This is a genomic window from Desulfolithobacter dissulfuricans, assembly GCF_025998535.1.
In the GTDB taxonomy this organism is placed as follows: domain Bacteria; phylum Desulfobacterota; class Desulfobulbia; order Desulfobulbales; family Desulfobulbaceae; genus Desulfolithobacter; species Desulfolithobacter dissulfuricans.
Genome location: NZ_AP024233.1, coordinates 2218357 through 2276027 on the forward strand (window position 1 = coordinate 2218357; position 57671 = coordinate 2276027).

General features: G+C 57.1%; 50 protein-coding genes and 1 pseudogene (1 of these 51 running past the window's edge). 15 read left to right on the forward strand and 36 right to left on the reverse strand.

Going from position 1 to position 57671, the window contains the following annotated elements; translation table 11 throughout:
* Positions 1 to 51: 51 nt before the first annotated feature.
* The 6 genes from GF1_RS09850 to GF1_RS09875 all read right to left on the reverse strand — a co-directional run bounded on the left by GF1_RS09850 (position 52) and on the right by GF1_RS09875 (position 7228).
* On the reverse strand, positions 52 to 561 hold the full coding sequence (locus tag GF1_RS09850) for a hypothetical protein (RefSeq protein WP_267926369.1): 510 nt from the start codon (positions 559 to 561) through the stop codon (positions 52 to 54).
* A gap of 103 nt (positions 562 to 664) precedes the next feature.
* Positions 665 to 4990 carry a PilC/PilY family type IV pilus protein gene (locus tag GF1_RS09855; protein WP_267926370.1) on the reverse strand — a complete coding sequence of 1442 codons (4326 nt, stop codon included), beginning with the start codon at positions 4988 to 4990 and terminating at the stop codon, positions 665 to 667.
* Between the two features lie 13 nt (positions 4991 to 5003).
* Positions 5004 to 5486, reverse strand: coding sequence for a pilus assembly PilX N-terminal domain-containing protein (locus GF1_RS09860; protein ID WP_267926371.1), 483 nt, complete (start codon positions 5484 to 5486; stop codon positions 5004 to 5006).
* On the reverse strand, positions 5483 to 5938 hold the full coding sequence (locus GF1_RS09865; protein WP_267926372.1) for a type IV pilus modification PilV family protein: 456 nt from the start codon (positions 5936 to 5938) through the stop codon (positions 5483 to 5485). The genes GF1_RS09860 and GF1_RS09865 overlap by 4 nt, the downstream gene beginning before the upstream one ends.
* Position 5939: 1 nt before the next feature.
* Entirely contained in the window at positions 5940 to 6650 is a 711-nt protein-coding gene (locus GF1_RS09870; protein ID WP_267926373.1) for a PilW family protein, read from the reverse strand.
* A complete protein-coding gene (locus GF1_RS09875) occupies positions 6647 to 7228 on the reverse strand; it encodes a GspH/FimT family pseudopilin (protein ID WP_267926374.1) in 582 nt (193 codons plus the stop codon). The genes GF1_RS09870 and GF1_RS09875 overlap by 4 nt, the downstream gene beginning before the upstream one ends.
* Before the next feature lie 415 nt (positions 7229 to 7643).
* Here GF1_RS09875 and GF1_RS09880 point away from each other — a divergent pair, with 415 nt between their 5' ends.
* Entirely contained in the window at positions 7644 to 8792 is a 1149-nt protein-coding gene (locus GF1_RS09880; RefSeq protein ID WP_267926375.1) for an ATP-binding protein, read from the forward strand.
* On the opposite strand, the gene GF1_RS09885 is transcribed toward GF1_RS09880, so the two are convergent.
* From GF1_RS09885 to GF1_RS09920, 8 genes are all read right to left on the reverse strand, one after another.
* Positions 8789 to 10189, reverse strand: coding sequence for a sigma-54-dependent transcriptional regulator (locus GF1_RS09885; RefSeq protein ID WP_267926377.1), 1401 nt, complete (start codon positions 10187 to 10189; stop codon positions 8789 to 8791). The genes GF1_RS09880 and GF1_RS09885 overlap by 4 nt on opposite strands.
* Positions 10186 to 11712 (reverse strand): sensor histidine kinase, encoded by a 1527-nt coding sequence (locus GF1_RS09890; RefSeq protein WP_267926378.1) that lies wholly within the window; start codon positions 11710 to 11712, stop codon positions 10186 to 10188. The genes GF1_RS09885 and GF1_RS09890 overlap by 4 nt, the downstream gene beginning before the upstream one ends.
* On the reverse strand, positions 11694 to 13226 hold the full coding sequence (locus GF1_RS09895) for an O-antigen ligase family protein (RefSeq protein WP_267926379.1): 1533 nt from the start codon (positions 13224 to 13226) through the stop codon (positions 11694 to 11696). Before GF1_RS09895 ends, GF1_RS09890 begins: the two co-directional genes overlap by 19 nt.
* 110 nt (positions 13227 to 13336) lie before the next feature.
* The gene (locus GF1_RS09900) at positions 13337 to 14203 is read right to left on the reverse strand and encodes a tetratricopeptide repeat protein (protein ID WP_267926380.1); all 867 of its coding nucleotides are present in this window, start codon (positions 14201 to 14203) and stop codon (positions 13337 to 13339) included.
* Positions 14200 to 15015 carry an ABC transporter permease gene (locus GF1_RS09905; protein ID WP_267926381.1) on the reverse strand — a complete coding sequence of 272 codons (816 nt, stop codon included), beginning with the start codon at positions 15013 to 15015 and terminating at the stop codon, positions 14200 to 14202. The genes GF1_RS09900 and GF1_RS09905 overlap by 4 nt, the downstream gene beginning before the upstream one ends.
* Positions 15012 to 15788, reverse strand: a complete 777-nt coding sequence (locus GF1_RS09910) for an ABC transporter ATP-binding protein (RefSeq protein WP_267926382.1) — start codon at positions 15786 to 15788, stop codon at positions 15012 to 15014. Before GF1_RS09910 ends, GF1_RS09905 begins: the two co-directional genes overlap by 4 nt.
* A gap of 446 nt (positions 15789 to 16234) precedes the next feature.
* Positions 16235 to 16636 carry a hypothetical protein gene (locus GF1_RS09915; RefSeq protein WP_267926384.1) on the reverse strand — a complete coding sequence of 134 codons (402 nt, stop codon included), beginning with the start codon at positions 16634 to 16636 and terminating at the stop codon, positions 16235 to 16237.
* Between the two features lie 61 nt (positions 16637 to 16697).
* Positions 16698 to 16925: a type IV pilin protein gene (locus GF1_RS09920; RefSeq protein WP_326491544.1), complete on the reverse strand. Its 228-nt coding sequence runs from the start codon at positions 16923 to 16925 to the stop codon at positions 16698 to 16700.
* 555 nt (positions 16926 to 17480) lie between these two features.
* Here GF1_RS09920 and ilvB point away from each other — a divergent pair.
* The 8 genes from ilvB (at position 17481) to GF1_RS09960 (ending at position 24056) form a co-directional block, all read left to right on the forward strand.
* Positions 17481 to 19181: a biosynthetic-type acetolactate synthase large subunit gene (ilvB, locus tag GF1_RS09925; RefSeq protein WP_267926386.1), complete on the forward strand. Its 1701-nt coding sequence runs from the start codon at positions 17481 to 17483 to the stop codon at positions 19179 to 19181.
* Between the two features lie 63 nt (positions 19182 to 19244).
* Positions 19245 to 19727 carry an acetolactate synthase small subunit gene (gene ilvN / locus GF1_RS09930; protein WP_267926387.1) on the forward strand — a complete coding sequence of 161 codons (483 nt, stop codon included), beginning with the start codon at positions 19245 to 19247 and terminating at the stop codon, positions 19725 to 19727.
* 250 nt (positions 19728 to 19977) lie between these two features.
* Complete coding sequence (locus tag GF1_RS09935) at positions 19978 to 20619, forward strand: phosphatidylserine decarboxylase family protein (RefSeq protein WP_267926388.1); 642 nt, start codon at positions 19978 to 19980, stop codon at positions 20617 to 20619.
* A gap of 60 nt (positions 20620 to 20679) precedes the next feature.
* Positions 20680 to 21429: a CDP-diacylglycerol--serine O-phosphatidyltransferase gene (pssA, locus tag GF1_RS09940; RefSeq protein ID WP_267926389.1), complete on the forward strand. Its 750-nt coding sequence runs from the start codon at positions 20680 to 20682 to the stop codon at positions 21427 to 21429.
* A gap of 39 nt (positions 21430 to 21468) precedes the next feature.
* Entirely contained in the window at positions 21469 to 22059 is a 591-nt protein-coding gene (rsmD, locus tag GF1_RS09945) for a 16S rRNA (guanine(966)-N(2))-methyltransferase RsmD (RefSeq protein WP_267926390.1), read from the forward strand.
* Positions 22060 to 22168: 109 nt separating this feature from the next.
* Entirely contained in the window at positions 22169 to 22702 is a 534-nt protein-coding gene (coaD, locus tag GF1_RS09950; protein WP_267926391.1) for a pantetheine-phosphate adenylyltransferase, read from the forward strand.
* A 2-nt stretch (positions 22703 to 22704) separates the two neighbouring features.
* Positions 22705 to 23145 (forward strand): Rieske (2Fe-2S) protein, encoded by a 441-nt coding sequence (locus GF1_RS09955; RefSeq protein ID WP_267926392.1) that lies wholly within the window; start codon positions 22705 to 22707, stop codon positions 23143 to 23145.
* Complete coding sequence (locus tag GF1_RS09960; protein ID WP_267926393.1) at positions 23142 to 24056, forward strand: cytochrome b N-terminal domain-containing protein; 915 nt, start codon at positions 23142 to 23144, stop codon at positions 24054 to 24056. The genes GF1_RS09955 and GF1_RS09960 overlap by 4 nt, the downstream gene beginning before the upstream one ends.
* A gap of 198 nt (positions 24057 to 24254) precedes the next feature.
* On the opposite strand, the gene GF1_RS09965 is transcribed toward GF1_RS09960, so the two are convergent.
* From GF1_RS09965 to pabB, 15 genes and pseudogenes are all read right to left on the reverse strand, one after another.
* Positions 24255 to 25103, reverse strand: a complete 849-nt coding sequence (locus GF1_RS09965) for an HAD family hydrolase (protein WP_267926394.1) — start codon at positions 25101 to 25103, stop codon at positions 24255 to 24257.
* A gap of 36 nt (positions 25104 to 25139) precedes the next feature.
* Positions 25140 to 26672, reverse strand: a complete 1533-nt coding sequence (locus GF1_RS09970) for a glycosyltransferase family protein (protein WP_267926395.1) — start codon at positions 26670 to 26672, stop codon at positions 25140 to 25142.
* 54 nt (positions 26673 to 26726) lie between these two features.
* Positions 26727 to 27704, reverse strand: a complete 978-nt coding sequence (locus GF1_RS09975; RefSeq protein WP_267926396.1) for a glucosyl-3-phosphoglycerate synthase — start codon at positions 27702 to 27704, stop codon at positions 26727 to 26729.
* Positions 27697 to 28872, reverse strand: coding sequence for a peptidase dimerization domain-containing protein (locus GF1_RS09980; protein ID WP_267926398.1), 1176 nt, complete (start codon positions 28870 to 28872; stop codon positions 27697 to 27699). The genes GF1_RS09975 and GF1_RS09980 overlap by 8 nt, the downstream gene beginning before the upstream one ends.
* 7 nt (positions 28873 to 28879) lie before the next feature.
* A complete protein-coding gene (locus GF1_RS09985; protein ID WP_267926399.1) occupies positions 28880 to 29275 on the reverse strand; it encodes a phosphomannose isomerase type II C-terminal cupin domain in 396 nt (131 codons plus the stop codon).
* Between the two features lie 54 nt (positions 29276 to 29329).
* Positions 29330 to 31054: a sugar phosphorylase gene (locus tag GF1_RS09990; RefSeq protein ID WP_267926400.1), complete on the reverse strand. Its 1725-nt coding sequence runs from the start codon at positions 31052 to 31054 to the stop codon at positions 29330 to 29332.
* A 35-nt stretch (positions 31055 to 31089) separates the two neighbouring features.
* Complete coding sequence (locus GF1_RS09995) at positions 31090 to 32349, reverse strand: glycosyltransferase family 4 protein (RefSeq protein ID WP_267926401.1); 1260 nt, start codon at positions 32347 to 32349, stop codon at positions 31090 to 31092.
* 369 nt (positions 32350 to 32718) lie between these two features.
* Entirely contained in the window at positions 32719 to 33513 is a 795-nt protein-coding gene (locus tag GF1_RS10000) for an XdhC family protein (RefSeq protein WP_267926402.1), read from the reverse strand.
* A gap of 15 nt (positions 33514 to 33528) precedes the next feature.
* A complete protein-coding gene (locus GF1_RS10005) occupies positions 33529 to 35226 on the reverse strand; it encodes an ABC1 kinase family protein (protein ID WP_267926403.1) in 1698 nt (565 codons plus the stop codon).
* Between the two features lie 369 nt (positions 35227 to 35595).
* Positions 35596 to 35904, reverse strand: coding sequence for a phasin family protein (locus GF1_RS10010; protein ID WP_267926404.1), 309 nt, complete (start codon positions 35902 to 35904; stop codon positions 35596 to 35598).
* A gap of 257 nt (positions 35905 to 36161) precedes the next feature.
* A complete protein-coding gene (locus GF1_RS10015) occupies positions 36162 to 36560 on the reverse strand; it encodes a RapZ C-terminal domain-containing protein (RefSeq protein ID WP_267926405.1) in 399 nt (132 codons plus the stop codon).
* Between the two features lie 164 nt (positions 36561 to 36724).
* Entirely contained in the window at positions 36725 to 37330 is a 606-nt protein-coding gene (locus tag GF1_RS16495) for a CBS domain-containing protein (RefSeq protein ID WP_353740459.1), read from the reverse strand.
* Positions 37325 to 38505: pseudogene (locus GF1_RS16500) on the reverse strand (chloride channel protein); the annotation flags it as partial. The pseudogene GF1_RS16500 and the gene GF1_RS16495, both read right to left, overlap by 6 nt.
* Positions 38490 to 39698 carry a deoxyguanosinetriphosphate triphosphohydrolase family protein gene (locus GF1_RS10030; protein ID WP_267926407.1) on the reverse strand — a complete coding sequence of 403 codons (1209 nt, stop codon included), beginning with the start codon at positions 39696 to 39698 and terminating at the stop codon, positions 38490 to 38492. The gene GF1_RS10030 and the pseudogene GF1_RS16500, both read right to left, overlap by 16 nt.
* Positions 39699 to 39825: 127 nt before the next feature.
* The gene (gene pabB, locus GF1_RS10035) at positions 39826 to 41427 is read right to left on the reverse strand and encodes an aminodeoxychorismate synthase component I (protein WP_435051695.1); all 1602 of its coding nucleotides are present in this window, start codon (positions 41425 to 41427) and stop codon (positions 39826 to 39828) included.
* A gap of 26 nt (positions 41428 to 41453) precedes the next feature.
* Between pabB and GF1_RS10040 the strand changes: the two genes are divergently transcribed.
* The 3 genes from GF1_RS10040 to nifJ all read left to right on the forward strand — a co-directional run bounded on the left by GF1_RS10040 (position 41454) and on the right by nifJ (position 46800).
* On the forward strand, positions 41454 to 41822 hold the full coding sequence (locus tag GF1_RS10040; RefSeq protein WP_267926408.1) for a hypothetical protein: 369 nt from the start codon (positions 41454 to 41456) through the stop codon (positions 41820 to 41822).
* A gap of 516 nt (positions 41823 to 42338) precedes the next feature.
* Positions 42339 to 43025, forward strand: a complete 687-nt coding sequence (locus GF1_RS10045) for a CBS and ACT domain-containing protein (RefSeq protein WP_267926409.1) — start codon at positions 42339 to 42341, stop codon at positions 43023 to 43025.
* Positions 43026 to 43260: 235 nt separating this feature from the next.
* Entirely contained in the window at positions 43261 to 46800 is a 3540-nt protein-coding gene (gene nifJ, locus GF1_RS10050; protein ID WP_267926410.1) for a pyruvate:ferredoxin (flavodoxin) oxidoreductase, read from the forward strand.
* Between the two features lie 122 nt (positions 46801 to 46922).
* Here nifJ and ltrA read toward each other — a convergent pair whose 3' ends face one another.
* Both ltrA and GF1_RS10060 read right to left on the reverse strand, forming a co-directional pair.
* Positions 46923 to 48191 carry a group II intron reverse transcriptase/maturase gene (gene ltrA, locus GF1_RS10055; protein ID WP_267926412.1) on the reverse strand — a complete coding sequence of 423 codons (1269 nt, stop codon included), beginning with the start codon at positions 48189 to 48191 and terminating at the stop codon, positions 46923 to 46925.
* An 882-nt stretch (positions 48192 to 49073) separates the two neighbouring features.
* Complete coding sequence (locus GF1_RS10060) at positions 49074 to 50057, reverse strand: YkgJ family cysteine cluster protein (RefSeq protein WP_267926413.1); 984 nt, start codon at positions 50055 to 50057, stop codon at positions 49074 to 49076.
* A gap of 394 nt (positions 50058 to 50451) precedes the next feature.
* Here GF1_RS10060 and GF1_RS10065 point away from each other — a divergent pair, with 394 nt between their 5' ends.
* From GF1_RS10065 to GF1_RS10075, 3 genes are all read left to right on the forward strand, one after another.
* The gene (locus GF1_RS10065; RefSeq protein WP_267926414.1) at positions 50452 to 50649 is read left to right on the forward strand and encodes a hypothetical protein; all 198 of its coding nucleotides are present in this window, start codon (positions 50452 to 50454) and stop codon (positions 50647 to 50649) included.
* Between the two features lie 146 nt (positions 50650 to 50795).
* A complete protein-coding gene (locus tag GF1_RS10070; RefSeq protein ID WP_267926415.1) occupies positions 50796 to 51575 on the forward strand; it encodes a histidinol-phosphatase in 780 nt (259 codons plus the stop codon).
* A 250-nt stretch (positions 51576 to 51825) separates the two neighbouring features.
* Positions 51826 to 52206: a hypothetical protein gene (locus GF1_RS10075; RefSeq protein ID WP_267926416.1), complete on the forward strand. Its 381-nt coding sequence runs from the start codon at positions 51826 to 51828 to the stop codon at positions 52204 to 52206.
* A gap of 76 nt (positions 52207 to 52282) precedes the next feature.
* Here the strand turns inward: GF1_RS10075 and GF1_RS10080 are convergent, their stop codons facing one another.
* The 5 genes from GF1_RS10080 to GF1_RS10100 all read right to left on the reverse strand — a co-directional run.
* Positions 52283 to 53914 carry a HEAT repeat domain-containing protein gene (locus GF1_RS10080; protein ID WP_267926417.1) on the reverse strand — a complete coding sequence of 544 codons (1632 nt, stop codon included), beginning with the start codon at positions 53912 to 53914 and terminating at the stop codon, positions 52283 to 52285.
* Between the two features lie 74 nt (positions 53915 to 53988).
* Entirely contained in the window at positions 53989 to 55725 is a 1737-nt protein-coding gene (locus GF1_RS10085; protein ID WP_267926418.1) for an FAD-dependent oxidoreductase, read from the reverse strand.
* Between the two features lie 100 nt (positions 55726 to 55825).
* Positions 55826 to 56176 carry a DUF190 domain-containing protein gene (locus GF1_RS10090; RefSeq protein ID WP_267926420.1) on the reverse strand — a complete coding sequence of 117 codons (351 nt, stop codon included), beginning with the start codon at positions 56174 to 56176 and terminating at the stop codon, positions 55826 to 55828.
* Positions 56177 to 56179: 3 nt separating this feature from the next.
* Positions 56180 to 56572 carry a fluoride efflux transporter CrcB gene (gene crcB / locus GF1_RS10095; RefSeq protein WP_267926422.1) on the reverse strand — a complete coding sequence of 131 codons (393 nt, stop codon included), beginning with the start codon at positions 56570 to 56572 and terminating at the stop codon, positions 56180 to 56182.
* Positions 56573 to 56664: 92 nt separating this feature from the next.
* Positions 56665 to 57671, reverse strand: the 3' portion of a protein-coding gene (locus tag GF1_RS10100) for a hypothetical protein (RefSeq protein WP_267926424.1). Its footprint extends 544 nt past the window's final position; only the last 1007 of its 1551 coding nucleotides appear in the window; the start codon falls outside the window, past its right edge — the gene reads right to left on this strand; its stop codon occupies positions 56665 to 56667.

Genomic DNA, 57671 nt, shown 5'->3' on the forward strand with positions numbered 1-57671 from the left:
CTGCAGGCCGGCCTGCCACCAATGGATGGATCAGGCCGGATATAGTTACTGTCAGTTGTGCCAGACCCCGTTTTCAAAAATAATCTTGTCGCGCCCCTTCCGCACGCGGTCGGCACGATCGGGAGAGGATCCGGAAGAAGGAGTATTCCGCAGCCGGGTGGCATCAATTCCCGGCACAGCGAGAGGCAGGACCACCTTGAGCTGCCCTGCGATTTCTGTTTGCGCGGCACCCCTGTAGACGACCATTTTCCTCGCGACCCACATTGATCTCTCACGATCCGTATCTGTTTCGTCTATGGCGACCAGATCGCCAGGATGCAGATCCTTCATGGAACCCGGTTTCTCCACTCCGTCTTCGCTGTCAACCACAACTACCTGCTCGACCCGGTAGCTGCGATCACCAACCTGGACCAGGGAGTGAGTCGGTGAGACCTCAAGCACATAACCAATTACTCCGTGGGCAATGAGATCCTCGTTATCTTCGCCGGCGACTGCGGCCAGGCAAAGTGTCGGCAGCAGCAGCGGCAAGATCAGGGGAACAATGCATAACAACCTGGTCATCGTTCGTCCTCCCACAGGCACCCATGGTACCTGTATTGTGTTATCGTCGTGTTAGAAATCCGTTCGACATCGGTTATCGTCACCACCCCTCCTTCACCGCCGCCTACTGAGCGGACAGATCCTGCCAGTAACGCATCTGCGCTTTCATGTCCGGCAGATTAACTGGCAGGCCGCTTCCAGGGGTGTCTGTCGTATTGACAAAAATTATATCATCTTCAAGAATAGGCGAAGTGGGGATCCCCCTGCCAATGGGCACCGCGGCGACCTGATACAAATCAGCTCCCACAAGTACCTGGTCATCGTCGTTGAATTCCCCGTCGCCGTTGATATCAAAGACCGGATCGTCCGGAGGCAGGCCTGTCTCGTAATCCAGGGCATACAGCCATGCCTCACCATTGCCGGCACAAACATCGTCATCTGGCCGGAAGGTGGTGAAGAACACTACCCCGCCGACCACCATCGGCCTGGCAATGACCCGCTCGCTGGGATTGGTGTCCGCGATCAGTTGCACATACCATGGCTCGTTGCCAGGGTTGCTGCCAACGATCACCCTGTAGGTGGCCGGTTCTCCGCTGATGGACGAAGTCACCTCGGTGGAGACCAGGGACACCAGGCTGTCGAGACCGACGGTTTCCGTCGGCGAGGCAAGGTTGTCCTTGAGGCCGAAAAAGTACTGCTGTTCTGTGGTGTACTTATCGACCTGCTCCTCGTACTGGCCGGTCCCGAAATACAGCCAGACTTCATTGTCTGTTTCACTGTAGGCATAGGCTCCACCGGCACGAATTGGGGTGTCGTGGCTGGCGGTGCCGATATCGAAGAGCAGAGACACCTGCGGTTCCTGATCCTTGCCGATATCGGTCAGCCGGAACATCCTTCCATACAGGTCGCCGAAATAAAGCGTATCACCATAGTCATCGTAGTCTATATCGACCACCAGCGAGTCGGACAGGGCATTGTCCAGGGACGTACTGCTCAAGGTCCCGTTCACCAGAGCGACCCCGCCACCGGAGCCGGTTATGGTCTCATTGTCCTGGAATGTGCCTGAGATAGAGTTCGACACTAAAATGAGAGAGCCGGTATCACCCTCGTCAAGCACGGTACCGATGGTCGCTGTGGCTCCGGAAGTGGAACCGGTGACCACCGATCCGGCGACAAATTCCGCTGTCTGGCCATCATAGGCCAGGGTGTTGGCTACCTCGAGCTTGACCCGATTGATATCCACACCGCCCGACTGCCACAGTGGATCTCCGGTGTACGCCTCAATACCGTAGGCATAAGCCTCCTTGGTCAACTGGTTCGAGCCGATATCGAAACCGGAGCCAAAGAAAGCCGCCCAGCCACCAAAATCGGTGATCGCAGTCGAATCATAGGAAACCCGCTCAATCCCCGGGGTGCTTGTCGAAAAGCCGAGTTCGGTATCTTCGAACTGCCAGAGATAGGTTATGGGATCAACATCGTCAAAATTGGTCGCAGTGGTAATATCCAGGGCAAAGTAGGCGCTCCCTCCGTTGCCCAGGCCATTGACCAGGACAGTCCGCCAGCCCGGATCAGTGATATTGCCGTCCGCGTCCGTGACCACATACGCACTGCCCAGGTAGACATCGGCCACCACCGGTGAACCATCGACAGTGTACCTGTGGCAATAGTTGAACAGGTCACAGGAATCATAAGTTGGATCTGAAGCGGCCATATTCAGGGTATCATGGACAGCTTCCGGATAGAAGCGCCACTGTTCCACCCCGGTGGCCAGATCCAGGGCATGCAGGGCTCCGTCGTTGGATCCGACGTAGACCATGGAAGAACGGCTGGCCGCATCTCCGTATTTGAAATAACGATAATTATCAAAGGAGTAGTACTTCCTGGGCGCCTCGACGATAACCGGCGTCGACCGGATGATATCACCGAGGTCCTTGCAGATGTAGTTATCCCCACTGAGAGTAGCGTCCAGGTACTCCACGGCCGGACCGGCACCGCCACCTCCTGGTGTGACAGTCCAGGCACTTTTCACGGTCGGCATCATCTCGCTCGCGGTCCAGCAGATGCAGTCGCCCACGATCAGGTCAGGATCGCAGGTTTCGTTGCCATCGCTGTCGTAGCATTTTTTTAACGCTCCGGTATCAGGGTCATAGGGTGTGGCGATGAGATCGCCGGACCAGTCGGCGGCATTGAACTGGGCATTGATGACAAAGGTCCCATGGTCCACCGAGGTCGACGGAGCCGGTGAAGACCCGTAGAACAGCTGTTTCTTGACGCCGGTGGTCACCAGGTTCAGGGCCTCCTCGAGCGCCTGGCCACTCATGGCGAGGAACGGCAGACCGACGCCGTTCTCGTCTTCCTCGTGCAGGGCGTAGAGATCATCCTCCGCATGCCCGCGTTCATTTGAAATTTTCGCTATTTCCTGGATCTGGGTCGCATCATCGATACCAAAGCCGATGGCCACTGTGGTGACTTTATCATCGGCCAGGGCATTGGTCTTGGCGATTACCCCGTCAAGGGTCGTTTCGATATTGCCAAGACCATCGGTTATCTCAATGAGAAACTTCGGCTGGCAGTCCTTGGTGTAATCGAAATATGTACCGTCCAGAGCGCCCTTGGTACCGTTGAAATACTTCTGTGCCGCCAGTAGCGACGGTTCCAGAGGTGTCATGCCGCCCGCGCTCACGGAATCAATTGTCGTCTTCAAGGTCTCTGTTTCGGTCACGGTCCGCTGTTTTACTCCTTCGTGAATCCTGGTATAGTCGTCCGCCGGACTGTAATTGCCGGTCCAGCTACCAAACCCCCAGGATATGGCCCGGTCCTCGACCAGGTTTTTCAAAACATCCTGGGCGATCTTGAGCCGGGTTTCCCTGGTCGCCACCGTCCAGGCCGGGATGCTGCTCCAGGATACGGAGCTCGAGGTGGTGGTACGACTGGAGATATCGTTACTGGCCGTGGTGAAGGACGCCGCGTCGGGTACCAACTCACCGTATATCACCGCATCGGTTGTACTGCTCAGGCTCGACTGGGAGGTGAACTGAAGGTAGGCGCTCAAAATGGTCGCCCCCTGGGGGATGGTGACGTCCTGGAATCGGATACCGCTGAGATAGGCCCCGATGTCAAGATCTATCGAAGTCAGGGACATGTTGCCGTAATCATACTCCTCGGCATCGTCCTGGGAAGCGATCACCCTGGTCTCGAAGATCTCAACCGTACCGCCGTTATCATACTCCACGTGGAGCAGGGGAGAGGCATACCAGGCCTGATCGTAGGATATGGCCTCCCGCTGACCGCCAAGGTCGTCGATCATAAAAACCATGGCGTTGCCGCTGACCCATGATGCCTGGTTGACGATCTCCTGGACAATGGGCTGCAGGTCCGGGGTCTTAGGGTCATTGGCCGAATCGAGCACATACATGGTACTGTCCATCGAACCGGAAACATCAAGCTCGATGAGCATGGCGGGGTTGACCAGGTTCTGGGCATACAAAGGCACATCGCCACAGATGGGCCCGGTCACCAGTTCCTTGACCAGGAGAGTGGCGGTGAGCTCGTAATCGGCAAGTATACCATCGTCGTCATGGATGGTGATGATTCCCTGATAACTGCCGACACTTTCCAACTCCGAGCCCGCATACTGAACAGGAATGACGACGGAATCCCCGGCAGCCAGAGTACCGGAGGTGACACTGCAGCTCAGCCAGGTCACGTTGTCGCTGATGGAGAAATTCAACGGCGCGCTACCGGTATTAGTCAAGACGAAGCTGGTATCCGAGGCCTGGATTCCCTCATAGGTGCTGACGCCAACCTGATCTGCGGGATCCGTGGTTATCCTCGGGACCGCCGTCAGTTCATACTCTATCACAAGCCGCGGGATGCTTGAGCCGTCGCCGTACCCCTTCACCCGGGCACTGCCTGTACCTGTGAAAATAAATGCCATTGCGTTGCCGCTTGACCAGCCCGGCTGGTCAACGAGTTCCTGGACGATGGCTGCAAGGTCCGGAGTGACGATATTATAGTTACCCGGAACCCATCGGTCCGGTTTCCAGGCAACAGTAGCCGCAGTCTGCACACGGGAGGTAATATCGTTGGTGATGTATTCGAATGTCGCCGGATCGGGATCGAGCTGTCCGGCGATGACCACATCCAGATTGTCGTTGCTGGACTTCCTGGTCAGCTCTATGCGCGCCGAAGTTATAAACGCTCCCGCGGGCACAGTGACGTTGGTGAACCGAATGCCAGTTGCGGAGAGAGCATAAGAATATCCTGCATAGAGTCCGTAATCACCGAAGTAGAGATCGAGGCTGTACTTCCAGATATTGCCTGCAGAAAGTTCAACGGCATCGTCAGAATCCTGGATGACTTTCCTGGTAAACGTTGTAGCGTCACCGGTACCGGCCGAAACAACAAGCACGCAGAAAACGACTAACCACAAGATATACTTCGGTTTCATGGACCGATCCCCTCTATTTTGAAACCTTTTCCACGCCGACAGTCACCTGCCTGCTGGCACTCTGACCACGGGTTCCAGTACTTGTAATGATATAGGAAAACTTAAGATACTGTTTGCTGTAGCCGGGAACCTTCCGGGGCGTCGAACTTCTGGCCACGGTATATGAATACGACGCACCGCCGAAGTCCTGGTCGGTCACCTCGGCCACCAAGGGAAAATCCTGGGCTGCATTGATACCGTTGAGCAGAGGCGGCGCAGAAGAGGATCCCCAGTTCTCAAGCCACTGAAAAGCCCGCATCCAGCCGCTTTCCGCCGCATAGAAAACATCCCTGCTCACCCGCTCATTGCCTGCTATCTGCAGCTCAAACGTCGTGTTCCTTGTGGCAAAGGTTCCCAGAAGGGTCAGGACAAGCAACATGACCAGGGCAAGAACAAGGACAAAACCATTCTCGTTATCGACCACGGGAAAATGGCCATCATGCTCTTTCTCGCTCATTGAAATATTTCCGCCTTGATAAACTCTATACTGTGTGTCTTCTGGCCGGCAATGGTATTATAGATAACGGATAGATTGATAGTTTTAAGGCCCCGTTCGTCATATTCATCCACATCGGCATCACCGTCGTTGTCAATACCGTCACTGCTCCAGGCTGTCACTGTCCACGACAGAGATATCACACCTTCAGGCAAACCGGTGGTAATGGTATGTGGATTGTTCGCCGCATCGGTATCAAGTTGGCTGTCGTCGTAGGAAAGATAGATAAGTTCCTCCAGTTTGTCGGCAAGTACGGTCGACGACACGGTCATTGCCTGAGCCGCGGAATTTCCCTTGAGTGTTGTCGTAACCATGGTGTAGAGCGACAAAATTCCGATCGCAAGTATCAGCAATGCAACGATCGACTCAACCAGGGTAAAACCGGCTTCATCGTATCCTGCTTGAAACTTCATATTACAATCCCAGATTTCTACACTGCACCGACATGATCAGAAGACGGCGTCGATAATTATCATTAAAAGGTCCCCAACTGGCTCCAGATGCTGTCGTATAAGTCCTGCTATTGGTGAAATCCGGATCAGGGTAGCCGGCCCGAGCAAGCACTGAAACCCGTACCGCCCGGATCTGATCGAGTTGGGCCGGCGCGGTCGTCTCGGTGCCATCGGCAAGGAGATAATAAAATTCGATGGCCTGAATATTGTCGGCAATGGACTGATACCCGCCACCGGTATCTTTACCCAGGGAGGCAGCATCGTCATTACGGCCGTTCTGATTGAGGTCATCGACCATGCCGTCCCCGTCAGCATCATCGGCATCCCGAAAGCCGAAACTGATCGATTCGCTCGTTCCACCCAACGAACCGTCGCCGTCCCTGTCCAGAGTGAAGTTCAATCTCGCCACAGTTGCCGAGGTGATACCCGCCCCGGCGGTACCCTGTTCATCTAGACCGGCGATCCGGATCTCATCGGTCATCAGCATCAGCCCCGCCCTGAGATTCTGCTGCATCTCGGAAACCGCGTTCTGTACCGTGTAGGTCCGCTGCTGCACGATGTAGGCTGAATAAATGGCTGCGACAATGATGCCGGAAATGACCAGAGTGATCATCAGTTCGACGATAGTAAATCCCCCATTGCCCAAGCCTGCCTTGAAAGTAGCGTTGCTCATTGCCAGCTGCTCCCATTCCACTTCAAAAGCTTGATCACCCCACTGGACCTGGTGCCGACCGCATAGGTGGTGGAGGCATCCTGATGGACGAGGTAGACATATCCTGCGCTGCCCGTACCACGTGAGTTGAAGACTAAGACGTCACCGGCATAGGTTACGTCGTCATCGAATGTCGTGCCGACTGGGGTAGCGTTGACATTATGACCGTAGGCGACACCACTGCCATAAGATGCAAGGGTGACGGTGGCCAGGACAGTGTTATCGGCTATGGTCGTCCAGTCGTCATCCGCCCCCTTGTCCGTACAGAGGAAATAACGGTCATTGGCCGTATCAAAATAGATAGCCCGGTCCGCATTGTCGCGGACAGCCAGGCCTCGAGCTTTCTGCATATTGGCGTACAGATCTCGTGCCGCAGACTTGAGCCGCATGTTGGGCAACCAGTCCAACAGGTCAGGGGCAACAAAGGCAGCCATAATAGCCATGATCCCCAGAGCGATCATGATCTCGATCACTGTAAATCCGGATCTGTCGACCGGTATACGCTGTCTTTTTGTTTTTTGGGTGATTTCGACGAGCACTGACTCAGTCTCCTTATCTAGTACGCTGGTACGCAATCCCTCACTGATTTGTTGCCTACAAAAACAATGCCACAGAGACAAGCAGGATACAGATTACTCGACGAGAAGTTGTTTTTTCTGTCTTATCAGTCAACTGGAACCAGGCGGCCTAACATTTTCAGGCCCACACCATGTTCACCGATGACAAAAAAACGAGAGAAAATATTAAAAAAGTTTACAACAAAAAGTTATCTATAAAAAATCTTAATACAACTCCTCTCACAATCAGCTCTCTTCCCAAAGGAGACAGAGGTCACTCCGAATCAAGCGCAAAGCTGCCGCCGACAACCGGCCATCAACACCCAATTCTACATTGACACTTGAAAATTTCATGATATTTTCAAGTATAACTTAAAATATCTTCAGCAGAAAATACATGATTCCAAGAAAACTCAAGCTGCCACCTGCAGGCGAAGAAACCTTTTTTTTATGGGGTCCACGACAAACCGGCAAGTCAACGCTTCTACGGATATCCTATCCTGATGCTTACTGGATCGACCTTCTGAAAGCTGAAGAGTTCCGGCGCTATCTCACCAATCCGGAACTCCTCCGTCAGGAACTGCCAACAAACGGCCCAATGCCCTTTGTCGTGATTGATGAAGTGCAGAAACTTCCCCAGTTGCTGGATGAAGTGCATTGGCTCCATGAAAATCGCGGCGTCCAGTTTGGACTGTGCGGATCAAGCGCCAGAAAGGTTAAACGGGGACATGCCAACCTGCTGGGAGGACGGGCGATCCGCTATGAACTTTTTGGTTTTGTTTCGGCGGAACTGTTCCCTGATTTCGACCTGAACAGACTACTGAATCATGGGTATCTTCCCAGAATATATACGTCCGAACGACCGCGCAGACTGCTTAACGCCTATGTATCGGATTACCTGAAAGAAGAAATTGCGGCAGAGGGCCTGGTACGAAACCTGCCCGTTTTTTCGGATTTTTTGAATCTGGCGGCACTGTCGGACACGGAAACAGTCAATTTTTCCACCATTGCACGGGATTGCGGAGTATCAAGCCAGACAATCAAAGGATATTTTCAGATTCTTGAAGATACCCTGCTCGGCAGATGGCTGCCAAGTTTCCGCAAACGACCCAAAAGAAGAGTTACCGCAGCTGCGAAATTTTATTTTACAGATGTGGGAATCGTCAACTTTCTGGCAAAACGGGGAATCCTGCAACAGGGATCTCCCTTGTTCGGCAAGGCCTTTGAAAACTGGTGCTTTCATGAACTTGTCGCCTACAACATGTACAGTGAAGCGTATGCAGAGTTGTACTACTGGCGACTTGCAGGCGGCACAGAGGTGGACTTCATTGTCAATGACATGGAGATTGCCATCGAAGCAAAGGCTGCAAAAAAAATTTCATCCCAACATATGAAAGGAATGCGCAGCCTGCAGATCGACCACCCGGAAATAAAACGCAGGATCATCGTCTGCTGCGAGGACAAGCCACGGGTAACGGATGACAACATAGAAATTCTTCCCGCGCGGATATTTGCAGAAACGCTGTGGAATGGAGAACTGTTTTAGTTGTTCTGCAGACCATATTCCCTGATCTTGGCCAGCAGCGAGGGATAGCTGAGTTCGAGGAGTTCGGCCGCCCGGCTCTTGTTACCGCCCACCGCCTCCAGGGCCCGGGCAATCAACCGTTTTTCCATGATCTTCTTGGCTTTTTTAAGGGAATATGTGTTGAAGAAATCGTCGATCCGCCGGTTCTCAGGCCTGGAACCAAGGGTATCGGGCAGGTTTTCCGGGAGGATGATCTGCTTTTCAGCCAGGATGGCAGCTCTTTCGATGACATTTTCCAGTTCACGCACATTCCCCGGCCACGGGTTGGCGACCAGCCGGCTGACAGCCGAGGGTGAAATACCCTTGACCTGAAGCCCGGTCGCTGCGTTGACCTTGTGGAGAAAATGTTCTGCCAGCAGCGGGATGTCCTCCACCCGCTCCCGCAGAGGAGGTAAACGGATCTCCACCACGTTGAGACGGAAATAGAGGTCTTCGCGAAACTGTCCCGCCTGCACCTCCTTGGCAAGATCCCTGGCAGTGGCGCAGAGAATGCGGACATCCACCGGTATCTCCCGGGAGCCACCTATCCGCCGTATTGTCCGCTCCTGCAGCACCCGAAGAAGCTTGACCTGCATACCAAGCGGCAGCTCACCGATTTCATCAAGAAACAGGGTTCCGCCTTCAGCCTGCTCAAAAAGCCCCTTCCTATCCTGGTCCGCGCCGGTAAAGGCGCCGCGCATGGAGCCGAAAAATTCGCTTTCCAGCAGGTTTTCCGGGATAGAGCCGCAGTTGATGGCCAGAAACGGCCTGTCCCGGCGCGGACTTTCAGCATGGATGCCGCGGGCGATCAGCTCCTTGCCGGTTCCCGACTCACCGGTAATCAGCACGGTGGTGGTATGGCGAGCCACCTTGAGGGCCAGGGAAAACACCTCGTGCATGGCCTTGCTCCTGGCCACCATGCCCTTGAACCCCTGCCGGCTCTCCAGATCGGCCAGCCGCTTCTTCAGGCGGACATTTTCCTGCCGCAACCGCTCCCGCTCGCGGGCCTTGTTCAAGGTCAGAAGGATCTCATCGGCCTTGAACGGCTTGCTGATATAATCATAGGCCCCCTCCTTCATGGCCTCGATCGCGCTTTCGACAGTGCCGAAAGCAGACATCATGATAATGGTCGCCCCATGGGAAATATCTCGGGATTCCCTCAGAAAGTCCATTCCATCCAGGCGCGGCATGCGGATATCGCAGAGCACGAACTGGTATTGCTTTTGGCCGAGCATGTCCAACCCTTCCCGGCCATCGGCCGCGCAGTCCACCACATAACCATGACCGGCCAGCAGCACCGACAGCATATGCCGCATGTTTTCCTCGTCATCGATGACCAGAATCCGTTGTCTTGAATCGCTCAACTCGCTACGGCTCATGACCCTTGGCCTTTCGGTTCCATATCACCTGCCTGTTTCACGGCCACAGGCAGCTCGATTTCGACAGTCACCCCCTCGCCTTCCCGGCCCCGAAGCCTCATGCCCCCCCCTGCCCCCTCGATAATGGCAAGAGAAACCGCCAGGCCAAGACCGGTACCCTTGCCAGGCTCCTTGGTGGTAAAGAAAGGATCGAAAACAGTATCAAGCATACCAGGTGCAATCCCCACGCCGTTATCCTCAATGGTTATCAGCACAACCTCCCTCTCATCGTCTTCGGAAGAAACCGAGCGGTTTTCCGTCCGCAGCACGATGTGCCCTGACGGATCCGTCTCCTCTTTTGCCGCTACAGCATCGGCGGCATTGACCAGGCAGTTGAGAAATACCTGGCGCAGCTGCCCGGGATCGGCAACCACCCTGTCTCTTTCCGCATCCAGATGACAGGCAAGTGTCATTCCATGAAAAAGCGGCAGGTCCCGGACCATCGCCCTTTCCGCCGCCAGCAGTTCGTGGACAGATACCTCACGCCGCTCACCTTTTGATACCCGTGCGAAATCGAGTAGTTGACGGATAAGACGAGTGACCCTCTCCAGTTCCTGTTCAGCCCGGCGGAGATATTCCTTCTGGTCTCCGCCCATGGCCTCAGTCTGCTGCAGCAATCCCAGGTAGCCCTGGACGATCCCCAGGGGATTGCCTATTTCATGGGCAAGCCCGGCAGCCAGACGGCCCACAGAGGCCAGCTTTTCCGCCCGGATCATTTCCTGCTGCTTTTCCTTGAGCCTGCGGTTCGCCAGGCCCAGTTCCCGCACCGACTGCTCGAGGGCAGCCCGGTCCCGTCCGATGCGGGCCAGCATGCTGTTCAGGCTCGTGGCCAGCCGGGCGAACTCGCTTGCACCACTCTGTTCTGCAAAGAGCCTGGTCTCGCTGTCCTCGTACCGGTCCGCCAGCCGGGCCAACCGCCCCACCGGACGCAGGACATAGTTACTGATCCGAAAAAAACCTATGGTACCAAGTATCAACAGGTTGACGCCCATGTAGACCAGCATGACCCTTTCAGCCCGCCCCAGGGCCGCGGCCAGCTCATCCAGAGCCACGGCAACACCGATTGCTCCACCTGAGGTATCACCGGGGATCGGCCTGGCCAGGACAACGACAGGCCGACTTCCCTGCAGCAGACCCTGCAGGGGGCTCACGGCCCTGATCACCTCCCGGCCGGTGACGGCCGCCTCGTCAAGCACCTGGGTCAGTGCTCCGGCCCGGCACCAGCTTTCTCCCGAGACCCTGGCTTTGCGGCCATCCAGGCGGTAACCGGCGCAGTCGGCTTTCCCGCCGAAGACCAGACGCCCAAGGAGAGCGTCCATCCCCGACCGCCCCTGGTCAAGGGCAAATTCCACCATGGTTTCAGCGTGCCGGATCTCCTGATGCATCCCCTGCCGCTGCCAGAACATGATCAGCACCAGGTTGACAAGCCCCATGGCCAGGACAAGAAGCACCACCAGGGTAAGGGTTATCTTGATTTTGAGCATGACTGATGATCCTGGCGGTTTCCACCGATCCGCGGGTCAATAATGTCCGGAACTCCGAGACAGATTTTGCCCTGCTGCCAGAACCTTGGCATCCGGTGGACATGGGCAAAGGGTGAGCTAAGGAAGCGCTGCCGGGCCTGGTCACCAGGCCATGAAAGCACTGCCAGGCCGGCAAACAGGAAAACTGGCACCAGGACCACCAGGACACATATTTTGCCTTTTCTCCAGATCTCACCGGCCCAGCGGGAAGGCTCCTGCATCTCCCCTTTGTACAGAGAGAGCATCCATCCGGCAACCAGAACAAGCATCACCTGACTCAAAGGCATGACAACAAGTCCGCTTACAAGAGCATGTACAGCCGCGCCGCTCAGCGAAGCAAGCAGGGCCGGACACAAAACCATTTTTTCCTGGTCTTCCTCCCTGTTCAGTACCTTTTGAGCGCTCTGTATCCACAGAAAAAGCGCCCGGACAAAAAAGAGCAGCACGGTAACGGCCACCGGCATCCCCCATTCACTGGCCAGCTGAAGGAGAGCGTTGTGCGGATGGGAGGCCACCAGGTTGGAATCACAGGCGAAATGCATTGGACCCAGCCCGAGCAGAGGATGCTGCCGGATCATATCCAGCGCCAGAGCCCAGAGGGTCATGCGACCCGGGGAATGGACAAGATCGCGCCTGATGCTCCGGGCCAGCACCGAAGAGGTGTCCACAGAGAGGATCTCGGGCAGAACCAGAAAAATCAGGACATAGGCCACAAGCCCTGCCAGAAGCACGAGCGCCTGCAACTTGAACCATGGCCAGGACCGACGACCGAAAACCACGGCCACAAGCACTCCTGCCGCCAGCATTGCTACCAGGGTGCCCCTGGTTCCGGAAACAAAGAAAAGAAACCACCAGGACGAACCAGCAAGCACGGTAATCAGCTTTACCAGGGGGTACCTGCCCAGGAAAAACCAGGGCAGGACCACCAGGGGCAGGGTCCAGGTCTGGAACTGGCTGAAAAAGCGAATATTGGAAAAAGACCAGAACAGGGCCCGCTGTTCAAAGGACAGTGACCCGGCAAGAACACTCACATAAAAAGCCACGAAACCGGCCAGGTAGGCCCAGCCAACCACCAAAACACTTAGAACTATCACTCGGTCAAAGAATCGGCCCAACTCCTGCCGGACAACCGCCATGGAAAGAGAGGCGATAAACAGACAGACAAAGAGAGTCAGCTCCAGGAGAGCGTAGCGAACGGAAACAGCGACCAGGGAGGAGAGAAAACCCAGCAGCACGCAAGCCCCGAGAACAGCCCGGGCACCAGGGGAGAGGGAGAAAAACAGCCGCAGCCAAGCGCGGCACAGGGGTGGGGTGGTGGCAACGACCGTGCAGACCAGCACAAGGAGGATGCATTCAAGGACCCGTTTCTCGTCATAGGTCCCTAAAGCAGGAAGCAGCCTGGTGGTCGGAACCAGGGCAACATAGAGAAAAACCAGACAGAGGATCACCGCCGACGAAAACCAGGACCTGTCCATGTCTTTTCCGTGGCACCTCAAGAAAAGCCCTCTTTTGTCATCCGCCCTCGAAAAATGGCCCTGGACCCAGTCGCGATTCCACCAGAACAGACAAGCACCGAAACACAGGTTTATTCATCTTTATTCTTTTTTTTATCAACCAGTTTGCTGGTGGTGTAGACCCGACCATTTTTCAGGAGCACAAATTGTCCGCCATAGGGATCCCGGGGAATTTCAGTCAACAGACCGACCCCAACCAGGTCCTCGAGAGAAGCGGGCATCGTGCCATATTTTTCCTTGTAGGCCGCCACTTTCTGTTCGAGGAAAAATATCCTTTTCAACGCCTCCAGCCTTTTGCCAAGATACGCCTTGATCCGCGGATCACTGGTGTTCTGCAGCAGATCGGAGAGAAAACCGATGCCCAGGGCTGTCTGATTGCCATAGAGGCTAAACCGGCCGGCAAGCCCTTTTATGTATGCCGGAGCATCCGTATATTGCGCCGCCTTTCGCAGGTACTTGGCTGCAACCGCTGGTTTTTTCTGAAAGTAAAAGGCATTGAAGCCGAGAAAATAATAGGGTCGATAGTCGTCTGGACGGTGCCGGATCGCCTTTTCCAGCAGGGCGGTTGTCTCGTCGAACATTCCCGCCTGCCAGGGAAGCATCATTTCGGCGAACAGGTACGGGTCCCAGAACCGGGGATCCAACTCGGTGATCAACTGCAGCATTTCATGAATACGCTGCCACTCCTCGCGGGTCGGCTGGCCGTGTTCTCCGATCTTAAGCCCCATAAAGGATATGGTCTTCAGAAAGAGCAGGTCTGCCACCACTCCCGGGTATTCCAGGGTCAGCAGCCTGGCCACCGGCGGTGGCAGCTCACCGATCCGGCTGATGGTTTCATGGAAATATGTTCCGCGGACGCGGTAGACGGACGGCGTCAGCAGGACAAAACCAGCCACACCAAGCAGCAGTATGACACATGCCCGACAGGTTGCTTTCAAACGATATCTCTCCGTTTAAAAACAAGTACCGCCAAAGCCAGCACTGCGGCGGTATAGGTGGTTCCATAGCCAACAAGGGTCAGGAGCTCCAGAGGGGCCATGACAATGCCGTGCGCAGCTTGCATCTTCATATCAAAGGCAGCAAGGTTGGGAAATACATAACGGGCCGCGGTAACGACACCACGGGTGACTGGCGAAATCTCCACCCCTGGTATGTCCGCAGCAAGAAAACGGGTGACATCGTCGATGGACTGGCCGATCAGATAGGTGGCGATGGTGAGCAAGGTGGCAAGAAAGGAGCTGGTGGTTAGCGTGCACCAAAGCACCACAAGCGCGGTCAGCAGGGCTACCCCGAGCCAGCTACCCAGCACCCCGACCAACACGGCACCAGGGGAAAACGAGGCGAAAAAACGGGCCCCGTACAGCAACCGGCCCAGCCAGACAGCTGCAAAGGTGGCCCCGGTCAGGAGCACCATCACCAGTGCGGCCAGGACTAGCAGGCCGCAGTACTTGCCAAGAATATATTCAGCCCGGGAAACGGGACGGGAGAGAATGGTGAAGATTGTCTTGTGTTCAATATCCTTGGAGAGCAGATTGATTGCCAGGAAGAAAGGAATCAGAAGTCCGCCCAGGGTTACGGAAGCCAGGCAGAAATCAAGAATGATCTTGGAGAGATCACGCATGAAAAGCCCGCTGAGCAGGACCGCGAAGCAGCAGACCCCCAGGGCGAACAGGAGCGCACCGTAAAGAATCCGCTGACGGATCCCTTCCTTGACTGTCAAGAGCGCTGTGGCGCAGATTCGTTGTATCACGGGGATTTGGAAACAATTCTAAAGAAAAAGGATTCCAGCGGGGAGATATCCGCCCCGCCTGCCGGTGTCAGCCGCTCCTCCTGCTCCCGGAGTTCGGCCGGGGATTTTTCCGCCACAAGCTCTCCCCGGTGCATGATGCCGATTCGGTTACAGATCCGTTCCACATCGGTCAAAATATGGGAGCAGAAAAGGACCGTATGCCCTTCTCGGTTATACTCCCGGATCAACTCCACCACCAGCTGCCTCCCGAGCGGGTCCAGTCCGGACATGGGCTCGTCGAGAATAAGAATCTCCGGTCGATGGAACATGGCATAAGCCAGCGCCGCCCGCTGAGTCATCCCCTTGGAAAAGCGACGAATCGGTGTTTTCGCAGCATGCTCCAGGTCGACCCGTTGCAGAAGTTCCAGGGATCGTTCTCTGATTTTCTTTTTGGAATAGCCGGCCAGAGTCCCGGCATAGATAAAATGATCAGAAAGGGTCAGGTGACCGTAAAGACAGGGATTTTCCGGCAGGTATCCGACTACGGCGTGGCTGGCGGGATCCTCGGGCCCATAACCTGCCAGGGTCACCGAGCCTTTGTCCGGACGGACAAAACCCATGAGGATCTTGAGGGCTGTACTCTTACCGGCACCGTTGGTCCCGACAATACCGAAGACATCACCGGAAAAAACTGAGAGAGAAAGATCAACGAGAGCGGAATTTTTTTTCCGCAGCCCGGCCGGGTAGGTCTTCCTCACATGCTTGAGAGCAACAATCGATGCAGGCGAGTTCATGGCGTTATAGCTACTCAAGTTTCGGAGTTGACGACACTACAGGTACATCTCACCAACGAACCAAAAGAATGAGAGTGCAAAAGATTTCCAAAAAATCCTGTCAAGCATTCTTTTTTAGTGGGAGGAAGCAGTCAAGATCAGAGAGCAGCAAACCTTGAAGCATGAGCCTTGCACGGAGTAAAGAATAAGGCCCGCGGCAGGGCACATAATCAAGTGAGACGTTACACTTTTTCACGCCATGTACCACTCACTTCCTGTCGCTTCCTTCAGACCCCGCCGTTGCCAGTAACGCCCTCGAAGTCTGCGCTTATCTGCGAGTCGGATTTCTTCGCCCTGGTCGGGGTGACGTCTGTGTACCGCAGGCCGTGTTTGCCTGGCAAACACAAAAAAGCTCATTCCACAGCAAGCGGAAAGAGCTTTTTTGTGTTGATTCTTGTTATTCTTTATCAGGTTCCGGAGCTACTGCTGCCCATGTAAGTCCAACTATCGTTATCGAACGGATCAGATCCGTCAGGATCAGCACTGTCCCACTCAGTTTCATCAGCCGTGTTGTCATTTGTCGCCTGATAATATCCAGTTGTGCCGGAATAAATAGCGTACTCAAGGCGATTATCTGTATCAGCATTAGTGTTGGTTGTAGTGAAGGCGTACTCATCATCTGCCGAATAATAACTCATTATGACACCCGGCGACAGATCAACAGAGATACCGTTACCGCCACCATTTGTATCAGCAACGGTCACGGTGCCGCTCTGATCATCTGCATTAACATCTGCAAAGGCCAGAGAATAGGGACCCACAATAATACCAGCTGCAAGAGCAATCAAGACTATTTTTTTCTTAATCATAGGTTTTCTCCTGTACTATGTAACAATAGAGCAATCTGAATGTTTTTTCCACGTCAACTCATTAATTGGGGTAATGCTGCCATTCTGCAAAGTACCCTTCCATATCGGTACGAAAATTTCTGGCATCAGACAATGCTGCAGAGTTGTTCGCCCGGGCCCGGTACTTGGTAAACTGCGGGATGGCGATGGCGGCCAGGATGCCGATAATCGCGACAACGATCATGAGTTCGACAAGGGTGAAGCCTTTCTCACCGTTCTTCCTTTTGTGGTTCCTTATCTGCTTCAGCATTGGTTCCTCCTTGATTAGAGTAGGTTGACTGCGTATTCAAAGTTTGTCTGTTGATTGGTTTGGTTTCCAGGTTGATAACTTGTGACTTGCCCAAGATGTAGCAACAGGCATGCCAGAAACAGAACCCAGAAAACCGTTTCTTTATTTCCTTTAATTTTGTAAGGTTAAGCGAACCTTATTTTAGCCTCCCCCAGCCACATCCATCCAGACCACAAAAAACGGCAGCTTCTTTGTGACAATTTTTCTCAACTTGACAAAATTTGTCACCTGTTGACAGGTAACGGCCTTCTCACAAAAAACATCCCGGCTGCAGTTGGGAAATTTTATCACAAAACAAGGGGTTCCTGCTTGACAGCACCCAGCAACCTATATATATTTCAGGGCTATTCTCCACCGGCACCGCTGGTCCGGAAGTTCCCGCTGACAACGCCCGCCACTGGTCTGGCCTCCTGCCGGACAGGGTTTGGGCCCGTCGCAGTTTGAACGAAATACAGCCTCGGGCTGCTGCTTTTACTACCATATACTTTCACGTCAAATCGAAGAAAGGATCACTCGATGAGCAAAATGACAGGTGCGCAGGCAATCGTTAAATGCCTGAAAGAGGAAGGGGTTGATCTCATGTTCGGTTTCCCGGGCGGTGCGGTCATCGATCTGTATGACGAACTGCTGGATTCCGACATCAAACACATCCTGGTCCGGCACGAGCAGGGCGCCGTGCATGCGGCCGACGGCTATGCCCGGGCCACCGGCAAGGTCGGAGTGGCGCTGCTGACCTCCGGCCCCGGAGCCACCAACGGCGTTACGGCCATTGCCACAGCCTACATGGATTCCATTCCCATCGTAGTGCTCACCGGCCAGGTACCACGGGCCCTGATCGGCAACGACGCCTTCCAGGAAGTCGACATTGTCGGTATCACCCGCCCCTGCACCAAACACAACTACCTGGTCAATGATCCCAAGGATCTGATCCCGACCATCCGTGAGGCCTTTTACCTGGCCTCCTCCGGTCGGCCCGGCCCGGTCCTCATCGACCTGCCCAAGGATGTTGTGGCAAGCATGATCACCTATCCGGAGAAAAAGCCGGTCAAGATGCAGACCTACCAGCCCAACGTCGATCCCCATCCCGGCCAGGTGGAAAAGGCATGCAAGGCCATGCTCAAGGCAAAGCGGCCGATCCTCTATATCGGCGGCGGGGTCATCCTCTCCAATGCCAACAATGAGCTGACCGAGCTGGCCAGGAAGCTGACCATTCCGGTCACCATGACCCTCATGGGTCTGGGCGGCTTTCCAGGCACAGATCCGCTGTCGCTTGGTATGCTCGGCATGCACGGCAGCTATGCCGCCAACATGTCGGTGGCCAAGAGCGATCTGCTGATCGCTGTGGGCGCCCGCTTTGACGACCGGGTGACCGGCCGGCTCGATGCCTTTGCCCCGCACGCCAAGATCATTCATATCGATATCGACCCCACCTCCATTTCCAAGAATGTCGTGGTGGATATCCCCATCGTCGCGGACTGCAAGCATGCCCTGCGGGCCATGAATTCCTGGTTCGACGACTACCCGGAGTTTGACGGCAAGGCCATGTCTGAAAAGCATCAGCCCTGGCTGGAGCAGATCGCCGAGTGGAACAACAAGCATCCGCTCTCCTATGTGGATGAAGGCGATATCATCAAGCCGCAGTTCGTCGTCGAGAAGATCAACGAGCTCACCGGCGGGGACGCCATCATCACCACCGAGGTCGGCCAGAACCAGATGTGGGCTGCCCAGTTCTATAAGTTCAACAAACCGCGGCACCTGCTGACCTCCGGCGGCCTCGGCACCATGGGCTACGGTCTGCCGGCGGCCATCGGCGCCAAGCTGGCCATGCCGGATGCCACGGTCATCGACATCGCCGGTGACGGTTCCATCCAGATGAACATCCAGGAGCTGGCCACGGCCAAGCAGTGGGGAGCACCGGTGAAGATCGCCATCCTCAACAACAACTACCTTGGCATGGTTCGCCAGTGGCAGGAACTGTTCTACAACCGCCGCTACTCCGCGACTCCCATGGAGGTGACCCCGGACTTCGTTGACCTGGCCAAGGCGTACGGGGCCGTTGGACTGCGGGCCACGACCAAGGATGAAGTTGAGCCGGTCATCAAGGAGGCCCTGGCGACGGATAATGTGGTCATCATGGATTTCCACATCAACCGCGAGGAAGGAGTCTTCCCCATGGTACCGGCAGGCAAGGCCACCACTGAGATGCTGCTGGTGTAACCCAGCCGGCGAACCGAAACGGCCCTTTTACGACTAAGCTTCAGTCTACTACAGGATAGATCCATGAAACATACACTCTCAGTACTGCTTCAGAATAAACCCGGTGCTCTTTCCCGGGTCACCGGTCTCTTCAGCGGCCGGGGTTTCAACATCGAAAGCCTCTGCGTGGCAGAGACCCTGGACCCCAAGGTATCCTGCCTGACCCTGGTCACCCGCGGAGACGAGGCCATTATCGAACAGATCTGCAAACAGCTGCACAAGCTGATCGATGTCATCAAGGTTACCGACATCAGCGAAGGCGAGTATGTGGAGCGCGAGATGGTCCTTATCCGGGTCAAGGCCGAGGCCTCCACCCGGGCCGAGGTTTTGCGGATCATCGACATCTTCCGGGGTAAGGTCGTGGATGTCAGCCCCACCACCTATGCGGTGGAAGTCACCGGATCCGAGTCCAAGATCAAGGCGGTTATCGATATTCTGCGCCCCATCGGCATCAAGGAGATCATCCGCACCGGAACCATTGCCATGGCACGGGCCCCGAAAAAATAATCCCGTGTTCCTGCAGATCTCAGAAACAAGGCATGGCCGACCGTGGCTGTGCCTTTTTTCTTTGCCTGCAATCCCTTATAGCCCTGGCACTCGAGAACTCCCTGAAATCAACCAGAAGGGAATGAAAATCCCGGGCCATGACAACCAACCCGGTCGCGAGTCGGGCAAGGCTTTGCAAAATTCCCTCTCTGCCCGGCCCTGAAACAGGATTCAGGTTGTGCGCATGAAACGACTTTGCTAATCTGTAGTAATGAAGAAACCTGCCCTACCTCTTGCCAAAGAAGGCGTACCATTTATTTGTTTCAGTGGATTTGCCACCCTGGTACTTGCCTTGCTCGCCTACGACATGGCGGCCATCATCGGCCTGCTCTTCACCGGATTTGTCACCTTTTTTTTCCGGGATCCGAGCCGCATAGTCCCGGAGGAACACAACGCGGTGGTGGCGCCGGCAGATGGAAAGATCATTCTCATCGAAGAGACCGAAGACCCCCGCTTTGCCCAGGGAAGAATGCTCAAACTTTCCATCTTCATGGATATATTCAACGTCCATGTCAACCGGATTCCTTATGGCGGCGTGGTCGAGCGGATTTCGCTCCAGCCGGGGAAGTTCTATTCGGCGGATAAGAACAGGGCTACCCTGCACAACGAGTACTGTGCCCTGACCATCAGGACCGACACCGGACTTGAATATGTTGTCGTCCAGGTGGCCGGTCTCATTGCCAGGCGCATCGTCTGCTGGGCGGAAAAGGGGGACCGGGTCCGTCCTGGTCAGCGGTATGGCCTGATACGGTTTGGTTCCCGGGTTGATCTCTACCTGCCCCCGGAGACCCGTCTCGAGGTTACCAAAGGCCAGAAAGTACGGGCCGGGGAGACCAGACTTGGTACAATGTAAAAAAAAGACCACCGAAACCTGCATCTCCTAACCCATAACCCGACAGTAGCGGAGCCCGCCATGGACACGTCCCATACAAACAAGTTTTATCCGCTGCCCTGCATGCTGACCTGCAGCAGCCTCTTTTCCGGTTTCTATTCGATAGTGGCCTCCATCAACGGCAACTTCTTTGCCGCAGCCATTGCCATCCTGGTGGCCGCCATCTTTGACGGACTTGATGGCCGGGTGGCGCGTATGACCGGCTCCACGTCCAGGTTCGGCATGGAACTGGATTCGCTCTGTGACCTGGTCTCCTTTGGCGTGGCCCCGGCCCTGCTCGCCTATCTCTGGGCCCTGCTGCCCTATGGCCGCTACGGCTGGCTGGCTGCCTTCCTCTATGTGGCCACCACTGCCCTGCGACTGGCCCGGTTCAACTCTGCTGTTGAAGACAACTCTGCCAGCCACGATTTCGTCGGCCTTCCCTGCCCGGCTGCCGCCGGAATGATCGCCACCACGGTCATGTTTGCCCATTTTCTCGGCGCCACCGAGACCGTCAAGCATCTTTCCCTGCTCCTGCTGGTCTACGTCCTCTCCTACCTGATGGTCTCCACCCACCGGTACCTGAGCTTCAAGCAGCCGACCTACCGCAAGGGCAAGAGCTTCCAGATGGTTGTGGGCATGATCCTGTTCATCATCCTGCTGGCCACGGAACCACCTGTCACCCTTTTTGCAGTGGCCTTTCTCTATGTTCTCTCCGGCCCAGCCATGGCCATGTACCAGTTCGCCACCCGGGCAAAAAGCCGCGACCTGGAAGACTCAGAGCCGTTATAGGGAGCTTATTTCTCCCTGACGAACGACTGCAAGCCCTCCATGCGCGTTACAGGCGGCACAGCCAGAGGCCGGAAACTGCACGGTCCTGCGGGAGGAAAGGATACCATCCGACCCACCTCGGACCGGGTCCGCGAGGCCATGTTCAACATCCTTGGCGATCGGGTCAACGGGGCTCTGGTCCTGGATCTCTTTGCCGGTACCGGTGCCCTGGGCATAGAGGCGCTGAGCCGGGGCGCCCGACATGCGGTGTTCGTCGACCGCTCCCGCCACGCCCTGACCCTGACAGCTGCCAACCTGGAACTATGTTTTGCCTCTCCCCGGGCTACACTGGTCCGCCTCGATCTCTCAAAAGAGAAACATTTCAGGAAACTCCACCGGCCCCTGGCCGATTCACCCGGGTTTGACCTGATCTTTCTCGATCCTCCCTATGAAAAAAACCTGGCACACCACTGTGTGATGATGGTAGAAAAAGCCGGTATTTTGGCTCCTGGAGGGTTGCTCGTGGCGGAAGAACGGCATAGTGTTGTGCTGCCCGAAGTCACAGCCGCTCTCAAGCTCAGAACCAGTCGCCGATATGGAGAAACCGGAATCTGGATCTATGAGGCGGCCACCCAGGCGCCCAACCGCTAACCTCAAAGACCCTCAAAAGCGGGTGTTGCCCGCAACCAGATAACTCGTGGAAGACAAATAATTTTTCTTATTTTTTATGACAGGAACCCAGGAGTCAGGCTCGAAAACCATGACCACGCCCCACACCAGTGAACAGACAGTGTGTCGAACACAGCCGAGTTCCATAGCCATCTATCCCGGTACCTTTGATCCCATCACCAATGGCCATGTGGACATAATCAAGCGGGCGCTGCGGCTCTTTGACAAAATCATCATCGCCGTGGCCATCAACGCCCAGAAAACCCCGCTCTTTACCCTGGACGAACGCATCGACCTGATCAGGAGATGCTTCAGCAAGGAAAACGACCGCATAGAGGTGGATGCCACCAGCGGCCTGACCGTGGACTATGCCATGGAACGCGGGGCCTGTGCCATTGTCCGGGGCCTGCGGGCAGTATCCGATTTTGACTACGAGTTCCAGCTGGCGCTGATGAACCGGAAACTGCAGCGAAAAATCGAGACGGTCTTCCTGATGACCGGTTTCCGCTGGATCTACATCTCCTCGTCCATCATCAAGGATGCGGCCAAACATGGCGGCGATGTTAGCGGAGTGGTGCCGGCCCATGTCCAGGCCGCTCTGAAACAGAAATACAGCCAGCACTGATCATGGGCTCCCGGGAGGCCCGGCGGGGCCAGAACCGCAGAACATTTCTCGGTCGCCTGCTCACCTGGGCCACCACCGTTGCCGCTGTGCTCCTGTCCTGGCCGCTTTTCCGCTTCCTTGGCTTTTCCGTCCCGCCAAAACCGCGCTACGTCACCGTCAAGGCCCCTCTGCCTGCCAGCGGTGTCCATATCGACCGCGACTTTCTCCTCTTTGGCGACAACAAAACCAAAGCCCATGCCGTATCGCGGATCTGCACCCATCTCGGATGCCGGGTCAACTTTCTTGAAGACAGGCAGCTCATAGAATGCCCCTGCCATCAGAGCCGATTTACCCCGGAGGGTCGGCGGATAGCCGGTCCGGCCAGGCGGGACCTGCCCTCCTACCCGGTGGAGATAAAAAGAGACAGTGACGGAACGGTTATCAGCTATATCGTGACCCTATGAGGACCACCGCACCGCCAGTTCTTCGCCGCCTCCTTGCCGCCCTGCCACGACCCGTCCTCACCGGGCTGACAGCCCTTCCCTGGGGTGGCATGTCGCTGATCAGCCTCTATATTTCAGTACTCTCCGGCATTGTCCTTTCCCTCCAGTACGACGTTGCCGAGCCCTTCTATTCCACTGCCACCCTGGAGCTGATCATTCCCTTCGGTTCCTTCTGGCGGGCCCTGCATTATTTTTCCAGCCAGGCCTTTTTTCTCCTCCTTGTCTGTCATTTCGCCGCCATCCTGGTGAACAACCGGGAAACCATATTCAACCGGGCCAGCTGGATACGACTCACCCTCTCCCTGCCGGTGGCCATTCTCCTCCTGTTCACCGGCTATATCCTCCGCGGAGACGCCACGGGCATGGCTGCCGGGACCATTGGCGAGCACATCGCCCTGGCCGTGCCGGGGCTCGGCCCCCTGATCAACAACCTGCTCTTTGCCCTGTCCACCGGTGGCTTCAAGCGGGTCTACGCCAACCACCTGATCGGCCTGATGGTACTTGGCGGCTGGTGCGTCTGGCCCCACCTGCGCCGCTACAGGGCCCGCTGGCGCGACCATGCCGGTCTCACGCTCATCCTGCTGGCCACTTCCATCCTTCTCACCGCCCCCATGGAGCCGGAACGGTTCGGCATGCTGCATATCGCCGGCCCCTGGTTCTTCCTCGGCCTCCAGGAGCTCCTGCGTTACATTCCACCCTTCTGGGCCGGGGTGGTCGTGCCGTCCTCACTGGTAGTTCTCCTGCTCTGTATTCCCCTGCAGGAGAGAGATAAAAACAAAAATAAAAAAAGCTTCTACCTCCGAGGTATCCTGCTCTGGCTGGCAGTCTATGCAGTGCTGACAGTGCGGTGTTACCTGTGGGTCAAGGGATAACCTCAAGTTCGACAGGAGTGGAGCAAGGGGAAATCTATGCTGCTAACCTGGTTCCTGTCCATGACGCTACGTGAGGGAAAAGGGAGTTACGCCGCTGAGCGGTATGCCGTCCTTCAGAGCGTTGGATCGGGGGTAGGGAGTACATCTGCATCGCACCGAAGAGCGGTGCAACGAAAAGAGCTACCTGAGTAAAAAAATTCAGATACACGTAAGTATCTGGGCGAGTTCCGAGAGCACGATGTCTGGTTGTACTCCGCGCACCCGTGGATCGTCCTCGCGCAACCGGAGCGAACGGCGATCGCCGGCAAAAAGCCCGGTTCGCCAGCCGACCTGCCGGGCCGGCCAGATATCTTTAAGCATGTCATTGCCGATGTAGAGTACCTCTGTCGGAGCGATACCCGCCTGACCCAGCCGGGCGGACAGGCGGGTAAAGAGGTGCGCCGAGGGCTTGGCCTCACCCTCGCAAAACGACCACAGGCAGAGATCCGGACTGAAACCACACCGCTCAGGGGGTGCATGGAGCAGATATTCAAAGAGTTCCAGGGTATAGAACTGGGCATTGGAGAGAATGCCAAGCACAACGGACCGGTCGCGGAGTTCACCGAGAACTGTGGACAGACCGGGCATGGGCCAGATGGGATTGATCCGGCATTCATAGGATAGCGCCAGCAGCCGGACCTGCTCCTCCCGGACCCCGGAGATTCCCAGACGCTCCAGGACCCAGAACCAGACAGCGACGATATCCACCTCGGGATACGAAATCCCGGCTTCCTTGCACCGCAGGTGGATCTGTTCTATGCGCTGATGGAGAAGGGAAATCCCCTCCCCGGCCACTGCTGCTCCATCCAGGGACGGGATGCCGGCGTCGCGTCCGGCCCGCATGAGGGAAAGCACATTATCGGTGGCCGCGTCCACTCCCACGTCTCCGGCGGCCGACACAAACAGGGTTCCGTACAGATCAAAGACCAGAGCCCGGACAGAGAGCGACTGCAGCCGCACCGGATATCCGGTGGGAACCGGCTCCAGGGGCCGGAGCATGGATGCCATCAACTGTTGCGACCTGGGTTCCACCTGTCCGTCTCCCTAATCCACCCGCAGCAGGGTCAATCTTTCCGGGGCCAGAAACCGGTTCAGCAGGATTTCACCATCCAGCTGATCCAGCTTAGTGGCCGTGCTTCCGGCCAGGGCCTGGTACACCTGCATGAGCCTGGTTCCATAACCTTCCAGGCTGTACCTGGCGGCAAGAATCTCCCGGTTGTGAGCGATGTCTTCCCGGCAGGCTGCCGGATCAGGAAAAAAGGTGGGTTCAAGATGCCCGGCTTCCTGCGGATCGGCCACCACCCGGCGCAGGACAATCTCCTGCATCTCCTCGTCCAACCGCCCGAAATCAACCCGGTCATTCTGGATCCAGGCCTCGAGGAGCCGCTCGAGGCTGTCCGGAGCCGGCCGACGACCATAGGCTTCCAGGCTCCGCTCAAGACCAGCCCAGGCCCGGTCACGGATCCTGCCCCGGCCCAGCCATTCCACCGGCACCCCGAGCCGGTGGTACAGCAGCGGTAAGCGGACCCCCTCATCCCGGAACTCATCGGTTATTTCCGGCAGGTCCCGGCCGCAGACCGGCCGCCCGGCCAACCACGGCTCCAGGAAGGCGAGCCCGAATCCCTCGGCCACGCTGGTGGTCACAAGAGCACTGGCCTGCCTGAGCAATCCTTCAAAACTCTGTCCCGGACGACGTGAGAGCTCAAACTCCACCGGCAGCCCCAGCTCGGCCGCCAGCCGCTTCCAGGCCTCGTACCGGGGCCGTTCCCGCGGATTCTCCGGCCCCATGGTGGTGGCAAACCGGTGGCCGGGACCTGCCACCGCCGCCCACAGGAGAAATTCACCCAGGTTCTTGCGCCGGATGGCCCGGGTGGGATAAAGCCAGAGGTGCTCCGTCTGTCTTCGACACACCGTCTGTCTTCGACACACTGCTTCGGAAACCACCTGGTCCTCTCCGGCCGGCAGCGAGTCTGGCAGCTGGACAGGATTTGGCAGCCGCCACAGGCATGCCTCATCAACCCCGGCTTCACGGAGGAAAGTACAATCCCTCCGGTTGAGCACCCCGTAATGGACATGGGCACCGCGGGGATAGAGCAGTCGGGACATGGTAGCCGGATCATGACCGGCCAGTTTATCCAGCATCAGGTGATAGTTGGCCGGCCGGCCATCCTCGGCAAAATCGTGGATGTGGAGCAGGAGGTGGTGCCCCTTTTCGGCCAGGCCATGCAGGGCCACGGGCAGGGCCAGGTTCTTGCCCAGGGAGTGGTTATGGACATGCCAGAGATCCGGCACTCCGCCCAGGGCATCGGTGGCGGCATCCACCATCTGCTGCTCAAGCCGGGCCGGCGACACCGGGTCCCGCACCCCTTCATAGAGCAGTCCTGGAAGGACCCGGACCGGGATCGGCAGAGGGTCCGGTGGAGCCTTGCCGGTCAGAACCACCAGAGAAACCCTGTAGTCGTCTGTCTTCGACACACCGTCTGTCTTCGACACACTGGCCAGACCGCGAACAGTGTGCTCGATAATCCGGCTCACGCCGCCGGGCTGCAGATGATAGTGGACTATGGCAATACGCATCGCGGGATACCAAGGCTCTGTTGTTTGTATGGGAACTCCGGGGAGCCCCGGCTGTCAATGGATACCGAATTTTTCCCGGTAGGCGGGAATCTCGATCATGGGCGGCCGTTCCTCTTCATAGATCTCATGGATCACCTGTTCGTAGTGATCGCCCTGGACCTGGAACTGGCGGAGATTGGCGGTCAGTTCCGGCAGGTCACCGACAATGCCGCGCTCCCTGAGTCGCTTCAAAAAGGTCCGGAGAATGCCAAAGGCCATCTTGCCGAGATCCCGGGTCGGCTGGTGCCGGTGGACCCGCTGATCAAGATCGGTCTGGGCAAAGGCTTCCAGGCCCCACTCCTGGTATACATCGATGAGGTGGGAGGTCTCCACCCCGTAACCCACCGGAAAGGGAATACGCTCCAGGATCTCGCGACGGACAGCATATTCACCGGAAAGGGGCTGGATGATCGCGGTCAACTCGGGGAAGAAGAGGGAAAAGAGAGGCCGGACCAGGATCTCGGTCACCCGGCCGCCACCCGAGGGCCGTATTTCCCGGGAAAGGGCCAGCGGCCGATCGTAGAATGCCTTGACATATTTGATCTCGGGCCGGTAGATAAGCGGCGCCACTAACCCGTAGGCGAACCGGGGATGGATATTCTTGATGTCCGCATCCACGTAGACAATGATATCACCCTTGAGCTGGTAGATCGCCTTCCACAGGTTTTCGCCCTTGCCCCGCTTGAAGCCCATTTCCGGCAGGATATCGGCCGACAGGTAGACATCGGCGCCGAAGTCGGCCGCAACTTCCCTGGTCCGATCGGTGGAGCCCGAATCGATCACCGCGATCTCGTCCAGGAGCGGGTAGCGATCCTGGAGCTCGGACTTGAACAGAACCACCTCCTTGCCGATGGTCTTCTCCTCGTTCAGGGCCGGGATGCAGAGCGAAATGGTCAGGCCCTGTTTCTCCTTTTCCCTGATAAGCCGCAGCAGATCCCAGAACTGGCGGTGGTGAAAGGTGTTGGTCTCGATCCAGTTGCCTATATTAAACACAGCACCCTCCATCGATGGCGAGCAGTATGCCGATCAACTGAGCCACCCCGGTCATGATCGGTTCGATCTCCACAAATTCATCCTCATAGTTGACGTTATCGGCGTTGGTGATCCCCACGCCCAGGGCCGGCAGTTCATGCTCCACATATCCGGACATGATGGAGGAGTAGATGGAATAGCGCGGCTCTATCCCGAGGACCGCCATGATCCTGCGGGTCTGGACCACCAGGGGATGGCTGGAACTGATCCCGCCGGACCGGGTCCGGGCGATCACCTCGAGATGGGCCGAAACCCCGGCCTGCAGGGCCATCTCGTCAAGAATGCGATTGATCCGGCCGGTGACCTCCCGGACGATCTCGTCCGAGTCGGAGCGGAGCTGAAACTTGAGCCGGGCATTACGGGCCGGCACCTTGTAGGAGGCGCCGCCGCTGATAGACCCCAGGATGAGCGCGGTATTGCTCTCCCGGGGCATGTCGATCTCGCGCAGCCTGGTTATGATCTGGTTCAGTACATCGATGGCACTGCGCTGACTCACCTTGCGGTCCACATGACAGCTTATGGTGCCACCAAGCGAGGCCATGGAGCGAAAATGGAGCCGACCCAGAGAGGCCCCCTCCACCGCGATACCGGCCTTGAGCGGCAGATCAGTATTGGCTAGAAAAAACCGCAGACCCGACTGGTTTCCCATGTCCAGACTGCGGGTGGCCCCCATCAGCACGATATCATAAGAAAATCGTAAGCCCAGTCCCTCCAGGATGGTGGGTAGAGTGGCGAGCACAGCCAGACCAAGGATATCATCGGCCACCCCGGGACCACGAATTTTGCCACCACTGACCGTATAGGTGTGATCGATGGTGGCCGGAAAGGGGGTATCGCTGTGGGCCGAAACCAGGAGGCATTTTTCCCCGCTGGTGCCGGGCAGAATGGCCAGGCCGTTGCCGGCCTCATCGGTCGAGCAGTTCTGGAGACCGCATTCGGTGAAACGCTGGACCAGGAAATTGACCCGGTCCTCCTCGCCAAAAGTGGGCCCCGGAATCTCGCCGATCATGACCACGTTGGCCAGCAGCATTTCCCTGTACGGTTCCAGCGCCTGGGGCAGCTTGCGGACCTGGTCGAGTATCTTTTCCATGGCAAGGGACGTCATGGCATCATTGGCTGTTTTCTCCATTGCATTGTTACCTCGGGCTCCGGCCATAGTCGTCTTCAAGTCGTTCGATATCGTCTTCACCAAAATAATCGCCCAGCTGGACCTCGATAAAGACCAGGTCCTCCTGGTCGTCGTTCTGCACCCGGTGCACAGCCCCCCGGGCAATATCCACCGATTCTCCCGGCCCCAGAACCAGGAACCGGTCATCCAGGGTCACACCGGCCCGGCCGGAAACCACCAGCCAGTGTTCCTGGCGATGGCGGTGGCGCTGGAGGGAAAGCCGCTGACCGGGCAGAACGACGATCCGTTTCACCTTGTGATCCTTTTCGTCAGCCAGCACAGTGAACCTTCCCCAGGGCCTGTGCTCCGTAATCTGGACAGTGTGTCTCTGACAGATGAACTCCTGCGTGGTGATGTCACCCATGGTTCCCTCCAGCTGAGCCTTCAGGTTTCGGGGCTGACTGTACCGGTGGCTCTTTCAGGTAAGCCAGCAGCACTGGTATGGTTCCAGCTTCACGGTGTCGTGGAACTCCTTACCGGAAAGGATATCATGCAGTGTGGAGCGGCCTGCGAACGGACCGAGCTTTTTCATGGAGACCTCCTGATCTGCCGGACTCACATTGTGCAGGCAGACGATCACCCGATCATGGGGTGGAATCCGGACAATACCGAACAGGGAATCCGGCAGCTCGAGAACTTCCTGTTCCGCGTCCGGATGGAAGGCGGTCTGCCTGCGTCGCAGGCGCAGCAGTTCGATGTAGCGATGGAACACCCTGGCGGTCACGGTCTCAGGGTCTTCCAGCAGCTCACGCAGCTCCTCTTCATGCCACCGTCGCCGGTTGATGGCCCGGTTCTGTCCGGTGGCCTTGACCCCCTCCAGGTCATTGGCGGTGGCGGTCAGGCTGTGGAAATAGATCGCCGGGATACCACGCAGACCCAGCATGATGATCTGCGAACAGAGAAAGCGGCGGACATGGAGCTCTTCGTCATCCGGGTTCTTCGGATCCCTGAGGGCATCGAAATAAGTGATATTGAGTTCATAAGGCTGTTCGACCCCGTCCTCGTCCCGACGGCAGGAGACCAGACCACCGCAGGCCCGGACAGTCGCCACCAGGTGCTCGATCTCCTCGGGGCGCAGCAGCCCTTCCAGGGGCCGCACCCCGATGCCGTCATGGGAGGCGGTAAAATTCAGAAAGGCACACCCATCGGGTGGCGGCTCCAGCTGCGCGGCCCACTGCCGGAGGTGGCGGGCCGACCCGGTATGAAGGGTATGCAGCAGCAGGGGCGGCAGGCTGAACTGGTAGACCAGATGGGCCTCGTCACCCTGGCCGAAATAACTGATATTCTGTTCATGGGGGAGATTGGTTTCAGTCAGCAACAGGACCCCGGGGGTCACATTGTCCACCACGTCCCGCAGCAGCCTGACCAGTTCATGGGTCTGGGGCAGATTGATACAGGGCGTACCAATCTCCTTCCAGAGATAGGCAATGGCATCCAGCCGGATAATGGCCGCACCCCTGGCCACGTAACCGAGCAGGATATCGAGCATTTCCAGCAGCACATCGGGATTCTTATAGTTGAGATCCACCTGGTCGGGACTGAACGTGGTCCACACCCAGCGCTTGCCGGCAATGGTCTCCACCGGGGTCAGCAGCGGAGTGGTCCGGGGCCGGACCACCATGGACAGGTCGGTATCCGGATCCACTTCGATAAAATAATCCCTCGCCGGGGCGACCCCACCCACATAATCCTCAAACCAGTGGGAGCGGCTGGACACATGGTTGATGACCAGGTCCACCATCAGGCGGAAATCCCTGGAGATATTGGTGATATCATTCCAGGTTCCCAACTCCCGGTTGACCCGCCGGTAATCGATGACCGAAAAGCCATCGTCTGAGCTATAGGGAAAAAAGGGCAGGACATGGATGCCGGAGACCACGTAATAGAGATGCTTTTTCAAAAAGCGATGCAGGGTGAAAAGAGGCTTCTTTTCCGGATGAAGCAGCATGTCACCATAGGTGATCAACAGCACACTGGTCTGGTCCCAGCAGGGCTGGTCTTTCCTGCAGCGCTCCTCCAGGTAGTTGTAGCGGCTGGCCATGAGCGCGATCCGTTCCAGCAACCGGTCGGTGTTATGCTCCGGATAGAGCATCTCCAGCCGTGGCCTCAAGCGCTCCTTGAAGGTGTTGATAAGTCTCCACATACGGTTACGCTTCCCTGGCAGGCATCTTTTCCCGGTCAGATACCATACTTGATATTATTGAGCAGTGTCTGCAGACAGTACCGGAGAATCGGGTAGCTGTAGTATCTCTTTCCCTGTTCGTAGTTGTAATCGACGATCTGCTGTCGGTATAACCGATCCTCAAGCAGGCGACGGGCATTCTCCACGATCCGTTTATTGACAAACCCTTCCATGACCGGCACCTGAAATCCCTTGGGCTCGATATCACGGACCCAGACCGGATACCGGTTGACTATAATGGGCACCTTGAAATAGAAGGCCTCCAGCAGGGCATTGCCAAACCCCTCGTAGATACTGGGATACATGACCAGGTCGGCGTGGGGATACAGGTCATGGAGCACGTAGATCTTCTTCCCCTCGCCGTTGATATGACGCCGATCTCCCACCCGATCGCCAAACAGAATCAGATCCACTCCTTCCATACGGGCCAGTTCGATGATCTGTTCCAGGTAGTCCGAGCCTTCATCACCGGCAGCGTGTGAGATAACCAGTTTACAGCGGGGATCTTTGAGGCGCTGGACCAGGGTGATGGAATGCTCGATGCCCTTGCGCGGGACGATCCGCGTTGGCTGCAGAATCATCCGGTCATCGGGACCAAGGCCCATCTCATCACGGATGTCGGCCCCGTAATCGTCCTTGTAGTCCAGGGGTTCATGAAAATTGAACACATTGGGGACCAGCATGGAGGATATCCCCTTGCGCAGAGCCAGTTCTTCCCTGGCCGCCTGGTTGATCACCACGTGCTGAAGATTGACATCCCGCGGCGGGAAGGCCATATCCAGAAAGTCCGGAACATTATTGACCTGAAACCGACTGCGTTCCCAGTAGAAATCATGGTGGTGGGCAATGGCCTGCATCTCGGTTTCGGCAAGGAACTCGGCCAGGGCCACCCCCAGGGGCAGGTGCATGGGAATGGTGAGGGCGTTTTGGATGATCAGGATGGAGATGTCGAACTGGTCGACAAAATCGTACAGGGTTCCCTTGAGATACTCCGCCAGGTCGCGGATACGGCGGGTAACCCTGCGAGAACGCCTGGTCTGCCCCCAGATACGTCGATTGATCCACTCGTTCTCCGGATGGCCGAAATAGGCCTCGGGCACACACATGGATACATCTCTGCCGCGGTCAAGAACTCCTGCGTACCAGAAACTGAGGTGTTTATCCTGCCAGAGCACTTCGGCCCATTTGGCCGACTCCAGGGACACCCCGTCGGTACCGGCAAATCGTGTGGAGATAAAACCTATACGTTCGGACATGGACTCCTGTGGCAAGCTGTTTTCGCAGGATGGAGAACCTGGCCTCGACCGCCGGACGACTCCAGACCGCGCAGGGATCTATCACCGCTCCTCTGGCGCACCGGCTGTCTGCGGCTAAACCAGCATGGCTGGGCCAGGTAAGCGACCAAAAGGAGACTCCGGGTAAGCGACCAAAGGGAGACTCCGGGTTTCGGCACAGTCCAGCGGCAACAGACCATGAAAATCACCCTGGCAACACCACACCCCGGGGGCGATTTTCGAATCAACCGTTCCGAAATCACGGACAGGTCGGATGATATCCAGGTAAACTATAGGTCCGGCTCAGGCCATGTCAAGACCGGAGCCGAAACGGGCTTCTCCCCCTGTCGCTTACTGCGTGGCCGGAACATAGGTCCCGGCAGAGGAACTCCCTTTCCGGTACCGCTCGATGAGCTGGGCCACCACGGCAACTCCGATCTCCTCCGGGGTGACCGCGCCGATGGCCAGCCCCACCGGGCAGACAACCCGCTGCAGCTCGTCTTCTGCGACCCCTTCGCGACGCAGAGTGGCAAAGAAATTTTCCCGCTTACGGCGCGAACCGAGCAGGCCGACAAACTCTGCCGGGGTCCGCAGGGCCTGGCGCAGGACCTCTAGATCCATGGTGTGACTGCGGGTGCAGATAAGAAGATATGTCTTGGCAGTCACATTGATATCGGCGAAAAAATGTTCCACGCTGCGCAGGAGAAACCTGGCGTCAGTGCCCACCTGGCTGCCAATCTCTTCCTCCCGGTCATCGACCAGGGTTACCTGGAATCCGGCCAGCATGGCCATCCCGGCGACGGCCCGACCCACATGACCGGCGCCAAAGATGATAAGGTTCTTGCCGGCCAGAATCGGCTCCAAGAAGACCACTGTCCGACTGCCACACCGGTCTTCTTCACCTCCCGGAGGACTGATGGTGACAAGCCGGGGCTCGCCGCTTTCCAGCACTTCGGCACCGTGGCGGATAACCTCGGCCTCCAGCAGCCCGCCCCCCAGGCTGCCCACGGTTTCGCCGTTGTCCAGAATCAGCATCTTGGTCCCCACCGGCCGGGAGCCGGACCCGCTCCGCTCCACCAGGGTGGCCAGGACCCCGGCCTCACCCCGTTCCTGCAGGGCCAGTATTTCCGAATAGATATCTTTCATGAGCACCTATCCTGTCTACATTCGTCCGTGGCGGATAATAGAGAGCAGCAGCCAGAATCCCATGACTCCGGCCATGAGAAAACCGATCAGGCCAATGATGGGAATGCCGTTCCACTTGGGCGGAATATCGGAAAGCACCACCAGGGACGAACCGATGATCTGCGAGGCCAGAACAATGGCAAAGGCGATCCGGTTGGATACCCGGTCCAGCACCGCCTGCAGCGGCTGCAGCCCCCGGTGCTCGAACTCCATTTTCATCCGCCCGTGGCGCATCTGGCTGACAATGGAGCGCAGCTCCTCGGGCAGTTCCCGGATCAGATGCAGGTATTCCGAACCGGTCTCCCCCACCTCCTCGGCTATCCGGCCCGGCTTCAACCGGTCCATCTGGATGCGGCGCATGAAGGGTCTGGCCAGGGTGATCAGCTCCAGCTCCGGATCAAGCATAAGCCCCACCCCTTCCACTGTGGACAGCGCCTTCATCATCAGATAGAGATTGGGCTTGAGGTAGAGCTCATGCCGGGCCACCAGGTCCAGGAGATCCTGGAGCATCTTGCCGGCCTGCAGTTCCCCCAGGGGCAGGTAGAGGTAACGGTCGATCAGGTCGCCGAGATCACGGCTCAGCGCATCCCGGTTGAGCTCCCGGTGATGAATGGTCAGCCGCAGGACCCCGTCGGTCACCTTGCGTTCATTGCCGGCCACTATACTGAGGACCAGGTCGGTGAAATCTTCCTTGTCCGTGCGGCTCAGACGCCCCATCTGGCCGAAATCGATGAAACAGATCACGTTGCCCGGCAGGACAAAGATGTTGCCCGGATGGGGGTCGGCATGGAAAAAGCCATGAACGAATATCTGTTCCATGACCAGTATGGAGCCCCTCCTGGCGATCAGCTTCAGATCATAGCCCTTTTCGCGCAGCAGCTCCAGCTCCGAGGCCTTGATGCCATCGACGTATTCCATGGCCAGGATCCGCTCGGTTGAGAGCTGCTTGTAGACCGCCGGCACGTGGATATTGGGGTTGCCCTCGAACTGGCGGGCGAAACGCTGGATGGACGAGAGCTCGATGGTGAAGTCGATCTCCCGGGACAGGCTGCGGGCGAATTCCTCGACGATCGCCGAGGGCCTGTGGCCCTGCACCTCTTCGAGATACTGCTCCATGAGCTGGGCGATGTGGGCCAGGATCTCCAGGTCCACGGCAATGACATTCTCGATACCCGGCCGCTGAACCTTGACCACCAGTTCCTCCCCGGCCAGGGTCCGGGCCCGATGTACCTGGCCGATGGATGCAGCGGCCATGGGCTCGGCGTCAAAGTATTCAAAGATTTCTTCCGGTGTCCGGCCCATTTCCTCCTGGAAAATCTGGGCCACCTCCTCGTAGGAAAAGGGCGGCACCCGATCCTGGAGTTTGGCCAGTTCGGTGAGATAGTCAGGCGGAACGAAATCGGGCCGGGTGGAGAGCAGCTGGCCGAATTTGATAAACGTCGGCCCCAGCTCTTCAAGGGCCATGCGCAACCGCTCGGGACGGGTATGTTTTTCTATCTGGTCCCGGGGTTTGCGGTTGATCATCTGCAGACCCGTCTCCAGGTACTGGTCTATGTGCAACCGCTCCACAAGGTCGTCAAAACCATACTTGAACAGGACCCGCAGGATTCGCTGGTACCGGTTCAGATGACGGTACGTCCGACCTATGGCTCCGAGTTTTCTGATACTGAACATGCAGGATTAAGTCCTGGATTCCAGGCTCCGGGAACAATACATTCCAGAGCCCGGAGCCGCAAAAGTTTATCTGATTACCACTGAAATTCAGTCTTCGATGGATAAAGGTGTCGGCCTCGCTTGTTGCACGGGTGTCTGTGGCCTGGATGGCCACAGTCAAGCCCCCAGGGACGGGTTTATGGCGTCCCGTGAAACAAGCGAGGCCGACACCGGTTTCAATGCTGAAGATTGATGGTAATCACAAAAGTTTATGAAATGCCGGTTTTGAGATCTTTCGATGCAGTTTGGCCTGCATGGAACGACGCAAGGTGCAGCAGGTAAGCGGAGCGAAGCGGAGACTCCGGATTTGAGAACCGCTCTATCCAGGTATCACTCTTCGGCCCTGGCGTTGATGGCCACCTGCAGTTCTTCGATCTTGCGGCGCAGTTCCTGGATATCCTCGGCGGTGGCCAGGTTCATTTTCTTGATCTGGTCGGCCACCATCTGGTTCAGCTTGAGTTCAAACTGATCCTTGAGGGTTTCTGATTTCTTCATCCATTCATCGACCAGTTCCTTACCTTCATCCTGGGTCAGTTTGCCCTTGTCGACCAGCTCGTTTTTCAGCTCCTCAATCTTTTCCTTGGTAAGGAATGCGGCACCTGCACCCATGAACAGCATATTCTTCAACAACTCCTTCATTTTGCTACCTCCCTTGTTCGAGTCGATCCATTGACATTTTCCGTTACCCGATACCTGCGTCATAGCAGATAAGAGCAGACTCCGAAACGAAAAACACCCCCATCCGGGCCGCTCGGAGCCGGAACCGGACCGGGCACCGAGTCGGCACCTGCCTTTGAGTGCGCCCCGGCAGCGCGAGCATATGAAAACCTGTTTTCCCGAAACCATAACCCTGTCCCCTGTCTTTTTCCCGTGAAGGGCCTCCCGGTCACCACTGCTCACCGCTTGTCGATATCGCGATGAAACACCTCCACGCAATAATCCCGGCGGGCCAGGGCACGACCCAGGAACTCGGTCACGGCCACGGAGCGGTGACGCCCTCCGGTACAGCCAATCGCCAGCCGGATCATCTCCCGCTTTGCCCGGTGGTGATGGTTGAGCGTAAACTGCACCAGAGGCTCTACCAGACGGAGAAACTCCTGGCCGGCCTCATTGTCCAGGACATAGCGGGCAACTTCCTGTTCAAGCCCGCTGTATTCCTTCAGGGCAGGCACCCAGTAGGGATTGGGCAGAAACCGTACATCCCAGACCAGGTCAGCCTCCGGATGACCGTGTTTGAACCCGAAAGAGAACAGGGTAACCCGCAATCGTCCGGTACCGTTCTTTATTATCTCCATAATCAGATTATATAGTAATCACTGGATTTCAAAAATGGTGATTTTTTTCATCACAGCATGAAACATCGCCCGGCCCGCAGGCCTGTTCCCCTTGCCGACATAAAAAAAGGGAGCCACGCCAGCACGCACTCCCCCTGAAGCCACCCCTCACGTCTTTGCAGTTATCAGGAGGTGGAACAGACCATACGGATCGAGTCCGCCTTCTCCGAAATGCCCCGCTTGAGTACTTCGTGGTTATAGGCGGCAATCACATCTCTGCGCTTGAGCATACCAAGCACCCAGGGATCCTCCCTGGACTCAACCACCGGAATTTCCTCGATGCCCTTGAGATCGAACAGCTGCATGGCCTCGTAGAGATTATCATCCGGAGTAAGAGAAATGACATCACGACTGCAGATGGCCCCCACCAGGTAACAGACGCGCTGCTCTTCATCGTGAAGGATATTTTTCACATCCTGCATGGAGACCACGCCCACCATCCGACCCCGTTCATTGACCACTGGAAAGTAGAAGCTGTCCTTGGCCATCCTGAAGAGCTCGAGCAGATGATTTATATTTGCGTTTTCACTAATAAAATCAACATCCTCCGTGATTGCCTTGCCCACCTTGATCGATTTCATGATCGCCACCTCGCGGCCCTCGTGAATATTGATCCCCTCGCGGGTGAAGTCCACGGTGTCGATGGAGTCGTGATAGAATTTGGTGGCGGTGACCGTACCGAGGATGGAGGTCAGCATGACCGGGATGATAATCATGTAGTTGCCGGTCATCTCGAAGAGCAGAAAGATGGCGGTCATGGGCGCATGGGTGGAGGCGGCAAGAAAGGCGCCGATACCGATGGTCGCATAGGCCCCGGAGGTGGCGGTGTACTGGGGCAGGTACTGATGCATGATACCGCCAAAGGCACCTCCCAGCATGGCGCCGATAAACAGGGAGGGCGCAAACACACCGCCGGCCCCGCCGGACCCGAGCGTAATGGCGGTGGCAATGGACTTGAGAAACACCAGCGCCATCATGACCCAGATAATGCCATGCCCGGCCAGAGCTTTTTCGATCTCCTCATATCCGTCACCCATGACCTGGGGAAAACCGATACCGATGAGCCCCACCAGCACCGCGCCCATGATCGGCTTGAGCTGAGGATGGAGCGGCAGGTCCCGGAACCAGTCGCGGACCCAGTAGAAAAAGCGGATATGGAGCACGGCCAGCATGCCGACGATGAGGCCCATGATGGTATAAAGCGGCATCTCGACAAAGGGATTGACCATGTGATAGTCCGGAATGGGAAAGGCGGGGACCTCACCGTAATAGGCCCGGGAGACCACGGTGGACATGGCCGAGGCAATAACCAGGGCGGCAAAGGAGGAAATCTCGTAGGTCCCGAGCAGAACGATCTCCGCGGCAAAGAATATCCCGGCTATGGGGGCGTTGAAGATACCGGCGATCCCCCGGCGCAGCCGGCGGCGATATAAACCTTCATCCGGGAACCGGAGACCCGGGTCTGCTGGCCGATCTGGGAACCAAGGGCCCCGCCGATGGTGGCGATGGGTCCTTCGACCCCGGCTGAATTACCGGTTCCGATGGTCAGGGCGGTGGAGACGATCTTGATGAAGATAGTCCGCGCCTTGATAACACCGTTTTCCAGGTTGACCCGGCGCAGAAAGTTCGTGAAGCTGTAGCCGTTCACTTCGCCGGGGAAGAGCAGGGAAAGCGGAATCAGCAGCACGGCCCCGGTCACCGGCAGCAGGGGCAACAGATAACGGCGCCAGCCCCCCTCCCCTATCCGGAGCAGTTCATACCCCTGAACAAAGATCAATTCATGGACCAGGTCGACCGCGCTGCGGAAGACAATGATCGCAAGTCCCGCCATGAGCCCGATGCAGGCCGCGGTGATGATAAGCCGGGTATTTTCACCCGGGAGGAAGATTTTCAGTTTGGTAAACATGTACGCTCCGGTATGCGACAGCCAATCTCCTGGGCCTGACGCAGAAAAAAATCATCTGTCATCCCGGCAAGATAATCCCTGACAACAGCGGGCGCCGGATGATCCTGCAAATAGGCTTCAGACATGGTCTGCAAAAAATCCCGGCCGCTACCGCGTCCCGTGGAATCCTTTTCGAGCTGACGCAGATAGTGGGCAAAAAGACGTTCGTAACAGATGTGTATCTTCTCGAAATCCGGCTTAAAAGACGGATTCTTGTAAATTCGTTCGTAGTTGAACTTTTTCAGTTCAAGCAACAGCTCGGCGGTCTCCTCGCCAAGACCGATCCAGTCCTGATCCGATCCACGGCAGGCGGAACGCTCTCGGACGTGATGACTGTGCAGGAGCAGATCGGTGACCAGGTTGTAGACAATGGAGCCGTTGCTGCTGCCCAGACGACGGGAACACCGCTCAGGGATTTCGTCCCGGCGGATCAGGCCCAGCTCGACGGCGTCCTCGATATCGCGCCCCACATAGGCAATGGTGTCGCAGAGCCGGACCACGCAGCCCTCGAGCGTCATGGGCCGCAGGGCCAGACGGGGATTGTGTCCCTTGTCCCGGATTTCCTGGTCCAGCCTGGCAAAGTCCTTGTCCCGGCAGGGGGCAAGCCGCGGGTTATGCACTTCCCCGTCATGGCAGAGGATTCCGTCGAGCACCTGGAGGGTCAGGTTCCAGCCGGCGCCCTTGCGCTCAAAGCGCTCAAGAAACTGGACAGACTGGATGTTGTGCTGAAACCCCTCCAGGCCATGGGCCCGACAGAGTTTGTCCAGAATACGCTCCCCCTCGTGGCCAAAGGGAGGATGACCGATATCGTGTCCCAGGGCGATGGCCTCAATCAGATCCTCGTTCAGGCCGAGGAAACGCCCCACCGTCCGCCCGATCCGTGAGACCATCTGCACATGCAGAACCCGGTGGGTGATATGATCGTTGTCCACCAGGGAAAAAACCTGGGTTTTGTCAATGTAGCGGGAATAGGCCCGGGAATGCAGTATTCTGTCAGCATCGCGGGCGAACGACTGACGATAATCCAGGCGGGTATCGGGATGTCGCCACCGGGCCTCACAGCTTCTGCATGCCAGGGGTGAGAGATGCTCTTCCTCTGCCCTGTATAATGCGTCCTGAATCCGTTGCAGGATCAATTCATCCGACCTGTGCATCTTCGTCAACCGGCCTGTCTACTGTTGTTATTTTGAAAAAAAATTGAATTATATCAAAAATAAGCCCCCCGGCAAATCACTTTCCACAGCATGCGACATAAAATACGGCAAAACAGCAGGATAGTCATCAGCAATCCGAACCGACCACCTTCACCTGAACCAATCCGCGCAACGAATTGCCCACATAAACGGCCTCTGCCCGAAAGACATCCTCCCGGAAGACCACCTGCTCCCGGACCAGGCCCTTCTCGAGCAGCAGGCGGCGGAAGGTCCCGGGCAACAGCCCGCAGTGAACCGGCGGGGTGACCAACTCGCCTTCGAGTTCAAGGAATACGTTGGTAATCGTCCCTTCGGTCACCTCGCCCTGCCGGTTGCAGAACAGGACCTCGAAATACCCCTGGCTGACAGCGACCGCCCGTTCGCGCTCATAGAGCTCCCGCCGGGTTGTCTTGTGGAAAAACTCGGTTTTCCTGTTATCGACCAGGGTTTCGGAGAAGAAGACCCCGGGCAGGGGGTCCTCCCGCCGCGCCTGGAGGTATCTCCTGGGCCGAGACCAGGAGACCGGCGCCGAGCTCACCTCCACACGGCCGTCCCGGTGGAGCAGGAGCCGGACCCGACACGAGGTCCCCCTGCCGGCAACCTCCTGTTCCAGTGCCCGCCGGATCTCCACCGGGTCACAGACAAACATGTGGTAAATGGCCGAATCCCGGAGCCGGTCCAGGTGATAGTCAAGGAGCCAGAACCCATGGCCGGGCTCCCAAAGCAGGGTCTCGATGAGCTGAAAATCCGGCCGGGGACGGGTCAGAAACCGGGATTTGAGCAGACTCTCCTCCCACTCACCTTCAGGATCCGAATCATGGACAATTCCCGAGCCGATACCCATCTCGCCCCGGCCCTCCTCCAGCACCAGTGTGCGGATGGGCACATTGAACACCGCATGATCCATTCCGGCCCAGCCGATGGCGCCGCAATAGACTCCACGCCGTTTTTTTTCCAGTTCATGGATGATCTCCATGGTCCGGATCTTGGGCGCCCCGGTCACCGAGCCGCAAGGAAAAAGGGCCTGGAGCAGCCGGGTCAGACCGGGAAGGTGACCTGCAGTGGCCAGGCCCTCGATGGTCGAGGTCATCTGGTGCAGCGTTTCATAGGTCTCCACGTCAAACAGCGAGCGCACCGTTACTCGACCGCCACCGCAGTCATGGAGCAACCGTCCGAGATCGTTACGCAACAGGTCGACAATCATCACGTTCTCGCTGCGGTTCTTGACATCCGTTCTGAGCGCCCGCACGGCCCCGGCGTCTTCGGCCGTGGTCCGCCCCCGGGCAAGGGTACCCTTCATGGGCCGCACGGTGATGCGCTCGCCCCGGGCCCGGAAAAAAAGCTCCGGAGAAAAGCTGAGAATATCCCGGCCGCCTGTCCGCAGCCAGGCCCCGAAACCAACAGACTGGTTGCGCCGCAGGGTACGATAGAGGGCCGCCACCGAACCCTGGAAGGAAAAATCCAGTTTCAGGGTGTAGTTGACCTGATAGGTATCACCGGCGCGGATGTATCTCTTGATGGCATCGATGGCCCGGAGGTATTCCTCCCGGGAAATGGCCGGGCGTACCTCACTGACCCTGTACTGCTGTTCCCCTCCGGCCGCCATCGGGATATCCGGCTCCGAAGACCATGAGGAGGTCCGATGGTCATAGATCCTGGGCTCGCGGAAGACTCCGAGCTCGGCGACCACCTGTCCCGGGGAAGATCGGCGGCGAGGTGCTGCAGGGCCGGCTCCAGGAGGTAGCCAAACTCATAGCCGATCCAGCCGGCCAGGACATACCCGCGGGCCTGCCAGCGGGCAGCCTGGGCCAGAAAAACTTCGGCATTCTCCCCGGCCCGGCACACCAGCCAGGTCCGGGCACCGGTAAACAGCAGCGACCGGTGCTCCCCGTCACCCATCCGGGTGGTTTCGAGAAACACAAAGTCGTGCTGATGCTCGAGCCAGATCGAAAGGGCTTTTATTTCCGGATCAGTAAAGGGCTTCATAATTGGATCAGTCAGACAACTCCCGGATGCGCAGATGGCGCATATTTCCAGAATGACTTTGCCGCGCAACTATTTTTCATCACATTTCTGTTTCCTTGATGGAAAAACAGGACCTTCATATAACCACCAGAACCATGAAGAGCACGAAGATTTTTCCCCTGCAACCCTTTTTTCGACCCTTGCCTCCTGAACAAAAACCAAACACCCTGCTACCTGCACGACCAGCCGCTCCACAACAACGCAACAAGCTGTTTTTCCGTACCACCAAATGAGAAATGGCCTTTTTTCCCACGCAAATGCACAAGGTTGGCAGACGATTACTGTTGCCAGAAGTAAACCAATATTCTATAATGGGGGATTACGGTACTTTTCCAGACCTATTGCCGGCAACTGCCACTTCCCGGTCATTGCTGCCGCATTCCCTGGATCTTTTTCTGTGACGACTTAACCAGTGCCTGTCCATAAATGAGAATTTTCGTTCGAGTTCAAGGAGCATAGAAAAATAAAAAGCGCAGCATATCAGGAATATGTGAGCATTTTTATTTTTCGTAGCGACGCAGGAATCGGGCGAAAAGACCATTTATGGACAGGCACTAACCAACCAAGGAGGTTTCCATGCTGATCAAAGACTGGATGACCACGGCCATACTTACAGTGGACATCAACACCTCTGTCATGCGGGCCACACGGATCATGAAAGAAAACAATATCCGTCGGCTGCCGGTCATGTCCCACGGCAAACTGGTTGGTGTTGTCACTGACCGTGATCTCAAGGAGGCTTCACCCTCGACCACCTCGGACGTCGACCTGCACGAGATGTACTACCTGCTCGCCGAGATGAAAATCAAGGATGTGATGACAGACAAGTGTATCAGCCTGCAGGAGGACGATACCCTGGAGAAGGCTGCCCTGGTCATGCTCAAGGAAAAGATCTCGGGAATCATGATCCTCGATGCCGAGGGAAACCTCGTTGGCCTGCTCAGCGAAACCGATATCCTGCGCGGCTTCATCCATGCCACCGGCATCCAGGACGGCGCCCACCAGTTTGTCATCGACATGCCCGACAAGCCCGGTTCCGTCTCCAGGGTCATCGACTTGCTGCGCAAGCAGGATGCCAGAGTCCTTTCCATCCTCACCTCCTTCGATGACGCACCTCCGGGGATGAAACGGGTGGCCATCCGGGTCTCCATCGATGACGCCAATGTCGACACCCTGAAAGAAGCCATCGGCAAACTGGAAAGCTACCGCATAGTGTACCATGGCAAGGACGACCTGAAAAATCTGCCAACAAAGAGCAACTGAAGGGAAGAAAAAACCTGTTTCAGGTCTGTCTGAAAAGCAGGAATTCTGTCCGGATTCACACCAGCTCAACCTTTTCCCCGACCGACGGCCACACGCGCTGGATGAAGAAAGGGAAAAGATGACCCTGGTACCGGGGCTGGAGAGAAGAACGGGTTTTCAGAGGGGCCGTTAGATTTGCCGGCACCAGCGAGCGCTGCCGGTAAACGTCAACTTAAGTAAGTCAAGGAGAGTTTTTATGTCGCGAAAAATGGTCACCATTGACGGCAACCAGGCATGTACCCATGTTGCCTACGCCACCAGTGAAGTTATCACGATCTACCCCATCACTCCTTCGTCCCCCATGGCGGCTGAAGCTGATGCCAAGGCCAATGCCAAACAGGAGAACATCTGGGGTTCCATTCCAGTCATCTCCCAGATGCAGTCCGAAGGTGGTGTGGCAGGTTCTCTGCACGGTTCCCTGCTCACCGGTGCCCTGTGCACCACGTTTACCGCCTCGCAGGGCCTGATGCTGATGCTGCCCAACATGTACAAGATTGCCGGTGAGCTGACTCCGACGGTCTTCCATATCACCGCCCGTTCACTGGCCTGCCAGGGACTCTCCATTTTCGGTGACCATGGCGACGTCATGGCTGCCCGCCAGACCGGCTGGGGTATGCTCTGCTCACAGAACGTCCAGGAAGCGCAGGATTTCGCCCTGATCTCCACCCAGTCCACCCTGAAATCCCGCATCCCGTTCATGCATTTCTTCGACGGTTTCCGGACCTCCCATGAGATCGAGAAGGTCGAGCAGCTCACCTACGACGACATGCGGGCCATGATCGACGAAGAGCTCGTACTGGCCCACCGCGAGCGGGCCCTGACCCCGGACCGGCCCACCATGAGCGGTACGGCCCAGAACCCGGATGTCTACTTCACCGGACGCGAGACCGTCAACAAGTACTACCAGGCTGTACCCGGCATCGTCCAGGAGACCATGGACAAGTTCGCCAAACTCACCGGCCGCCAGTACAGACTCTTTGATTACCATGGCTCTCCGGATGCCGAAGACGTCATTGTCATCATGGGTTCCGGCGCCGAAACCGTGGCCGCCACCATCGATTACCTGGCCAGCCAGGGAAAGAAGGCCGGCGTGGTCATCGTCCGCCTCTTCCGGCCCTTTGACGCTAAAGCCATGGTCAACAGCCTGCCAGCCACGGTCAAGCGGATCACGGTCCTGGATCGCTGCAAGGAGCCCGGTTCCGCCGGCGAGCCGCTCTATCTCGACGTCCGGGCCGCCATTGCCGAGGCCTTCGAGGCCAACCGGGCCGCCTCCATGCCGCTGGTCCTCTCCGGTCGCTACGGTCTGGGTTCGGCCGAGTTCAGCCCGGCCATGGTCAAGGCCGTGTTCGACAACATGACCGCCATGGCACCCAAGAACCACTTCTGTGTCGGACCGCAGGATGACGTCACCTTCACCAGCCTCGACTATGACAAGAACTTCAACATCGAGGGCAAGGACGTCTTCCGGGCCATGTTCTACGGTCTGGGTTCCGACGGTACGGTCGGTGCCAACAAGAACACCATCAAGATCATCGGCACCGAGACCGACAACTACGCCCAGGGCTATTTTGTCTACGACTCCAAGAAGTCCGGGTCCATGACAGTGTCGCATCTGCGCTTCGGCCAGAACCCCATCGAGGCTCCCTACCTGATCAACAAGGCCAACTTCATCGCCTGCCACAACTTCACCTTCCTGGACAAGTACGACATGCTGTCCAACCTGGAGGAAGGCGGTATCTTTCTGCTGACCACCAGCTATCCCAAGAACAAGGTCTGGGACAAGCTGCCGGCCAAGGTCCAGAAGCAGCTGATCGAGAAGAAAGCCCAATTCTACATCATCGATGCCATCAAGCTGGCCGAGGCCATCGGCCTGGGTGCGCGCATCAACATGATCATGCAGACGGCCTTCTTCCTGATCTCCGGTATCCTGACCAAGGAACAGGCCATCAAGGCGATTAAGGATGCCATCAAGAAGACCTACGGCAAGAAGGGTGAGAAGATCGTCAAGATGAACTTCGATGCCGTTGACGCAGCCATCAACAACATCGTCGAGGTCAAAATCCCGGGCAAGATCACCGGCCATGAAGTTCCGCCCACGGTACCGGACGAGGCTCCGGACTTTGTCAAGGAAGTCACGGCCAAGATGATCGAGGGCAAGGGTGACGAGCTCAAGGTCTCCCAGATCCCGGCCGACGGTCGCTGGCCCACCGCAACAACCCAGTGGGAAAAACGTAACATCGCCGTCCATGTACCCGAATGGATTCCGGAGAACTGCATCCAGTGCGGTCAGTGCTCCCTGGTCTGCCCGCACGGCTGCCTGCGGATCAAGGTGGTCAAGCCGGAAGATCTCAAGAAGATGCCCAAGAGCTTCAAGACCGTAGACGCGGTGGGCAAACAGTTCAAGGGCATGAAGTTCGCCCTCCAGGTTTCCACCGAGGACTGTGTCGGCTGTACGCTGTGCGTCGGTGTCTGCCCGGCCAAGAAGAAGGCCCTGCAGATGGTGGACAACACCGAGACCCTGCGCAAACGGGAATCCAAGAACTGGAAGTACTTCATGGAACTGCCCGAGGTGGACAACTCGCTCATCAACCCGGCCACCATCAAGGGCAGCCAGCTCAAGCGGCCGCTGTTCGAGTTCTCCGGTGCCTGCGCCGGCTGCGGCGAGACCCCGTACATCAAGCTGGCCACCCAGCTGTTCGGCGACCGGATGCTGATCGCCAATGCCACCGGCTGCTCCTCCATCTATGGTGGCAACCTGCCCACCACCCCGTACTGCAAGCGCAACGACGGTCGCGGTCCAGCCTGGTCCAACTCGCTCTTCGAGGACAACGCCGAGTTTGGCCTGGGTATGCGCCAGTCGGTCAACAAGCTGGCCCACCAGGCGGTCGAGCTGCTGGAGGCCGCGGTGGCCGAGAAGCTGGTCACCAGGAAGATGGCCACCGAGATGATCGAGGCCTCCCAGAAGACCCAGGACGAGATCGAACAGCAGCGGGCCCGGGTGGGCAAGCTCAAGGCCAAGCTGGAAGGCAACAAAAACCCTGTTGCCGTTCGCCTCTACCACGTGGCCGATTACCTGGTCAAGAAATCCGTCTGGATCATCGGCGGTGACGGCTGGGCTTACGATATCGGCTATGGTGGTCTGGACCATGTGCTGGCTTCCGGCGAGAACGTCAATGTTCTGGTCCTGGATACCGAGGTCTACTCCAACACCGGTGGCCAGATGTCCAAGTCCACCCCGCGGGCAGCCACGGCCCAGTTCGCTGCCGGCGGCAAGAAGATGCCCAAGAAGGACATGGGCATGATCTTCTCCACCTACGGCAATGTCTACGTTGCCAAGGTGGCTCTCGGCGCCAATCCGCAGCAGACTGTCAAGGCCTTCAACGAGGCCGAGGCATACGACGGTCCCTCGCTGATCATCGCCTACTCCCACTGCATCAACCACGGCCTGAACCTGGCCTTTGGTCTTGAGCAGCAGAAAAAGGCGGTTGCCTGTGGCCACTGGCCGCTGTACCGGTACAACCCGCAGCTTGAAGAGCAGGACAAGAACCCGCTCATCATCGACTCCAAGGAGCCGACCATTCCGTTTGCCGAGTATGCGCTGGCTGAAAACCGCTACCGCATGCTGAAGATGACCAACCCGGAAATGGCCGACAAGCTCATGGAGCAGGCCCAGAAGGACGTGGAACGTTCCTGGAAGTTCCTGATGGGACGTTACAAAGCCCTGGAAGAGGGTTGATCCTCCCCTGCTGACCAACAGCAGATAAATCGAGTAGGGTGAGGCAAGGTAATTAAGCTTGCCTCATCCCTCTCACAGAACCGTACGTACGGGCCTCGTATACGGCTCCTGTTTATTTTCCTTCATACTGAAACAGAAATTCCGGTCTGTACAGATGCGAGGTCAAAGAGCCCCATTTCCCCATGCAGGCAGCTGTTGGGAAGGGCATAATGGCTCAGTGGACTTGCTGCATTGGCCCAGGAGTCCATCTTGATACTTTTGAACTCTCCTCTATAGCCCAGCTGTCTCAGTCTGCGGTGTAGCCTGCGCGGCTTTTTCCACAGCTTCAACTGAACAGCACGCAGCCGTCTTCTGATCCACCTCATCAGCCGAGAAAACTCTCCCTTGCAGTTCGCTATCCGAAAGTAGTTGGCAAAACCCCTCAGCAACCGGTTGAGATCGGCTATCACCTTCTCAAGGTTCACCGGGGAGTTACGCCGGGTCATCGCCTTGACCTTCGCCTTGAAGGCCCTCACCTTGCCTCGCTGTATTCGGGTCATCACGGAGTGGATACAAACTCCGAGAAATTTAATCCCTTTGAGGCTGTGGCTTATATGGGTCTTTTCCTGGTTGACGGTCAACAGCAGTTCTTCTTCAAGATAACGACTGGCCTGGTTCAGTGCATTTTCGGCTGCGCTCTTTGACTGGCACAGGATCAGGATGTCGTCCGCATAGCGGACGATGCGGTGGCCACGATTCTTCATAAACTGATCGAAGGAATCAAGGTATACGTTGGCAATCAACGGGCTGATAACTCCGCCCTGCGGACTGCCGACCTCGCTGGCCTGCCAACCATCTCCTGTCAGAACTCCGCTTTTCAAAAACTTCTCCAGCAGACCAAGAATACTTCCATCACTGACCCGGCGACGGAACGAGGCAAGGATCAGGTCATGGTTCAACGTGTCGAAGCATTTCGACAGATCCATGTCCACTACCCATTTCCGCTCGTACGTCCGGATGAACATCGTGGCTTTGCTGATTGCCTGGTGACAACTCCGACCAGGACGGTAGCCGTAGCTCGACGGATGGAAATCGCGGTCAAATATTGGTTGAAGTATATCCAGCAGGGCCTGCTGTACCACACGGTCACGGACTGCAGGTATGCCGAGTAGCCGTTTCCCGCCGTTCGGCTTCGGGATCTCCACCCGTCGCGCGGCCAGCGGCTGGTAGCTCTTGTCCTGCAGTTCCGTCAGGAGATGATCGATATTGGTCGCAAGTGATCCGGCAAAATCATCGATGGACTGGCCGTCTATACCGGCAGCTCCTTTCGAGGATTTCACCTTGTAGAATGCCTTGACCAGGTTCTCCCGGCTCAGCATTCGATCATATAGGCTGTACCAGACGTCAACCATGCTCCTGTCCTGCGTTTCCCTTCCTCTATTTCCACGTGGAGACTTCGGTTCTTCAATGGGCGCGACCGCTTTCTATCCTCATGGGCAATATACGATCAACACTCCCATCTACTCCGATGAACGGCCAAAATCGGCAGAGGACCTGTCACGGCATACCGCCGATAGCGTGCCCCGTCCCGTCGGACGGCTTGTGTTCAGTCTGCCAGGTGTCCATAGATTCCGGAAAACCTTCAAATAAACTTCATCCCTTCGCAACAGATATGGCTTTTGGCTCATAACTGCCCCCAACGAACCAGGCCGTTGGGTCATCCCGGTTTTATCCTCCACACTGTTACCAGGCTTCACAGGCCGGAATTTCATCACTACTACGGAATCATCTGCCACCTCACACCGCTTCGATCCGCCTTGGATTTCTCCTTGTGCTTCTCTTTTTCCGCTTAATGCGGAAACAGTGCAAGGCTTCCCCGGTTAAGGCGAACTCCCTGTGAGCGACCGCATCCTCAATCACGTATCAGGACTGACCAGGTATCGGGCTTCGCGCTATTTAGGACGCTTACCCTCCTGATACGCCGAATCAGGTTCGCTTGCGCTATGTGCCGCTCACCTCCTATCGCTTCCTTCAGACCCTGCCGTTACCAGCAACGCCCTTACGACTCGGATTGTCTTCCCCCTGGTCAGGGTGACGCCTGCTTAACACAGGCTGGGTTTGCCCGCCATGCCGGGCAAACTAAAAAAAGCCCCTCCAGCAATGGAGGGGCTTTTTTTGTGCAGTATGATGCCTGCTGCTGATCCGCCCGGGACGGGGGAGCCAGAAGCAGTTACCCCGGAGTCTACGCTTACCCGGAGTCTACGCTTACCTGCAAGCAGCGCAGGGAGATGGCATCAGCCTTTGGCTTCCTTTTGGGCGGCCAGTTCCCTGGCCCGTTTTTCCTGTTCTTTTTTCAACCGCTCACGTTCGGCCTTGAGCTCCAGGTACTCCTGCTCGGCCTTCTTCAGGGCCTCGTCCTGGCGTTTCTTGATCTCTTCTACCTTCTTCTTGATCTTCTCATCCCTGATCTTCAGGCCCTCGGCCCCGAACAGAGTGTTGGCCAGGTATTTAAACGAGAACAGCATCAGCTCGATATCATCTTCCCGGATCTTGTCCAAAGTCTCCTGGTCCACCTCGTAGGTGTCGAGGAAGGAACTCTCGAAGATGAACTTACGAAAGGAATCGAGATCGGTGGAGGCCATGAAGAACATCCGCTTGGCAGCCTCGGACAGGGAGGCCTGATGGCCAAAGGACTTGCGGCGCATGACCAGACGCAGCCACTCCTTGTTCATCTCGTCCCGCAAATCCACGCCCTGATCAGCACGCCATTCGCCGATGGTCCAGTGCTTGGGCTCTTCAAAACCCTTGCAGTGCGGCTCCTTGACAATGAAGAAAAACTTCTCTTCCTTGGCGTCGTTGCTGCCCCCTTCATGGAAATCAGCCATACCCACCGGATAGTACCGACAGGCGGACGGACGATCCGAATAGACCGTGCATCCCTCGGGCGTCACAAAAGGGCAGGCCTTTTTCTCTTCGGTCAACTTGATCTGGACACCCGGCATGTCGGTCTTTTCCAGGTATGTGGGCTCGGTGTATTTCATGATGAATTCATGGGCCGGGATTCCGAGGCGTTTCCGCAGAATAAGAATATCGTACGGGGTGAGGACGATCTTGATATTATGACAGCAGGCGGTAAAGCAGGAAACACCGGGATGACACTGGAACTGGAGATGGGAGTCCAGGGTCAGTTTCTCCGGCAGGATATGAGAGGGATTCTTGTCTGTTATCTTGGTAAAATCTTTTTCTTTGCTTATAAAACTCTTTTTTGTCTCTGTCATGCTATGCAGTATCCTTTATAAAGGTTTGTCTTTGGCAACAGAATCAAGGGGATATCCCGTCTGCGGGCCAAAAGAGGCAAGCCCATGACAGCTCGCATCTCCTGGTCCTGCCCCCACGTGGTTTCCCCGCCGAAACACTGTCTCACTCCGACCTGAGTTCGGCCGGGCCCGCCCGCAGCTCTTTGAAAGCAGGCAGAAAACACAAATTTTTATTGTACCATCTCCTTGTTTTCTGTCAAACGATAAGACCACTGGCCAGAGGAATGGATAAAAAAATTCGGATGGCCTTTCCACCAGCCAGGGCGGGGACTCCTTGCCATTTCCATGAAAAGTATATATATTTACTCCACTCTCATGAAACATGATTTTCAGACCTTAAATATACCACCCACAAATGAAAAAAATTTTTACCACCCCCATTGACCTGAGCAAGGTGGAAACGCTGATCTACCATCTGCCCGATGGTCCCTCCTTCTCTCTTGAGATGAAAGGGATGGAAGACTTCATTGAAATCGAACTGGAACTCGGTGACATCTGTGACACCTCGGACATTGATGGAGTGATCCATTTCTTTCCCCGGGGCAATGCCTGAGTCGGCGGTTGCCGATCACCTGGATTCCAGAATCACCCCGTCAGCCGGCCTTGAACATCGCCGGTGCCCCCTTTCCACCTGGTGGTACGTGGCAGAAGAAAGCGTAACCCTGTTCTCTTCCCGTTGCCGATACCAGGCCCTGTTTCGTGACTGACTGCGATCTCACATCCGATACCCACGTCCACACCCTGCTGTGTAACCATGCCCGGGGCGAGATGGAAGACTATGTCCGGGCTGCGCTCAAGCGCAACCTGACGCGGTTGACCTTTCTCGAACACCTGGAAGCAGATATCTCCTATCCGCAGCGAACCTGGCTGCGGGATCAGGATTTCAACAGCTATTTCGCCGAAGGTTACCGGCTGCAGGATAAATATGGCGGCCAGCTCACCATTGAGCTGGGGGTAGAGGCGGGCTATAATCCCGAGGCCGTGGACCTCATGCAGGCCCGGCTTGCGCGCTGGCCCTTTGAACGGATCGGCCTTTCCTACCATTTCTACCGCGTGGGCTCGCGTCATTACAATCTGGTCAGCCGGAGGCGGGAAAACATGACAGCCCTGGGCCGAATCGGCGTCGAACAGGTGACCAGCGACTACCTGAGCGGTCTCATTCAAGCGGTACAGGAGCTGGAGTGCGACGTGCTCTGCCACCTGGACGCGGTCATGCGTCACCATCCAGGGTATCGGCTCCTGCCCTCCCACCAGCGCCAGATCGACACTCTGCTCGATCTCATGGCTGCCCGTAACATTTCCCTGGAGATCAACACCTCCGGCTTTCCCATCCGCGACCTTCCCTATCCCTCGCCGGACATCATCGCCAGAGCCAGGGACCGTGCCATTCCCCTGGCTGCCGGCTCCGATGCCCACCATCCCGAGCAGGTGGGCCGCCATTTCGAAGACCTGGCCCGTCTCCTCAACAGCGGCAGCTGACCAGACCCTGTCCTCGACCGGCTCCCAGCCGGAATCAGCCACCAGGTTCCACCATATCCCTTCCGGGAGAAAGTAAGCAGCAGACCCAAAAAAAATCCTCACCCCCGGGAAATGTGATAATTTTGTGAGAACCGTCCGGCATAATAAATCGGCAAGGAGGCCAGCAGGTCCTGAACCGGTCCGGGCAACAACCGGCCAGGGACATCACAGTCTGACAGAGAGAAACCATGTCGGAGGGGAGAGAAGAAAAATGAAACAGGTCATCAGCGACCAGACCAGGCACTGGCTCACCATATCGGCCCTGGTACTCAGGGAGCCTCTGGAAAACCTGCAGGAACTGGTCCTGCGAATCACCAGGAAGAATCCTGCCATGGGCTTTTACGCCACCGATCTGGCCCGGCTCCGCATGTCCGGCATGGACATGGAAACAGTTCTCCACCGGATATGGCAGGCGGACACACCGGTTTCCATCCAGGAGATCATGAATACGGAAAAATTCCGTTCCCATCCCTCGGCCAGGGCAATCTGCTTCCTGGCCGATCTGGTCCTGTCCGACGCCGGCGGCACCATCAGGAACCGGCTCAGCCAGAGGGCCGAAACCGGTTCGCACAACGGCCCCATACTCCATTGACGACAAAAGCGGGTACCGTCCGGTAATCCGCTTCCCTATTGTTTTCCTTCCCTGCCTTTCGCAGGACGGTCCCGGCTCAGGAAACCGTTATATATTTACCCATGGCCTTTTTCAGGGACTCGGCATTGAAGGGCTTGATCAGGATATCGTTCACACCGACCTTCTGCGCCGCCTCATGATCCTGGGCATCCCCCTGGGTGGTCACCATGATAATGGGCAGCTCTGAGGGCCCATACTTCTCGCGGATCTTTTCAGTAAGCTGAATACCGGTAATTTCCGGCATATTCAGGTCGGTCAGGACCAGGGCCGGTTTCTCCTTTTCAAGCCACTCCAGGGCCCCGGCCGGGAACTCGAACAGGACCGGCTCAAAGCCAAGCTCATGCAGGGTGGCCTTGTAGATGTTAAGGATCATCCGTGAGTCATCCACGGCACAGATCTTCTGCCGTCTGCCGGCGGCATCGACGGTCCCGTCACCGATCCGGGCCGCAAAGCTGTCCAGACCATGTTTTTTGAGCAGTCGTACGTAGTGGTCGCGAATATCCTTGTGGGCATGGGGCAGATAGATAAGGGCCTTTTCCTGAAAATACTCTTCTCCGGCCAGGCTGAGGAAGACATTGTCCACCTGGGCATTGACGATGATCTTGACGATATGGCGCGCTTCGTCGCTGTCGTTCTTGACCAGGTTCTTTATTCCCGCGGCCAGAATTTCGTTGAAATTCCGATCAATGGCCCGGGCCGCGGCAATGCAGACATGGTCCTCGGGATCGGTCAGCCCGGCGGCCAGGGTGTAGGCGCCCTTGCGCAGCGGCAGCCTGGCCAGGGCCTCGTAGGCGGCAAACCGGACGTTGGGGTTGCGCGGCTCGCTGTTCAACAGTTTGCGGATCGGCATGATGGCGCTCTCATCCCCGATATCTCCGAGTACGTTCAGGGTATGGATGAGCAGGTCATCGTCCTCTTCCTTGAGATTTTCAATGAGCACCGGCACCGATTTGACCCCGATCCGGATGAGCTCCTCCTTGGCATAGGTCCGCATATGGGCGTAATGGGACCGGAGGGTGTCGTTTAATTTTTCCAGCGAGACCGAGTCCTGGACATCGGCAAAGATGCCGAGGATCAGAAAATCGAGCTCGTTATCCGTCCCCATCCGTTCGGCCAGACGATGCATGGCCGTGGGGGTGCCCACCATTCCCAGGGCATGGATGGCGGTGATGATCAGCTCCCGGTCCGCCGAGTAGAGATAATCGGTCAGGGTATTGATACACTGGGGATCGCCGATCAGCCCCAGGGTCTCGATGATCAGCTTGATCTGCAGGGAATCATCGGTCTCGCCGAGCAGATCGATCAGCGCCTGGGTCGCCTCTTCGAGCCGCAGCTCACCGGCGGTCTCGATCATGATGGTCTTATCCTCGATCTGTGGGTCGCGCAAACTCTCGATGAGCACCTCCGGATAGGCGATCAGGTGGGATATCAGGGTTTCCCGGACCACGGGCAGGGATTCACAAAGCTCGGGCTGGGTGGTGAGCAGATAATTGAGAAGCCGAACACTGAACCTGGGCTCGGCCCTGGACAGTTCGTAGAGAATACGGTTCTGGGTTGTCTTGTCCACATCCGCTAGATGATTCAGGACAAGGCGGGCCTTGAGGGTGTCGCCGGTCTTGATATTGTCCCGGATCTCCTGAACCATGTGTTCGGGATTCACATCTGCCATTCATCCACTCCTTTTCCTTGGAAAGTTTATCTCGCCCCGGGGGCCGGTCAACCGCCCCCGGGGCTGGCCGAGGCCTACTGCTGCGGAATCCAGTCCACCCCGATGCGGCGGATCACGTTAAAACCACCGCTTAGTACCATGGTATTCGTTTTTCCAAGATGGTCAAGGAAGACTTGTACCTCAAAGGACCTGGTACCGGCGTCGCAGAGGATGATCAGGGTCTTGTCGTCGGGAATCTCGTGGTACCGTTTCCGGACCTCGGCATAGGGCACCGCCACCCACCGCTCGGCGCCAAATTTCTCCACAAAGGGCGTGGCTTCCAGCGGATGGCGGATGTCCAGGGCCGCCCAGTCCGGTTCCCGGGAGAAGTCCTCCATCCAGGCCAGGAAACGGCGCATGGACACCTTCCTGAGCCGGCCGGCACAGATATTATCGGCCACAAAGGCCGCCGCATTAATTGAATCGACAGCGGCGGAAAAAGGCGGCGCATAGGCCATTTCCACGGTGATAAAGTCCTCAATGGTCGCCCCCTTGCTGATGAGGGCAGCCGCGGTGTCGATCCGGGCGGAAATGGAATCGTTCATCATCCCGAATCCCTGCAGCCCCAGGACCTTCCTGGTCCGTTTATCAAAAACCATCTGGTAGACGACAATGGCCTCGCCGGGAAAGAAATGGGCCCGGTCCGAGGGGGCGGTGAGGGCATAATCCGCCTCGAACCCCTCGGCCAGGGCAGCCTCGTAGGTCAGGCCGGTGGCGGCGATACACCGATCAAAGGCCTTCATGATGAAGGAGCCGACCACCCCGTCAAAGGTGGACGGGATGCCGGCCATGTTGTCGCCGACAATGCGCCCCTCCCGGTTGGCCAGCGAACCCAGCGGCGCATAGGTCTCCTTGCCGGTGATCAGGTTGGTGGTGGCGATGCAGTCACCGGCGGCATAGATATCGGGATCCGTGGTCTGCAGCCTGCGGTTGACCACGATACCGCCCCAGGGGGCCACAGCAAGGCCGGCCTCCCTGGCCAGCTCGCTGCGCGGCCGCACGCCGGCGGCCATGATCACAAGATCAGCCTCCAGGGTCCGCTCCGGCGTCTTGACCGCCACCACGTGCCCATCCCCGTTGCCGATCAGCTCAGTTGCACCCTCGCCGGTATAGACCGCCACTTCCTTCTCTTCCAGATGGGTTTTGAGCATGGCGGCGAACTCCCAGTCCACGATCCGCGGCAGCAGCTGAGGCATGAACTCCACCAGAGAAGTCTGTACCCCCCAGAGGTCGGTCAGGGCCTCGGCCATCTCCACGCCGATGGCACCACCGCCGATAACCACGGCTTTTTCCACCATGCCCCGGGCGATCCTTTTCTTGATCTCGATGGCCTTGTGGAGATCAGAGATGGTGAAGACCCCGTCCAGATCCGTGCCGGGAACGGGCAGGACCACCGGTCGGGCGCCGGTGGCCAGCATGAGCTTGTCATAGGGCAGCTCACTCTGCTCGCCGGTGTCCAGATTTTCCACCAGTACCTTTTTTTCCTCTCTGTTGATGGACAGGGCCCGGGTCCGGGTCAGTACCGTGACCCCCTTGGCATCGGCAAAGAACTTCTCATCCCGGATCATGTGAAACGAGGTGGAACGGAGTTCGGATTCGTCGGAGACATCACCACAGACATAGTAGGGAATGCCGCAGCCGCCATAAGATATGAGAGAATCCTGATCGACAACGGTCACCTCCCATCCGGGCTTGACCCTTTTCAGATGACAAGCCGCCTTGGGTCCGGCAGCCACCCCGCCGATGATGAGAACTTTCTTGACCTCACTCATTTTCTCCTCCTGTGCAAAAAAGAAAAAGTTACGGAAAACTCAAAAAAACAGAGAACCCGGATTGAAAGAGCAGCCGGGTACAGGGTGCAGAGATCGGCCATCAGGCGCCCGGGCCGGTTCGCCTCCCCCGGTACAGACGGATATGCATTTTTTCAAAGGTGACCAGGCCGTCGTCGAGAATGGGATCTATGATCTCGAAAAACTGTTCCAGCATATCCCGGGTATCAATGAACTCGACAATCACCGGCAGGTCTTCGGACAGGCGGAGGATAGATGCGGTCTTGATCCGGGAATTGGCGCCGTAGCCCATCATACCCCGGATCACCGTTGCTCCGGCAATCCCGCATTCCCGGGCCTTGAGCACCAGCCACTCGTAGAGCGGTTTACCTTCGCACCGGTTATCTTCGCCAATGATCACCCGCAGCATGTATCCTTCTCTGGGCAGTTCCATAGATCACCTCCACATACCGGATGCTATCATCCGGCCAAACCAGACCATCAAGAGGCCGATGATAACCTGGGAGCCGGCATTGGCCGTGGCCAGCCCTATACGGCCATCCCGGATCAGGTTCAGAGTTTCGTTGCCAAAGGTGGAAAAAGTGGTGAAGGCCCCAAGCAGACCGATGAGCACAAAAGCGCGGGTCTCCACAGACAGCATGCCCCTGGTTTCCACCAGCTGGGAAAGCAGGCCGATGACCAGACAGCCGAGCATATTTACCGCCATGGTGCCAAAAGGAAAGACGATGGACCCGGAACGGTCCTGAACCCAGCCGCTGACCAGGTATCTCAGTACCGCGCCGGTGAAGCCGCCCATGCCGATAATGGCCAGTCTGCTCAATGATTCCATGACATCTGTTGCAAGGTGATCGGAGGTCCGCCTCCAGCCCGGGGCTCCAGACGGATTCCCGGTCCGCGGACCGGGCTCATTGTTCTTTGTGATTACCACTGAAATTCAGCCACCGATACCGGTTTCAATGCTGAAGATTGATGGTAATCAGATTGTTCTTTCAATATCTGGACCGCTCCGGGCAGGAAGCGGGACCAGTCGTCAAAAACCAGCTCATCCAGGGTGATGGTTCCAGCACTGGTTTGAACACGTAATCCCCGAAGATACACAGTATGACCGGTCAAATCAACCGCCGTATGGCCAGCGCCGGCCCGGAACCAGGGTTCCATGGCCGCAGCCACTGTCAGAGGGCCGACCGCCATGACCACCGGACCGGGACCCACCTCCGGGCCACCCTGGACCACGAGACGTGGTTCCTCGACACTGTCGAGAGGATCACGGAAGACCAGCTGCTCCACGGACAGCTGCAGCTGCGGCAACACCAGCAGACCATCCTCGAGGTAGCCTGTACCCTGCATCTGCAGCCTCCCATCAAGACGCACCTCCGGGTCGAGCCATTGCCCCTGGTGCAGGATGGTGGCAAGCCGCTCCAGATCCATGGTCAGACCGAGCCGGCAGCGACCATCCATGCCCATGGGACCAAAGGCAGAGAAGTCCTCAAGATCAAGCCAGAACCGGCCAGGCCAGGATTCAAGCTGCAGTCGTCCTTCCAGGGGTAATCCCGCCCCTGGCCAGCCGCCTGCACCATCCAGGATCAACCGGCCCTCGAGAGGGCTCCGGGGCAGAATGTTCTCCTGCCGGCAGGACAGAGAGAACTGTTTGACCCTGGCCTGGCTCTCCAGCCGGTACCTGGAGCCCGAATAGCTGTACTCAAGGTCCAGATCCAGAAAACCATCACCGCTCACCGGCCATCCGGTACGCCTGGAAAGCTGCTCCAGCAGTGGAGTGAGGACAAAATGACGCGCCCTGACACTGGCCTTGATCACCAGGGCATCACCGTTCAGCCCCAAGTGGGCGGGCGGCAGGTTGACACGTCCCCTGACCGTGACCACCTGGCCATCGCCCAGGGCCAGAAGCACGGAAGAGGAAAAGGTGATGG

Excerpts from the sequence above, each read along its gene's own strand:
- GF1_RS09850 (WP_267926369.1), bottom strand. The coding sequence starts at position 561 with ATGACCAGGTTGTTATGCATTGTTCCCCTGATCTTGCCGCTGCTGCTG.
- GF1_RS09855 (WP_267926370.1), bottom strand. The coding sequence starts at position 4,990 with ATGAAACCGAAGTATATCTTGTGGTTAGTCGTTTTCTGCGTGCTTGTT.
- GF1_RS09860 (WP_267926371.1), bottom strand. The coding sequence starts at position 5,486 with ATGAGCGAGAAAGAGCATGATGGCCATTTTCCCGTGGTCGATAACGAG.
- GF1_RS09865 (WP_267926372.1), bottom strand. The coding sequence starts at position 5,938 with ATGAAGTTTCAAGCAGGATACGATGAAGCCGGTTTTACCCTGGTTGAG.
- GF1_RS09870 (WP_267926373.1), bottom strand. The coding sequence starts at position 6,650 with ATGAGCAACGCTACTTTCAAGGCAGGCTTGGGCAATGGGGGATTTACT.
- GF1_RS09880 (WP_267926375.1), top strand. The coding sequence starts at position 7,644 with ATGATTCCAAGAAAACTCAAGCTGCCACCTGCAGGCGAAGAAACCTTT.
- GF1_RS09885 (WP_267926377.1), bottom strand. The coding sequence starts at position 10,189 with ATGAGCCGTAGCGAGTTGAGCGATTCAAGACAACGGATTCTGGTCATC.
- GF1_RS09890 (WP_267926378.1), bottom strand. The coding sequence starts at position 11,712 with ATGCTCAAAATCAAGATAACCCTTACCCTGGTGGTGCTTCTTGTCCTG.
- GF1_RS09895 (WP_267926379.1), bottom strand. The coding sequence starts at position 13,226 with ATGGACAGGTCCTGGTTTTCGTCGGCGGTGATCCTCTGTCTGGTTTTT.
- GF1_RS09910 (WP_267926382.1), bottom strand. The coding sequence starts at position 15,788 with ATGAACTCGCCTGCATCGATTGTTGCTCTCAAGCATGTGAGGAAGACC.
- GF1_RS09915 (WP_267926384.1), bottom strand. The coding sequence starts at position 16,636 with ATGATTAAGAAAAAAATAGTCTTGATTGCTCTTGCAGCTGGTATTATT.
- GF1_RS09920 (WP_326491544.1), bottom strand. The coding sequence starts at position 16,925 with ATGCTGAAGCAGATAAGGAACCACAAAAGGAAGAACGGTGAGAAAGGC.
- ilvB (WP_267926386.1), top strand. The coding sequence starts at position 17,481 with ATGAGCAAAATGACAGGTGCGCAGGCAATCGTTAAATGCCTGAAAGAG.
- ilvN (WP_267926387.1), top strand. The coding sequence starts at position 19,245 with ATGAAACATACACTCTCAGTACTGCTTCAGAATAAACCCGGTGCTCTT.
- GF1_RS09935 (WP_267926388.1), top strand. The coding sequence starts at position 19,978 with ATGAAGAAACCTGCCCTACCTCTTGCCAAAGAAGGCGTACCATTTATT.
- pssA (WP_267926389.1), top strand. The coding sequence starts at position 20,680 with ATGGACACGTCCCATACAAACAAGTTTTATCCGCTGCCCTGCATGCTG.
- rsmD (WP_267926390.1), top strand. The coding sequence starts at position 21,469 with ATGCGCGTTACAGGCGGCACAGCCAGAGGCCGGAAACTGCACGGTCCT.
- coaD (WP_267926391.1), top strand. The coding sequence starts at position 22,169 with ATGACCACGCCCCACACCAGTGAACAGACAGTGTGTCGAACACAGCCG.
- GF1_RS09955 (WP_267926392.1), top strand. The coding sequence starts at position 22,705 with ATGGGCTCCCGGGAGGCCCGGCGGGGCCAGAACCGCAGAACATTTCTC.
- GF1_RS09960 (WP_267926393.1), top strand. The coding sequence starts at position 23,142 with ATGAGGACCACCGCACCGCCAGTTCTTCGCCGCCTCCTTGCCGCCCTG.
- GF1_RS09965 (WP_267926394.1), bottom strand. The coding sequence starts at position 25,103 with ATGGCATCCATGCTCCGGCCCCTGGAGCCGGTTCCCACCGGATATCCG.
- GF1_RS09970 (WP_267926395.1), bottom strand. The coding sequence starts at position 26,672 with ATGCGTATTGCCATAGTCCACTATCATCTGCAGCCCGGCGGCGTGAGC.
- GF1_RS09980 (WP_267926398.1), bottom strand. The coding sequence starts at position 28,872 with ATGGAGAAAACAGCCAATGATGCCATGACGTCCCTTGCCATGGAAAAG.
- GF1_RS09985 (WP_267926399.1), bottom strand. The coding sequence starts at position 29,275 with ATGGGTGACATCACCACGCAGGAGTTCATCTGTCAGAGACACACTGTC.
- GF1_RS09990 (WP_267926400.1), bottom strand. The coding sequence starts at position 31,054 with ATGTGGAGACTTATCAACACCTTCAAGGAGCGCTTGAGGCCACGGCTG.
- GF1_RS09995 (WP_267926401.1), bottom strand. The coding sequence starts at position 32,349 with ATGTCCGAACGTATAGGTTTTATCTCCACACGATTTGCCGGTACCGAC.
- GF1_RS10000 (WP_267926402.1), bottom strand. The coding sequence starts at position 33,513 with ATGAAAGATATCTATTCGGAAATACTGGCCCTGCAGGAACGGGGTGAG.
- GF1_RS10005 (WP_267926403.1), bottom strand. The coding sequence starts at position 35,226 with ATGTTCAGTATCAGAAAACTCGGAGCCATAGGTCGGACGTACCGTCAT.
- GF1_RS10010 (WP_267926404.1), bottom strand. The coding sequence starts at position 35,904 with ATGAAGGAGTTGTTGAAGAATATGCTGTTCATGGGTGCAGGTGCCGCA.
- GF1_RS10015 (WP_267926405.1), bottom strand. The coding sequence starts at position 36,560 with ATGGAGATAATAAAGAACGGTACCGGACGATTGCGGGTTACCCTGTTC.
- GF1_RS16495 (WP_353740459.1), bottom strand. The coding sequence starts at position 37,330 with ATGACCGGCAACTACATGATTATCATCCCGGTCATGCTGACCTCCATC.
- GF1_RS10030 (WP_267926407.1), bottom strand. The coding sequence starts at position 39,698 with ATGCACAGGTCGGATGAATTGATCCTGCAACGGATTCAGGACGCATTA.
- GF1_RS10045 (WP_267926409.1), top strand. The coding sequence starts at position 42,339 with ATGCTGATCAAAGACTGGATGACCACGGCCATACTTACAGTGGACATC.
- nifJ (WP_267926410.1), top strand. The coding sequence starts at position 43,261 with ATGTCGCGAAAAATGGTCACCATTGACGGCAACCAGGCATGTACCCAT.
- ltrA (WP_267926412.1), bottom strand. The coding sequence starts at position 48,191 with ATGGTTGACGTCTGGTACAGCCTATATGATCGAATGCTGAGCCGGGAG.
- GF1_RS10060 (WP_267926413.1), bottom strand. The coding sequence starts at position 50,057 with ATGACAGAGACAAAAAAGAGTTTTATAAGCAAAGAAAAAGATTTTACC.
- GF1_RS10065 (WP_267926414.1), top strand. The coding sequence starts at position 50,452 with ATGAAAAAAATTTTTACCACCCCCATTGACCTGAGCAAGGTGGAAACG.
- GF1_RS10075 (WP_267926416.1), top strand. The coding sequence starts at position 51,826 with ATGAAACAGGTCATCAGCGACCAGACCAGGCACTGGCTCACCATATCG.
- GF1_RS10080 (WP_267926417.1), bottom strand. The coding sequence starts at position 53,914 with ATGGCAGATGTGAATCCCGAACACATGGTTCAGGAGATCCGGGACAAT.
- GF1_RS10085 (WP_267926418.1), bottom strand. The coding sequence starts at position 55,725 with ATGAGTGAGGTCAAGAAAGTTCTCATCATCGGCGGGGTGGCTGCCGGA.
- GF1_RS10090 (WP_267926420.1), bottom strand. The coding sequence starts at position 56,176 with ATGGAACTGCCCAGAGAAGGATACATGCTGCGGGTGATCATTGGCGAA.
- crcB (WP_267926422.1), bottom strand. The coding sequence starts at position 56,572 with ATGGAATCATTGAGCAGACTGGCCATTATCGGCATGGGCGGCTTCACC.